Annotated in this window: 43 protein-coding genes and 8 pseudogenes (2 of these 51 only partly in view); 19 read left to right on the top strand and 32 right to left on the bottom strand. The window is 60.7% G+C overall.

Translation table 11 applies throughout. The annotated features are described in order from the left end of the window. The 6 genes from FJ970_RS16460 to FJ970_RS16435 form a co-directional block, all read right to left on the bottom strand. Nucleotides 1-176, bottom strand: partial view of an oligosaccharide flippase family protein gene (locus FJ970_RS16460; protein ID WP_227792176.1) — the beginning only. The gene continues 2,104 nt to the left of window position 1, outside the view; 176 of the gene's 2,280 nt are visible here — the first part of the coding sequence; its start codon is at nt 174-176; its stop codon lies beyond the left edge, outside the window. 42 nt (nt 177-218) lie between these two features. Further along, on the bottom strand, nt 219-2,408 hold the full coding sequence (locus tag FJ970_RS16455; RefSeq protein WP_140764220.1) for a GumC family protein: 2,190 nt from the start codon (nt 2,406-2,408) through the stop codon (nt 219-221). Between the two features lies 1 nt (nt 2,409). Then, nucleotides 2,410-4,404 carry an asparagine synthase (glutamine-hydrolyzing) gene (gene asnB / locus FJ970_RS16450; RefSeq protein ID WP_140764217.1) on the bottom strand — a complete coding sequence of 665 codons (1,995 nt, stop codon included), beginning with the start codon at nt 4,402-4,404 and terminating at the stop codon, nt 2,410-2,412. Then, nucleotides 4,392-5,666: an O-antigen ligase family protein gene (locus tag FJ970_RS16445; RefSeq protein ID WP_140764214.1), complete on the bottom strand. Its 1,275-nt coding sequence runs from the start codon at nt 5,664-5,666 to the stop codon at nt 4,392-4,394. The genes asnB and FJ970_RS16445 overlap by 13 nt, the downstream gene beginning before the upstream one ends. Next, a complete protein-coding gene (locus tag FJ970_RS16440) occupies nt 5,663-6,883 on the bottom strand; it encodes a glycosyltransferase family 4 protein (protein ID WP_140764211.1) in 1,221 nt (406 codons plus the stop codon). The genes FJ970_RS16445 and FJ970_RS16440 overlap by 4 nt, the downstream gene beginning before the upstream one ends. Before the next feature lie 682 nt (nt 6,884-7,565). Next, a complete protein-coding gene (locus tag FJ970_RS16435) occupies nt 7,566-9,002 on the bottom strand; it encodes a calcium-binding protein (protein ID WP_140764208.1) in 1,437 nt (478 codons plus the stop codon). Between the two features lie 179 nt (nt 9,003-9,181). On the opposite strand from FJ970_RS16435, the gene FJ970_RS33805 reads away from it, so the two are divergent. Together FJ970_RS33805 and FJ970_RS16425 are read left to right on the top strand one after the other, a co-directional pair. Continuing rightward, entirely contained in the window at nt 9,182-9,520 is a 339-nt protein-coding gene (locus FJ970_RS33805; protein WP_321575679.1) for a hypothetical protein, read from the top strand. After that, nucleotides 9,447-10,166, top strand: a pseudogene (locus tag FJ970_RS16425) (SIS domain-containing protein); the annotation flags it as partial. The gene FJ970_RS33805 and the pseudogene FJ970_RS16425, both read left to right, overlap by 74 nt. A 72-nt stretch (nt 10,167-10,238) precedes the next feature. Here the strand turns inward: FJ970_RS16425 and FJ970_RS16420 are convergent. Continuing rightward, nucleotides 10,239-10,466, bottom strand: coding sequence for a hypothetical protein (locus FJ970_RS16420; RefSeq protein WP_140764205.1), 228 nt, complete (start codon nt 10,464-10,466; stop codon nt 10,239-10,241). A 297-nt stretch (nt 10,467-10,763) separates the two neighbouring features. Next, nucleotides 10,764-11,807 (bottom strand): annotated as a pseudogene (locus FJ970_RS16415) (IS256 family transposase); the annotation flags it as partial. 350 nt (nt 11,808-12,157) lie between these two features. On the opposite strand from FJ970_RS16415, the gene FJ970_RS16410 reads away from it, so the two are divergent. The 4 genes from FJ970_RS16410 to FJ970_RS16395 all read left to right on the top strand — a co-directional run bounded on the left by FJ970_RS16410 (nt 12,158) and on the right by FJ970_RS16395 (nt 16,437). Continuing rightward, a complete protein-coding gene (locus FJ970_RS16410) occupies nt 12,158-12,388 on the top strand; it encodes a hypothetical protein (protein ID WP_140764202.1) in 231 nt (76 codons plus the stop codon). Next, entirely contained in the window at nt 12,382-12,786 is a 405-nt protein-coding gene (locus FJ970_RS16405) for a hypothetical protein (protein WP_181178792.1), read from the top strand. Before FJ970_RS16410 ends, FJ970_RS16405 begins: the two co-directional genes overlap by 7 nt. Before the next feature lie 805 nt (nt 12,787-13,591). Continuing rightward, complete coding sequence (locus tag FJ970_RS16400) at nt 13,592-14,629, top strand: SDR family oxidoreductase (protein ID WP_140764199.1); 1,038 nt, start codon at nt 13,592-13,594, stop codon at nt 14,627-14,629. A gap of 26 nt (nt 14,630-14,655) precedes the next feature. Then, on the top strand, nt 14,656-16,437 hold the full coding sequence (locus FJ970_RS16395) for a thiamine pyrophosphate-requiring protein (protein ID WP_140764196.1): 1,782 nt from the start codon (nt 14,656-14,658) through the stop codon (nt 16,435-16,437). 308 nt (nt 16,438-16,745) lie between these two features. Here the strand turns inward: FJ970_RS16395 and FJ970_RS16390 are convergent, their stop codons facing one another. Continuing rightward, on the bottom strand, nt 16,746-17,240 hold the full coding sequence (locus FJ970_RS16390) for a Ku protein (protein WP_265336232.1): 495 nt from the start codon (nt 17,238-17,240) through the stop codon (nt 16,746-16,748). A gap of 42 nt (nt 17,241-17,282) precedes the next feature. Here FJ970_RS16390 and FJ970_RS16385 point away from each other — a divergent pair. Together FJ970_RS16385 and FJ970_RS16380 are read left to right on the top strand one after the other, a co-directional pair. Next, nucleotides 17,283-17,702 (top strand): annotated as a pseudogene (locus FJ970_RS16385) (Hsp20 family protein); the annotation flags it as partial. A 66-nt stretch (nt 17,703-17,768) separates the two neighbouring features. Beyond that, a pseudogene (locus tag FJ970_RS16380) lies at nt 17,769-17,879 on the top strand (Hsp20/alpha crystallin family protein); the annotation flags it as partial. A 44-nt stretch (nt 17,880-17,923) separates the two neighbouring features. Here FJ970_RS16380 and FJ970_RS16375 read toward each other — a convergent pair. From FJ970_RS16375 to FJ970_RS16365, 3 genes and pseudogenes are all read right to left on the bottom strand, one after another. Continuing rightward, nucleotides 17,924-20,134 (bottom strand): amylo-alpha-1,6-glucosidase, encoded by a 2,211-nt coding sequence (locus tag FJ970_RS16375; protein WP_140764193.1) that lies wholly within the window; start codon nt 20,132-20,134, stop codon nt 17,924-17,926. Nucleotides 20,135-20,150: 16 nt separating this feature from the next. Continuing rightward, on the bottom strand, nt 20,151-21,230 hold the full coding sequence (locus FJ970_RS16370; RefSeq protein WP_140764190.1) for a glycosyltransferase family 4 protein: 1,080 nt from the start codon (nt 21,228-21,230) through the stop codon (nt 20,151-20,153). A 900-nt stretch (nt 21,231-22,130) separates the two neighbouring features. Next, nucleotides 22,131-23,409 (bottom strand): annotated as a pseudogene (locus tag FJ970_RS16365) (IS701 family transposase). Between the two features lie 142 nt (nt 23,410-23,551). Between FJ970_RS16365 and FJ970_RS16360 the strand changes: the two are divergent. Continuing rightward, on the top strand, nt 23,552-24,313 hold the full coding sequence (locus tag FJ970_RS16360) for an IS5 family transposase (protein ID WP_227791806.1): 762 nt from the start codon (nt 23,552-23,554) through the stop codon (nt 24,311-24,313). 330 nt (nt 24,314-24,643) lie between these two features. Here FJ970_RS16360 and FJ970_RS16355 read toward each other — a convergent pair whose 3' ends face one another. Beyond that, nucleotides 24,644-25,975 (bottom strand): UDP-glucose dehydrogenase family protein, encoded by a 1,332-nt coding sequence (locus FJ970_RS16355; RefSeq protein WP_140813099.1) that lies wholly within the window; start codon nt 25,973-25,975, stop codon nt 24,644-24,646. A gap of 510 nt (nt 25,976-26,485) precedes the next feature. Here FJ970_RS16355 and traD point away from each other — a divergent pair. The 3 genes and pseudogenes from traD to FJ970_RS16340 all read left to right on the top strand — a co-directional run. Then, a pseudogene (gene traD / locus FJ970_RS16350) lies at nt 26,486-26,570 on the top strand (conjugal transfer protein TraD); the annotation flags it as partial. A 92-nt stretch (nt 26,571-26,662) separates the two neighbouring features. Beyond that, nucleotides 26,663-26,932: pseudogene (locus tag FJ970_RS16345) on the top strand (transposase); the annotation flags it as partial. A gap of 152 nt (nt 26,933-27,084) precedes the next feature. Then, entirely contained in the window at nt 27,085-27,807 is a 723-nt protein-coding gene (locus tag FJ970_RS16340; RefSeq protein WP_227791805.1) for a hypothetical protein, read from the top strand. A 3,239-nt stretch (nt 27,808-31,046) separates the two neighbouring features. Here FJ970_RS16340 and FJ970_RS16335 read toward each other — a convergent pair. From FJ970_RS16335 to FJ970_RS16305, 7 genes are all read right to left on the bottom strand, one after another. Then, complete coding sequence (locus tag FJ970_RS16335) at nt 31,047-31,307, bottom strand: hypothetical protein (RefSeq protein WP_140813100.1); 261 nt, start codon at nt 31,305-31,307, stop codon at nt 31,047-31,049. A gap of 475 nt (nt 31,308-31,782) precedes the next feature. Continuing rightward, entirely contained in the window at nt 31,783-33,009 is a 1,227-nt protein-coding gene (locus tag FJ970_RS16330) for a type II toxin-antitoxin system HipA family toxin (RefSeq protein WP_227791804.1), read from the bottom strand. Between the two features lie 21 nt (nt 33,010-33,030). Further along, a complete protein-coding gene (locus tag FJ970_RS16325; RefSeq protein ID WP_181178860.1) occupies nt 33,031-34,437 on the bottom strand; it encodes a recombinase family protein in 1,407 nt (468 codons plus the stop codon). A gap of 274 nt (nt 34,438-34,711) precedes the next feature. After that, entirely contained in the window at nt 34,712-36,028 is a 1,317-nt protein-coding gene (locus FJ970_RS16320) for an IS701 family transposase (protein ID WP_140765960.1), read from the bottom strand. 772 nt (nt 36,029-36,800) lie between these two features. Next, complete coding sequence (locus FJ970_RS16315; RefSeq protein ID WP_140765684.1) at nt 36,801-37,424, bottom strand: acyl-homoserine-lactone synthase; 624 nt, start codon at nt 37,422-37,424, stop codon at nt 36,801-36,803. A 66-nt stretch (nt 37,425-37,490) separates the two neighbouring features. Beyond that, nucleotides 37,491-38,219, bottom strand: coding sequence for a LuxR family transcriptional regulator (locus FJ970_RS16310; protein ID WP_140765682.1), 729 nt, complete (start codon nt 38,217-38,219; stop codon nt 37,491-37,493). A gap of 165 nt (nt 38,220-38,384) precedes the next feature. Next, a complete protein-coding gene (locus tag FJ970_RS16305) occupies nt 38,385-38,651 on the bottom strand; it encodes a helix-turn-helix domain-containing protein (RefSeq protein WP_140765680.1) in 267 nt (88 codons plus the stop codon). 202 nt (nt 38,652-38,853) lie between these two features. On the opposite strand from FJ970_RS16305, the gene FJ970_RS16300 reads away from it, so the two are divergent. Beyond that, complete coding sequence (locus FJ970_RS16300) at nt 38,854-40,116, top strand: threonine synthase (protein ID WP_140765686.1); 1,263 nt, start codon at nt 38,854-38,856, stop codon at nt 40,114-40,116. On the opposite strand, the gene FJ970_RS16295 is transcribed toward FJ970_RS16300, so the two are convergent. The 3 genes from FJ970_RS16295 to FJ970_RS16285 all read right to left on the bottom strand — a co-directional run bounded on the left by FJ970_RS16295 (nt 40,111) and on the right by FJ970_RS16285 (nt 44,624). Then, entirely contained in the window at nt 40,111-41,184 is a 1,074-nt protein-coding gene (locus tag FJ970_RS16295) for a PLP-dependent cysteine synthase family protein (protein ID WP_140765678.1), read from the bottom strand. The two genes, FJ970_RS16300 and FJ970_RS16295, sit on opposite strands and share 6 nt — an antisense overlap. After that, nucleotides 41,178-42,116 (bottom strand): kinase, encoded by a 939-nt coding sequence (locus FJ970_RS16290; RefSeq protein ID WP_415752005.1) that lies wholly within the window; start codon nt 42,114-42,116, stop codon nt 41,178-41,180. The genes FJ970_RS16295 and FJ970_RS16290 overlap by 7 nt, the downstream gene beginning before the upstream one ends. A gap of 126 nt (nt 42,117-42,242) precedes the next feature. Beyond that, entirely contained in the window at nt 42,243-44,624 is a 2,382-nt protein-coding gene (locus tag FJ970_RS16285) for a transketolase (protein ID WP_140765674.1), read from the bottom strand. Between the two features lie 126 nt (nt 44,625-44,750). Here FJ970_RS16285 and FJ970_RS16280 point away from each other — a divergent pair, with 126 nt between their 5' ends. Both FJ970_RS16280 and ehuB read left to right on the top strand, forming a co-directional pair. After that, nucleotides 44,751-45,218: an Lrp/AsnC family transcriptional regulator gene (locus FJ970_RS16280; protein WP_140765672.1), complete on the top strand. Its 468-nt coding sequence runs from the start codon at nt 44,751-44,753 to the stop codon at nt 45,216-45,218. A gap of 255 nt (nt 45,219-45,473) precedes the next feature. Beyond that, nucleotides 45,474-46,346 (top strand): ectoine/hydroxyectoine ABC transporter substrate-binding protein EhuB, encoded by an 873-nt coding sequence (gene ehuB / locus FJ970_RS16275; protein ID WP_140765670.1) that lies wholly within the window; start codon nt 45,474-45,476, stop codon nt 46,344-46,346. Nucleotides 46,347-46,435: 89 nt separating this feature from the next. Here the strand turns inward: ehuB and FJ970_RS16270 are convergent, their stop codons facing one another. The 3 genes from FJ970_RS16270 to FJ970_RS16260 all read right to left on the bottom strand — a co-directional run bounded on the left by FJ970_RS16270 (nt 46,436) and on the right by FJ970_RS16260 (nt 50,742). Beyond that, nucleotides 46,436-46,873 (bottom strand): ribbon-helix-helix protein, CopG family, encoded by a 438-nt coding sequence (locus tag FJ970_RS16270; RefSeq protein WP_140765668.1) that lies wholly within the window; start codon nt 46,871-46,873, stop codon nt 46,436-46,438. Nucleotides 46,874-46,878: 5 nt separating this feature from the next. Further along, nucleotides 46,879-48,864, bottom strand: coding sequence for a conjugal transfer protein TraG (locus FJ970_RS16265; RefSeq protein ID WP_140765666.1), 1,986 nt, complete (start codon nt 48,862-48,864; stop codon nt 46,879-46,881). Between the two features lie 138 nt (nt 48,865-49,002). Beyond that, nucleotides 49,003-50,742 carry a relaxase/mobilization nuclease domain-containing protein gene (locus tag FJ970_RS16260; RefSeq protein ID WP_140765664.1) on the bottom strand — a complete coding sequence of 580 codons (1,740 nt, stop codon included), beginning with the start codon at nt 50,740-50,742 and terminating at the stop codon, nt 49,003-49,005. Between the two features lie 782 nt (nt 50,743-51,524). On the opposite strand from FJ970_RS16260, the pseudogene FJ970_RS33640 reads away from it, so the two are divergent. From FJ970_RS33640 to tnpC, 4 genes and pseudogenes are all read left to right on the top strand, one after another. After that, nucleotides 51,525-51,653 (top strand): annotated as a pseudogene (locus FJ970_RS33640) (hypothetical protein); the annotation flags it as partial. 75 nt (nt 51,654-51,728) lie between these two features. Further along, a complete protein-coding gene (locus tag FJ970_RS16245) occupies nt 51,729-51,893 on the top strand; it encodes a hypothetical protein (protein WP_227792219.1) in 165 nt (54 codons plus the stop codon). Continuing rightward, the gene (tnpB, locus tag FJ970_RS16240) at nt 51,893-52,243 is read left to right on the top strand and encodes an IS66 family insertion sequence element accessory protein TnpB (protein ID WP_210243092.1); all 351 of its coding nucleotides are present in this window, start codon (nt 51,893-51,895) and stop codon (nt 52,241-52,243) included. Before FJ970_RS16245 ends, tnpB begins: the two co-directional genes overlap by 1 nt. A gap of 72 nt (nt 52,244-52,315) precedes the next feature. Next, nucleotides 52,316-53,848: an IS66 family transposase gene (gene tnpC, locus FJ970_RS16235; RefSeq protein ID WP_140765927.1), complete on the top strand. Its 1,533-nt coding sequence runs from the start codon at nt 52,316-52,318 to the stop codon at nt 53,846-53,848. A gap of 494 nt (nt 53,849-54,342) precedes the next feature. Here tnpC and FJ970_RS16230 read toward each other — a convergent pair whose 3' ends face one another. From FJ970_RS16230 to FJ970_RS16205, 6 genes are all read right to left on the bottom strand, one after another. Further along, nucleotides 54,343-55,026, bottom strand: a complete 684-nt coding sequence (locus FJ970_RS16230; RefSeq protein ID WP_140765907.1) for a lytic transglycosylase domain-containing protein — start codon at nt 55,024-55,026, stop codon at nt 54,343-54,345. 89 nt (nt 55,027-55,115) lie between these two features. After that, nucleotides 55,116-55,445, bottom strand: a complete 330-nt coding sequence (locus FJ970_RS16225; RefSeq protein ID WP_140765909.1) for a DUF736 domain-containing protein — start codon at nt 55,443-55,445, stop codon at nt 55,116-55,118. Between the two features lie 36 nt (nt 55,446-55,481). Next, nucleotides 55,482-56,027 (bottom strand): S26 family signal peptidase, encoded by a 546-nt coding sequence (locus FJ970_RS16220; RefSeq protein ID WP_140765911.1) that lies wholly within the window; start codon nt 56,025-56,027, stop codon nt 55,482-55,484. Beyond that, complete coding sequence (locus FJ970_RS16215) at nt 56,024-56,515, bottom strand: DUF2840 domain-containing protein (protein WP_140765915.1); 492 nt, start codon at nt 56,513-56,515, stop codon at nt 56,024-56,026. Before FJ970_RS16215 ends, FJ970_RS16220 begins: the two co-directional genes overlap by 4 nt. Continuing rightward, on the bottom strand, nt 56,512-57,567 hold the full coding sequence (locus tag FJ970_RS16210; RefSeq protein WP_140765913.1) for a replication initiator protein A: 1,056 nt from the start codon (nt 57,565-57,567) through the stop codon (nt 56,512-56,514). The genes FJ970_RS16215 and FJ970_RS16210 overlap by 4 nt, the downstream gene beginning before the upstream one ends. Before the next feature lie 17 nt (nt 57,568-57,584). After that, on the bottom strand, nt 57,585-57,671 hold the final stretch of the coding sequence (locus FJ970_RS16205; protein ID WP_140523012.1) for a helix-turn-helix transcriptional regulator. The gene runs 195 nt beyond the window's last position; only the last 87 of its 282 coding nucleotides appear in the window; its start codon lies beyond the right edge, outside the window; its stop codon occupies nt 57,585-57,587.

Genomic DNA, 57,671 nt, shown 5'->3' with positions numbered 1-57,671 from the left:
TACGAATTGCCCGCCGCTTCGCTGGGTCTATAGCTGAGCGTTACGTTTGCTCGATATCCCGAATGACGCAGCCGGCGAGCAAGCGCGTGAGCGAACGTCGTTTTGCCCGATCCTGGAGGTCCGAAGATTTCAATGATCATGTGTGGATCAAACCCAATCTGACGATACGCTTCCACGGATTCCAAGACAGTGCTGGCAGGGGATGTTGGCGAGGCACATCATGTCTTCTCGACGAGGAGATCGGCGCCGTCCTCAAACCGATAACGCGCATGCTTCTTGAGATTGACCTGGGTGAGGACGCTTCCCATCGGAACGGACGCAGCCGCGCCGCTCTGGAGGAGATCCACAACAGCGCGCGCGAGACTTCGCGGTGTCTTGGCCCAACGAACAGTCAGCAGAACAGTGTCTGCCCAATGCGTTAGAAGTCTTGTTTCCGGGCCACCAAGGTCCAATGGCCCATTCACAATGATGGCGGCGTAAATCGAGCGGAGTTCATCGGCGAATTGACAACTATCGGCTGTCGACAGCTGAGCCAACAGGTCATCCCCAACTCGCGGTGCGACTATCAGGTCAACACCAAGCGCCGGGATTTTTGCGATTGCATCCTGCAAGGTGCAGCGCCCACTCACATAGTCCCCAAAAGAACCACTGGCATCCACATTCTTGAATTCCTCGCGGAACTCGGTCGTGAGCCGTGTGTTCTTGCGCTCAAGGTCCAGCAAGAGCACCCTGCCTCCCAGACGCGTCGCGGCCAGCGCCAGACTCCAGGCAAGTTCGGTCTTTTCATCCCCCCGGATGCTGGAGGTGACGAGGAGCAAATGCGGTGGGCGGCCTCTCCCTTGAGTCGGCACTACGGTGACGAGAAGGGACATGACAGCGCGACTAAGCGCCGAGCTCTGTTGACCAAGAACCATGTCGCGCAATTCCCTTGCATGCATTCTGCGTACTTTAGGAAGAAGCCCCACGCATGGAATGTCGAGCGCCATTTCGGCCTCGGCTTCGCTGCGCAGAGTCTTGTTGAAGTGATTGCGTGCCAGAACGAAGACCGCTCCCAGCAGACCGAACACAATCATTCCGGGGGGGATCAGGAAAATCGGCGGGAGTGTTTTCGGCGCCGACGGTGGCCATGCCGCCGAGAGGATCGCGACTCCAGGCGATGGCGCTGCGATGCGGTGTATCAAATCCTGCTGCCGGCCCAAGAGATCGTTGTAGTGTTGGGTTGCGATTGCGACCTGAGGCTCGAGTGCTCGCAAGCCGGAAAGCCGGCTAGCGGTATCGGCAACGACCGCATCGAGAACGGCCTTGCGCGCCTCCAGGGCTGCGATCTGGGCGCTATAAACATTCGTGTCCGAATCAAGACGAGCGGTTTCTTGTTCGATCTGACCATCAATAGCGGTTGGGTCGGCTTTGCCGTTGATCAGGTCGTTCAATACCGGCGACCCAAGTTCGGCCGCTACCGTCGAGGCCGACGCCCCAGCCTTCTGCAGATCCTGGATGTGATGAAGACGCGTTTGGGTAGCGGAGAAATTGGCTTTCGAGAGAGCAATCTGCCTGCTGAGTTCCGCTGTCTCATCGGCCGCGTTGTTCGCCGCAGCTTGATCGACACCACCGTGGGTAAGCCGGTATGTCTCCAGACGATCGGTTGCGTCAACCAGGTCTTTTTGCAGGCGTGGCAGACTGGCGACTATCGAGTCGAGTTCTTGTTGATCCGACGCGCGATGTTGCTGAACGAGATCTTGTATATAGACTTGTGCGATCGTGTTTGCGACAATTGCGGCCCGTACGGGGTCGGTGTCGGTGTAACCAATGCTAATGACTCGCGAATGCAACTCTTGACCGACCCTCATTCGATTACGCAGGGCTTCCAGTTTTGGAGCATCCAACGCCTCCGGGTTATTCGGGCCGCTGCTGGTGCGCGGCCAAAGCCTGTTCATCATGTCGCTTAGAAACCCACTCGAGTGATGCTGGTCGGGCAGCAGCGGATCAAAACCGGACTTTCCAGCGCCGTTGGCGGCCGCCGTTTTGCCGAGCGCCGCCAGTACGTGGCGTAAATTGGCTTGTGAGGATAGCATGGTCAGATGATCATCAATGCTCGAATCCAGCAAATCTTGAACCGACTGTGTTGCGCCAGCAGCTGCATTCCTGTTTGGAGCGTCAATGATGACCTGCGTCGTTCCCTCGAACTGCATGGGACGAGCAATGCCCGCGAGTCCCGCCATGACGCCGCCGAAAATGGCTATGGCGAGCACGAACCACTTTCTTCTGGCGATGACAGTGACGAGTTGATGGAACGGGGTTGGCGTATCGATGCGCTCACGCAGCTTGCGCCTCCTGAGCGTGTTCGTGTCGCTTGCAGGCAGAGCGATCTGCTTGGCTCGCACAATCCGGTTGGCTACAGAACCTTCCATCTCATACCCCTGTAAGTTCAATTTCGTGAGACAGGCGCGATATGGGCGCCGGCCTGAAGGCCTCTTGGCGCCAAGCCTGGAACATCAATACCGGCCACAAGTCGCGAGCATGATCCTGATGTCCATTGAGGTGGGCGCACCACGTTGCGTCCACCCGTGCCAGATCAAGGATTCCATCATCATGGACGCGGGCGTCGGCGAGTAGATCAGAGGCCCAAGCCCGCAGAGGCCCTTTGAGCCAAGCGCTGATCGGAACGTCAAATCCTTGCTTCGGCCTGTCGGTCAAACGCTGCGGCACATATCGGCCCAGCAGCTGGCGAAGGATCCACTTGCCTCTGCCGTGGCGAACCTTCGCCTTGTTGGGGAGCCGCCAGGCGAATTCGACGACGCGATGATCGAGAATGGGGCATCGTCCCTCTAGACCGCAGGCCATGCTGGCGCGGTCGAGCTTCACCAGTATATCGCCCGGCAGATAGCCGGTCGTGTCGTTGAACAGGAGACGTGACAGCAAGTCGTCGAGCTGTGGTGCGGCGAGATGCGAGGCGGATCGGTCACGCCGGAGAAGTGTTCCGGTGGACGATTCCGTGAGCCGCCAAATCAATTCACTCTCGCTGGACGCTCCCAGCAAACGGGAAAGGCGATGAAGCCGATCACTTCGCAACGCATGCCCCACATCAGTCGGGAGTGGCAAGGCGCGGATGAAGTCCTGGCCGGCGGCACCGGCGAGGAATCCCGCCCCGGCCGCCAACATCCAACGCACTGGACGTGGCAAGTTTTGCTGTCTTTTGAGCCGTCCCGCCAGGAAGTGCCTCGAATAACCTGCGAAGCATTCGTCGCCACCGTCCCCTGATAGCGCCACCGTGACATGTTGGCGTGCCAGCCGTGACACCAGAAGCGTTGCAATTTGGGATTCATCCGCGAACGGTTCGTCCCAGACTCGCGGCAGTTCCGGAATGACGTCACGCATGGCAGCAGGCGAAAGGTGAAGTTCTGCATGATCCGTGCCGAGATACCGGGCAACCGCGGCGGCATGGGGAGCCTCGTCAAATCCGCTCTCGTCGAAAGCAATCGTGAACGTGCGGACGGGCCTGGAAGACTGCGCCTGCATCAGGGCGACGACGGTTGAGCTATCTATTCCGCCCGAAAGGAAGGCGCCTAGCGGCACGTCGGCGACCATACGTTCGCGCACCGCAACGCGGAGCAGTTGATCCAGTTCCGTTGTCAATTCCTCATCGGGGCCGGCGATCGGCTCCCGCCGCGCGGTCACCGCGACTTCGGCCAACGACCACCAGCGGCGGACGCGTCCTTCCAGAGAGCCGACGCTGCGGCATTCGACAACATCTGCCGCAGACACGGATAGGATCGCGCCGGGGGACAGCTTGAACACCCCGCGCCAGATGCAACTGTCATCGGGCACCCATCCCTTTGACAGCATGGCCGTGGCCGCGCCGACATCGAGTTCGAGCGAGAAGCCGGGGAAACATTTGATCGCCTTCAACTCGGACGCGAAGATCAAGGCATCGTGCGTCTGTGCGATGTAGAGTGGCTTCTTACCCATTCGGTCACGAGCAAGGTGCAGGGTGCGCGTCTGTCGATCCCAAAGGCCCAATGCGAACATCCCGACAAAGCGTGCAAGGGCCGCTTCGAGGCCCCACGTCTCGATCGCACACAGCATCACTTCGGTATCGCTGGAGCCGCGGAAACAGTGGCCCGCACTTTCCAAAACACGCCGCAGGTCACGAAAATTGTAGATCTCGCCGTTGAACGTAATGACATACCGTTCAGTCGCGGATTGCATTGGCTGGCGCCCTGCATCCGAAAGGTCGACAATGGCCAGTCGTCGGTGACCGAAGGCGATTCCGCCGTCCCGGTCCATCCATAAACCCTCGCCATCGGGCCCACGATGGCGAAGGGCCGTGGTCATTTGCCTTATCTCCCTGAGCGATCTCGCATCGGCGGCATCTGACGCGAGGAGAATTCCGGCTATCGCACACATAGGGTAGTGTCCTCGCTGAGGTGATGCAGCCGAGCCGCCTGAGGCGTTCGAGCGACAAGGCAAAGAGAGAGCGCGAACCAGACGATGGGATGGCGGATGATGAGATGCGGAATTCCGAAGACCACGATAGACACCGCTAGAGCGACCAGAGCATCGGATCTCGCTCGCCACGCCGCCAGGGCTGCGCAGGTGACAATCCACGCCAAGGCCAGGACCGCGACAAGGCCGCCCTGCGTGTAAAGGTCCAGGATGGTGCTGTGGGCCTCGAAGGGTCGCGGCAGGAACTGCAAATCCGTAATTGGCGGGCGTTCCAGATGTGGTCCAGGGCCAAGGCCCAGCGATCCCGATCTCACGCCCTTGTCCAAGGCCTCGCTCCAGAGGAACAGACGCAGCGCTGCGGTTTCGGCGGTCGCATCTCCGCCCTTATCCTTGGTGAGGCTCTTGGCGAACTCCGCGGCGCTGCTGACTTCAGTCAGAGCATAAGGTGTCATCGCCATCGCCAAGGGCACACAGCCTATCAAGAAAACGAGACCGATCTGCCGCGAAAGTCTGGGCTTTTCGCCCTTGGACATAAGCCAGTTCCGGCCCCTCAGGCCAAGAAATATCAAACAGGTCAGGATTGTTGCATAAAGGTACGTGTCGCTTTTGGTGAGCCTTCCAAGATAGAAGGTCGGGATCAGACTGCAGAGCCCAAGTAAACGACCCCATCGACCGTCGGTGGTCATTGCCAGATGTAGCGCGAGCGGGCCAAATAATGCGCAATACAGCGCGAGTTGGTTCGGGTTGTCGGACCAACCGCAAAAGCGATCCCAGTACCATGGATCGATGCCAAACTGGTGAACCCAACCCCACGCAAGCCCTACTTGCCAGATAAAACCCGCAGTCGCGATTGCCACGACCCACCAGCCAATGCGGCGCAGACGTTGCGCCGCGTCCGGTTCCGCAACGGTGAGGCATGTGATGGCGATCAACAGAATGTATGCGAACGTATCGTGCAGCAGCGGATCCAGCACCAGCACCGTCGTGAAATAACCGACAATGGCGCCTATACCCACAGCGAGTGCCAGGATCAGCCAGAATATCGTGAACCGGGTCAGCGCAGGGGAGCTTTCCAAGCGTCCACCTGCGAGAAGTCGACCTACCGAAAGCGCGATCCAAAGCGTTAGGAACAATTCGGCGTAGCCCGTCGACAAACCAGGAATGACAAGCTGCGTGGCATATGACATGACAATGCCGCAGGCTAGGATGGCGTCGCGGATCATTGTCGAGCCCCGTCCAGTTGACGGCTTCCCGAAGCCTTTGCCAGCAAAACAGTGGGAGTTGACCGCGAAAGAGTGCCGTGCGCGCTTGCGAGCACGTTTTTGTACAGATCGCAATACTGATCGACGACCCCCGCGAGTGCGAACCGCTCCCTGACAAAATCCACGGAACGACTACCCATGAGTCTGCCGCGGTCGGGATCGGACAGAATGTCGATTATCCTGGACGCAAGTGCATTCACGTCGCGTGGTGGAACGAGATAGCCGTTCCATCCGTCTTCTATCACGTCATTGCAGCCTGGCATCCGTGAGGCCACGACCGGCAATCCTGCCAATCCCGCTTCCAGCAAGACGCGCGGAACCCCTTCCCGATATTGCGTGGGAAATGCGAACACATCCGCCATGCCAAGAAGCGCCGGAACGTCCCGCCTTGCGCCCAAGGCGATTACGTGAGGAGCGCAGCGGTCAATATCTGACTTCCTGACTGCGAATGGGCCCTCGGAATCCCGCGGACCGACAAGCACGAAACGCGCTTTCGGCCTTTGTGTCAGGATACGCGGGATGGCTTCAAGGAGCGTTGGAATTCCCTTGTGACGGGTCAGACGGCCGACAAATATGACAATTTCCGCCGACTCAAGGCCAAGCTTCTCTCGCATCGTGGCGGCCGAAGGACCGCGGTGCCTTGCCGTTGCGAATCCTTCTACATCGATGCCAGAACTTCGGATCAGCCTTCCCTCGCCGCGTCCAAGCAGCCGGTAGCGCTCGAAGAAGACCTGGTCATCCCGGTTTTGAAACACGGTTGCGGCAGTCCAAAACGAGGCGAGACCTTGAAGACCGCAAAAGACGGGACGCAGCGCGAGCGCCCTGGGTTCGCGTGAGGAGAATGTCCAACCAAGCCCATTGATCGTGCGAATGACGGGAACCTGCCCGCGTACGGCTAGCGGCGTCAACAGGTTGGGCTTGGTGTCGAAACTCTGGATAATGTCTGGCCGCAGTTCGATCAGCAATTTGCGAATTGCTTTCATTTCACCCAATTCCCCGCTGCCTTTGGCAAAGCGGTCGAAAGACAATCGACGATGCGGAATCCCATGCGGCACAAACGCGTTCCCATCGTCACTGGAAACGGCAGTGACGCGGAAGCCCCGTTCGCGCACTGCCAATAGGAACGGGATTCTCAGGGGGTGATCCTCGCCACCCACACACGCCAGATGCGGCTTCATCCTGCCTCTCCCGCGCGTGCGCGACGGTTCAAGCATACGATGTGATGCCCGTTTGGATTTGTCCTCATCGCCCGCTTGATCGCTTTCATCGGCTAGCACCCAACCCCACGCTAGGGGCAGGCCGTCCCAATGTCCTCGTCTGTTTGAATGAAGCACATTGCGTCCGCAGGACACGGCATGCAAAACGATGCCACTTTGATGATGCCAGCAATACCAACCGCTGGAGCAGGACAAATGGAATCGATGAGAGTCGCCACCTCGCTACCGAGGCGAAAGCGATCTTGCTCGGCCGGCACGCCGCGGTGGAAAATGAGGGCCGGAATCCTATTTGACCAAGACACAGGTCCCGAGGAGCAAGCAACGCCTCGCCGCTACCTACAATCTTGGCTTACGTCCATATTGATGGACTAAATTTGCGAAATCTGCGCCGCCGGCACTTCACGCCGCTTCGGCTGGAAGGTTCGTGGTGGATGGGGGGCTGGTTTAAGTGTCCTACAAATTGATGCGACCGGACGCACAAAGGTACCTCGGCCAAGCGTCGCACGACACTTACTTCGAATACACCCAAACACCGAGAAGCCGTGGACTTGCTTGAAATTCTATGAAAGTCGACCGGCAGAGCTGCCGCTGGAGGACATGACAGGGAGCGTAAGCCTTGCCAGGAGGCAAGGCCAGAGGCTCTCTACAGTACCAAGAAAGATGATGCCGAGAGCGACATATGGGGAGAAACCGTAGCGAACTGGACTTGATGTGCGCTGCCAACTCCATCGCTGTCGTACGAAAGCGCGCCAGTCGTGCTGTTGTAAATGACGTGCTCGGCGCTGCTATGCGCACCTGTGCCGATGTGGAATGCCGCCGGAGGCAGGGCGCCCGCATGCAATCCGGCAAACACCGCATGGTCGAGCTGGATCTTGTCGCGTGCTACATTGAAGTCAGTAACCTTCGCGACATTGGCTGCGCCGAGGGCGGAATTGAAAACGAAAACGTCCGCGCCGCCGTGCCCTGTCAAGACATCCCGGCCTCCGGCGCCGCTGATGATGTTGTCACCGGCATTGCCCTGGATGGTCTGGCCGAACGCGTTGCCCGTGAGGTTGATCGCCCCTTTGCCGGCCGCATTCGTCGTTGCGAGGTGCTCGATTTGCGATCCTGCCGACAACGCATAACTCACAGAGGCCAGCACTGTATCGTTACCGCCGCGCGCCACCTCGATCGCCCGGTCGCCTGCATTGTTGACATGATATGTGTCATTGCCTCCCTGCCCGATCATAGTGTCGGCGCCAGTCGTCCCATGAAAGACATCCGATCTGCCAGTGCCTTTGAATGTGTGAACGGCAGGCTGTATGGCGACACCATCAGGCTGCGTCGCCACCGCGTCGACACTTTGATTATGCTGCAGGAAAAAAGCCCTCAGCGCTGGCGAGGCTCCCAAAGCTGTGTCGCCTTGCTGAGAACCCCAAGCATAGGCATAGTCGAAGGCTGGTGAGGGAACCAACTTCGCCCAGTGGTCCATCATGGTCTGCTCCTGGGAGGCCGACGGAAGCACATATTTCCCATCGGTGTCGGTGATCCAAGTGCCGCCCCCAAATGTCTGATAGACCGGAACGATTTTACTCGCCGGGATGCCTGCAGCCTCCGCCGCAGCGACCGTTTTATCGATCATATTGTAATCGGTCGTGCTTGTTCCCGTCCGAACCGGATAGGGTGATAATCCGTAATAGTCGATGTGGGTGTTGGCTGGGTTGTAGGTGTTCGAAAAGTCCGGATTTGCCGACGATCCCATGTTCATCATTGTGATGAAGGTCTTGGCGCCCGGAAAATGGGAGTGGATCCAGTCTGATTCGGCTTTCAGGTTCGCCGCGCTCGCGTATGTATGCCATTTGCCCGTGGGGTCGGGTTCATCAAGCAGGAAGAATCCAAACACCTTGGAGTTGCCTATGAACGGAGTGACTTTGTCGATAAAAGACGTTGTTGTCCCGCCTGCCTCATTCAGCCAAACTAGGCCCTTCATGCCGGTAGGCAGGGCATTGACTTGGGCAACCGATTGAACGTCAGCGAGGTTGAACCCGGCGGCGGCAATGTCGGCGCCCGACCCACCCGATGTATAATGAAGAATAGGCATCTGATTCCCTCATCTGATTTGATAGCGCCCGACACCTGCCTACAAGAACCGAAACGTTAGGGCAAAATCAAATAGCACCTCTGCCTGATAGAATCCTTGATCAGCATCGCCATGGAATCGTCGAAAGTTGATGGTGCGCCGCTTGAGTTGATGAGAATGCATCCAACGTTTCTAGCCAAATGCGTATGGCACCAAATCCTTTGAACCGCCCGGCCCGAAAACGACTCGACGTGCCCGACGGAACGAATGGACTTGACGTGTTTGGAATTGGCTATGTCCAGGCGGCAATGCTTGCCGAGGTGGTTACCAGGATGCTCTGCCTCGACATCGACACAAGGAAGGTGGAGCGGCTCAATCCGGGCTTCCTCCCGATCTTGGAACCGGGCCTTGAAAGCATCGCGAGGCAGAATCACGCAGCCGACCGCGTCAACTTCACCACGGATGGCCGTCGTCAACATGCGCGAATCGACCATGACGCGCGAATCCGACATCGTGCTGCCGACGCTGGCGGGGCCTGAGATCGGCGTCGCCTCGACCAAGGCTTTTACTTGCCAGCTCTCAGTACTGGCCTGGCTCGCCGTGCAGGCGGGCGTGGCACGCGGCACGATCTCGAAAGAGCAGGAGAAAATCCTGGTGCGGGAGCTCTCCGAAGCGCCGCGCTATGCCAACCAGGTGCTGAAGCTCGAAGAGCAGATCGAGCGGGTCGCGCGTGAGATATCGCGCTACTCCGATGTGCTCTACCTCGGCCGCGACACCAATTTCCCGCTGGCCATGGAAGGCGCGCTAAAACTCAAGGAAATCTCCTACATCCATGCCGAGGGCTATGCCGCGGGCGAGTTGAAGCACGGGCCGATCGCGCTGATCGACGAGAACATGCCGGTGATCGTGATTGCGCCGCACGATCGCATCTTCGAGAAAACCGTGTCCAACATGCAGGAAGTAGCGGCTCGCGGCGGCAAGATCATCCTGATCACCGACGCCAAGGGCGCGGCACAGGTGAGCGTGAAGACGATGGAGACCATCGTGCTTCCGGATGTGCCGGAAATCATCTCGCCGATCATCTACGCGCTGCCGATCCAGATGCTCGCCTATTTCGCCGCCGTGTTCATGGGCACCGACGTCGATCAGCCGCGCAATCTGGCGAAATCGGTGACGGTGGAATAGGCTGAACAAAACCGAAAGTGACGTGCGAGAGAGGCAATCATCCCTATTTATTTCATTTGCCGGATAACCTTATTAGCCGAGCGCCGTATCTTTCCTATACTCTTCATCTTCGGCAAAGCAGTACACAAATACATTGCCCGATAGCTCATCGGTCACCTGAATCCATTCCCGTCCCCATTTTCGCACAGTGAAGCGTCGACCGCTCAAGGTGGACGCCGCGGCGCGCGGTGTAGAAGCCTCAATCCTGCTGGCCCGCACAGCACGTTTCCCCCGCATTTCCTCAACCAGATAAACGGGCATCAGAAGCCCCCCAACCGTGACCAATTTCAACGCCGGCTAATGGGTTAGGTTCCAACACACCTGGTCCGATCTGCATCTGGACGACTGAATTCTACGCTGGACACCTATCTGTCAGGAAGGAAGCAAGCGTCTGGAGGCGCTTACTCGCGGAAAATGGCACCACGCAAAGGAGAAACGCGATGCGCGAGGCGTCGTTGATGGCGACATGGATGAATTCCCAGCCGACGCCGCGGCTGTCGGACTGGCCCTTGCGATCGCCTGCGATGCTGGCGAAACGCCAACCTCATGCGCGGTATGGATTCCGACGACCTCGGTGCGCCGCTTGATCTCGCCGTTGAGGCGCTCGATCGTATTCGTCGAGTGGAGCTTGGCGCGATGTTCCTTCGGGAAGGTCATGTAGGCCAGCACGTCGGGCTCGGCGTCGTCCATGATTGTCGCCAGCTTCGGCACCTTAGGCCGGATCTGGTTGGCGACGGCGCGCCATTGGGCGCTGGCGGCTTCCGAGGTCTCTTGGGCAAACGCGGTGGCGATGAAGGCTGAGACGACCCTGCGGCCGCTCTTGCCGACATGGGCCAGCACGTTCCTCATGAAGTGGACGCGGCACCTCTGCCATGTCGCGCACAGCACCTTGGTGACGGCGCTCTTGAGGCCTTCGTGCGCGTCGGAGACGACGAGCTTGACGCCGCGCAGGCCGCGACGTGTCAGCTTGCGCAGGAACTCCGTCCAGATCGGCTCGGCCTCCGAGGTGCCAATCTCCATGCCCAGGACCTCGCGCCGGCCGTCCGCGTTGACGCCGACGGCGATGATGACGGCGACCGAAACGATCCGCCCACCGCGGCGCACCTTCAGGTAAGTGGCATCGATCCACAGGTATGGCCAATCGCCCTCGATCGGCCGCTCGAGGAAGGCCTTCACCTTACCGTCGATCTCCTCGCACAGCCGCGAGACCTGGCTCTTGGAGATGCCACTCATCCCCATGGCCTTGACCAGGTCGTCAACCGACCGGGTCGAGATGCCTTGCACATAAGCTTCCTGGATGACGGCGGTCAGCGCCTTCTCGGCCATGCGGCGCGGTTCGAGGAAACCCGGGAAGTAGCTTCCCTTCCTGAGCTTCGGGATGCGCAGCTCGACCGTGCCGGCCCGCGTCTCCCAGTCCCGGTCGCGGTAGCCGTTGCGCTGGGCGAGCCGCAGCGGGTTCTTCTCGCCATAGCCGGCGCCGGTGGCCGCGCCCACCTCCATTTCCGTCAGCCGCTCGGCGGCAAAGCCGATCATCTCGCGCAGCAGATCGGCATCCGGGGTCTTCTCCACGAGCGTGCGCAGGTTCATCATGTCGTCGGTCATCGGTGGTCCTTCCGAAATGGGGTTGGCGTCAACAACCAAACCCTACCGGAAAACGCCGATGACCACCGACACCCCGCTCACTCGCTACAGCGCTACTAACGGCGCGCTCGCGAGCGGCTTCGTAACCGCCAGCTACACCACTTGATGGGACACGACCTAAGCCCCACCTAAGCCACCACTGCGCAATTCGATCAGACTTAGGTCCAGCGCATGCCCGACCGAAGCCCCACCGTTGGAACATTTGCGTTCTCCCAAAGTTGGCAGCGCGCTGACTACATTGATGATCGGGGCTGTTGGGAGAAAAATGAAAAGGAAACAGGTGTCCTGCGAGTGTGCCATGAAGCATCCACTTGCTTCAGAAACCCGAGGGGTCGAAGTCAACGCCGGCATTGCGCTGGCCGACGCCGTCGGAATTCATGAAGTTCCCAATGTCAAATATCCTGCCCGACAACCGCCCGGTCGTTGTGAACCCCGCGACCCACAAGATCATCAAGATCAACGAACAGACCTACTTTATGGCTAAGCCTGTCGCCCAAATGGCGGCGATAGACCGACATATTATTGGATATGGCAAATGCTGAGACTGCAATTCGCGCCTGATGGCGAGATGAAAGACTCTCCAGGGGATGTACAAGGCGGCCCCCAGATTTCCAGTGCTCAAGGCAGCATCAATCCGCCGAGACGAACAGAAGACCATCCCGATCGTTGGATCGAATGCCAAGGGGCGATTCAACCAGGCTTTCATGCACTCGTTGATTCCATGCTTTTGGTCGGCTGGACGCGCGGCGAGGTTCTGCGATCACTAAAGCGGCTGATTGCCGTCGACACCGCGACCAGAAAAGAGGCAGGCCACGTCCCGGCCGAGCTTGCGATAGTCCGCGGCAAGGTGCAGCAGATCGACCGCAACGAAATTGAAGGTCCTGCTCTCGCTCACGGGGGTTGCTACGTCGCACGCGTTGGTGGACAGTTGAAGAAATAGCTGAGCCCGCCATTCCCGGCGAACGTCATCGAACGGTCAATCTGCTGGCGAGTTCAACACCTTCAGCGATAAGGACGTCCCGTGGCGCTAGCGCAACGAATTGTCGTGCGACTTGGCGCGGCCTCGGGAAAGCGGCCCGTCCCCGCTCAGGAATACCTCACGTCAACCGCGAACGGCGAGGATTAGGCGCAGGCCCGCCGCACTTGTGCAGGCACCGCTCCAACCCGAACAACCGTCCCCTCTCCTCCGTTCCGGCCCCCCCGCCGAGCAGGTGCATCCTTCGCCATTGCGCACACGGCATGGCTTTTGCCGGTGGTTTCAGCGTGCTCAAACCAGGAGCGCGGTCCAGAACGAGCCATTCCGGCCGGGGGCGCGCCAATTTTGCAGGGAGGCAGGGTTCCTCTTGGCCGTCGGCATTGGTCACCAGCTTCACATTGTCGTGTTTTCACCAGCATTGGATCGATGTAGATTACCTGCGCGTGGGCCGACTTGGTACCTGCCGTCGACCAAGGCAGCCTGCGCGCTCCAGTCAGCCTCCTCGCCCGGTAGGTAATCGTTCGAGGATCAGGCGCTTTCCGGTTGGCGCGGGCGCATAGGCGAACGAAGCACAGCCTAGGCAGCTGCCGATGGCGATCAAATGATAGTGTTCAAGCAACCCATCCTCCCGGCGGCAAGGCGGCGCTCAGCGCTGTCCATCCCTAAACGGCGCACGACGCCAATGTTTCCGCCGTGGCCCATTTTCGCCATTCGGCCCGGAACAACACTCCGAACCCGTCGTTAGATGGCCATATCCAGGAGAAGATGTATGGCCAAGGTGGTGGTGATCACAGGTGCCGGCGCGGGCGTCGGTCGCGCCACCGTCGAGGAGTTTGCTCGAGAGGGCTTCGATGTCGGCCTGCTTTCGCGTGATGCCGCGCGGCTTGAGCGGGCAGCCAATGATGTGCGGCGGTACGGCGTAAACGCGCTGCCGATTCCGACGGATGTCGCCGATCCTGCCGCGGTTGAGGCGGCCGCGGATCGGGTCGAAGCGGAGCTCGGTCCAATCGACATTTGGGTCAATGTCGCGATGGCGACGATATTTTCCCCCGTCGCCAAGCTGACTGCCGAAGAGGTCGAGCGCGGCACCAAGGTGACTTACCTCGGACAGGTACATGGTATGATGGCGGCGCTGAAGAGAATGCGCGTGCGCAATCGCGGAACCATCGTCAACGTCGGGTCGGCGCTGGCCTATCGTTCCGTGCCGCTGCAATCGGTTTACTGCGGCGCCAAAGCAGCGATCAGGGGGTTTACCGACAGTCTGCGTTCCGAGATCATCCACGACAAGCTCGATGTACACCTGACGATGGTCGACCTGCCTGCGGTGAATACGCCGCAATTCGACTGGGCGCTCAACAAGATGGGTCGCAAGGCCAAGCCGGTCGCCCCGATCTTCGAACCCGAAGTGCCGGCACGCGCGATTTTCTTCGCCGCCACGCACAAGCGACGTGACGTCTGGGTTGGCTGGTCGACAGTCAAGGCGATCCTCGCCAACCGCATCGCGCCGGGGTTGATCGACCGCTATCTCGCCAAGGCTGGCTATTGCGGACAACTTGCCGATCGCCCTACCGCTCCGAACGCTCCAGCGAACCTGTTCAAGCCGGTGTCGGGTGACTATTCGGCGCATGGCCGCTTTGACGCCCAGTCACGCGACCGAAGCTGGGAAATGTTTACGGATCGCCACAAGGCATCGGTCATCGCGGTCACCGCGATTGGACTGGCTGTCGTGGCGCTTCGGGCCGCGAAACGCCTGGATGCTTGGAAGCATAACTCGGATAGGCCCAGGACAGGACGGGGAGGCCGCTGACGACTTTATCCGCCGAGGAAGATCCCATGTCTCAGAATGTTGCAGAATTCGTCTGGAAGCGCCTCAACGAGTGGCGCCTGTCGCGGGTCTATGGATATCCCGGCGATGGCGTTGGCGGGCTGGACGTCGCTCTCGAAAAGGCCAAGAGTTATATGGATTACGTTCAGGTCCGCCACGAGGAAATGGCTGCCTTCATGGCTTCCGCGCATGCCAAGTTCACGGGGCAGGTAGGCCTCTGCTTTGCAACCTCGGGGCCGGGCGCCATTCATCTCCTGAACGGCCTTTACGATGCCAAGATGGATCACGTGCCGGTTGTCGCGATCGTCGGACAGCAGGCGCGTTCGGCATTGGGCGCGAATTACCAGCAGGAGGTCGATCTGCAGAACCTCTTCGCCGACGTCACCGAGTATGTGGTGACCGCAGTGGTTCCCACGCAGGTTCGCACCTGCATCGATCGCGCCGTGCGGATCGCGCAGGCCAAGCGCGCGGTCACCTGCGTCATCATTCCCAATGATCTGCAGGAGCTCGAATACGAGGATGCGCCGATGGCTCATGGCGCTACGCACACAGGCATCGGTTTTCCCGGCGCCGCGACGGTCCCGGACATCGAAGATATCAAGAAGGCGGCCGAGATCCTCAACAGCGGCAAGAAGGTCGCGATCCTGGTCGGTGCGGGCGCGCTGCATGCGACCGACGAGGTCATGGCAGTGGCCAACCGACTCAATGCCGGCGTCGCTAAGGCACTGCTTGGCAAGGCGGCATTGCCCGACGACCTGCCGTTCGTCACCGGTTCTCTCGGCCTGCTCGGCACCAAGCCGAGTTGGGACCTGATGAAGCAGTGCGACACTTTTTTGATGGTGGGGTCGGCCTTCCCTTACAGCGAATTCCTGCCCAAGCCGGGTAGTGCGCGCGGCGTCCAGATTGATATTGACGGCGCCAACCTCTCGCTGCGCTATCCAATGGAATACAGCCTCATCGGCGACAGCAAGCAGACCATGGCCGCCCTCCTGCAGCTGCTCGAGCAGAACAAGAACGAGACCTGGCGCCGTGGGATCGAGAAAAACGTCTCTGAATGGTGGGAGACGCTCAAGGATCGCGCCATGGAGCCTGCCGATCCAGTCAATCCCCAGCGCATTTTCCACGAACTTTCTGCGCGGCTTCCGGACGACGTCATCATGACAGGCGATTCAGGTTCAGTCGCTAACTGGTATGCGCGCGACATCCGGATGAGGCGCGGCATGATGGGTTCGCTTTCGGGAGGCCTCGCTTCGTTGGGGGCCGCGACGCCGTATGCGCTCGCCGCCAAGATGGCCTATCCCGATCGGCCCGTGATCGGCTTCATTGGCGACGGCGCCATGCAGATGAACGGGCTCAACGTGATGATCACGGCGAGCAAATATTGGCGGAGCTGGTCCGATCCGCGGTTCGTCGTGATGGTTCTCAACAACCAGGACCTGAACCAGGTGACCTGGGAGGAGCGCGTGCAACTTGGCGATGGCAAGACGCCGCTAACCCAGACAATCCCCGACTTTGCCTATCACAAGTATGCCGAACTGCTCGGATTCAAGGGCATCTACTGCGATGATCCCGAACAGATCGGTGCGGCATGGGACGAGGCGCTGGCTTCCGATCGCCCTGTCATCATGAACATGAAGGCCGATCCGAACGTGCCGCCGCTGCCGCCGCACATCACCCTCAAGGATGCCAAGAATTTCATGACGATGATGGCTGACGAGCCCGAACTCGCCAGCGTCATCAAGAATAGCGCGAAGCAGATGCTGGCCGGCGTTTTGCCGGGCAACGAGTGAGCCATGTTCGGCACACGTGAGCGGCGGCGCGATCCACTTGAGCCGGAGTCAGTCGTGAACATGCCGGTCCCGGCACATTCATCGCGGCGGGAGGACATCGCCCCGAGCGCGGTGATCACGGCTGCCCGGCATCTCAGCCGGGCGGCAGGTATGATCGCCGCATCGGTGCTGATTGACAGCGCGATGGAGCATTACCGCGGCAATTTTCACAACAGGGCGATGTGGACGCCTCTCGTCACTCCGGCTCTCTCGATCGTGTCAGCGTTCCCAACAGAGCAAATACCTGGAAAGGGGATTACGCAGCATCACTATGCCGACTTTCGGCCCTTGGATTTGGCGCCGCCCTTGATGCCTTCCTTGGCAAGGCTCTTGTGAAGCACTGAGGCTAAGTCGATGACGTTCTCTTTTGGCGCCGGCGCCGGCTTGGGCGGTGCTTTGCCTTTGCGCTTGGCGTCGATCATCGCGATCAACGCATCCTCGTATGTGTCTTCGAACTTCGACGGATCGAACTTGGTGACTTTCTTGTCGATCAACAGCCCGGCGATCTCAAGAAGGTCTTCGTCGTATTTGGGGCTTTGCAAGCCACTGAACACGGTCTTTTCCGACGTCATCTCGTTGTGAGTGCGCAATTCGGTCAGCAGCATCCCGTTTTGGAAGGGTTGGATCAGCACCTCGCGCCCGCGCTGGTAGAGCACCACGCAAGACCGTGCAGCCACCCGCTTGTTCGCCATCGCGTCGCGTAGGATGGAACAGGCTTCGAGGGAAGCTTCGTCCGCCGGGATGAGGTAGTAAGGCTTTTCCAGATATCGGGTGTCGACATCTTCGATTGCGACGAATGAATCGACCTCGAGCGTACCAGCCGCATCGAAACGATCGACAACTGGCCTCCCTATAACATCGCCAAGACAAGCGACGACGATTACCGCATCACCATGGCGGTGGCCGGCTTCTGGCAGGCCGAACTGACCCTCACGCAGGAGCAGAACATGCTCGTGGTATCTGGTCAGAAGACTGGCGACGACGAGAGCGATGACAAGAGTCAGTACCTGCATCGCGGCATCGCCGGGCGCGCCTTCCAGCGCCGCTTCGAACTGGCCGACCACGTCAAGGTCGTTGGCGCTGCCCTTGTCAATGGTCTGCTGACAATCGATCTGAAGCGCGAGATTCCCGAAGAGATGAAGCCGCGCAAGATCGAGGTCGCAGCCGACACGACGCTGCCGAAGGGCGCGATGAAGCAGATCGAGGGCGAGAAGAAGGCCGCCTGAGATCTCCGCAAGGGTGCCGGGCATTGCCCGGCACCCTCACACCCAACGGCCGAAAGGAGAAAAATCATGAGTATCCGTGATCTGATACCTTGGGGCCGCGACAATGGCGACCAGGCCGCCAGCCTTTTCCGTGACGGTGAGCGCGACCCGTTCCTGTCGATGCCAAACAGGCTGTTCCGGAATTCTGAGCGGTTGAGGAGGGCTGACGAAAAGCCGGTCGATCAGCTCTTCGCAACGACTCTGATCGATCCAGTGCGGCCAAGAACGTCAACGACCACCTGAGAGCCGGTACGACGGAGCGCCACGTCCACCGATCCGGCACCCAGAGAAAGCCGTCTCAGGACGATTTGATCCAGGAAGCTCGGCAAGACAGGGGCGTCAAAAATGACAAACTGAGAATTCGGATCAAATTCGAGGCCGAGGCAAGCTTGCACGAAAAGCAATGGCGCAGCGGCCGCCCACGCCTGGGGATTGCATGCGACCGGATAGAATGTCGGTGCTTGGGCACTTTGGCGCGGGAAGCCGCAGAATAGTTCTGGCAAGCGACGCAGATCGAGATATGTCGAAGCGGCGAACAGACCTTCGAATATCTTTGCAGCTTGGTGTCGGAAGCCATAGCGAGCGAAGCCGGCGGCGATCAACGCGTTGTCATGTGGCCAGACAGAGCCATTATGATAGCTCATTGGATTGTAGCGGGCCTCTGTCGCAGCAATGGTTCTGATACCCCAGCCCGTAAAAAAGGCGCGCTCCGTGAGACTCTGAACCACAGACTTTGCTCGCTCGGCACGCGCGAGACCGGTGAAAAGTGCATGACCGGCATTTGACGAACGTACCCTGCAGGGGCGCTTGTCTCCGTCGAGCGCAAGCACATATGTGCCGAGCTGCTCGTCGAAAAAACAGACGTCGAAGCGATCGCGGAGGTCCGATGCCTTGGCTTCGAGCTTGTTGGCTCGCGCCGAATTGCCGAGCCGACGAGAGATGGCAGCGGCCGCGCACCATGCTCCATAGACGTATGCCTGCACCTCGGCGAGTGCGATCGATCCCTTCGCGAGCGTTCCGTCTGCGTGAAAAACAGAATCGCTGCTGTCCTTCCAACCCTGGTTTACCAAACCATCTGGCGTCAATCGCTGGTACTCAACGAAACCGTCCTTGTCGCGGTCACCGTAATCGCCGATCCAAGCGAGAGCAGCTTCGATATTGGGCATCAGACGCTGCAATGTTTCGAGATCGCTTGTCCTCTCCAGATAAGCACCTGCCAACATGATAAAGAGGGGGGTGGAGTCGACGCTGCCATAGTACCGGCGGAACGGCACCTCCCGAAGCACCGCCATTTCGCCACGCCGCAATTCGTGAAGGATCTTCCCAGGTTCCGCGTCCGACACATGATCCAGCTCGGTTGCCTGATTGGCTGCGAGATAAAGGAGTACGCCGCGTGCTATCGAGGGGTCGAGCCAAAGCATCTCCATGGCAGTGATGAGAGCGTCACGCCCGAACACGGTGCTGAACCATGGAATGCCAGCATAGGGATAGGGTCCCTCAGGTGTTTGTGTGATCAGCATGTAGAGGTCCGACACACTTCGGTGCACCGCCTCATCAAAGATTTCGTTGGAGGTCGTTATGGCGGCGGCCTTCGATGTGGAATAACGCAGCGCCCGCCGCGCATCGCGAAGTGCAATGAAAAAGGTGCGCCGAGGCGACTGGTCGCCGATTTCCCGCTGGTCACAGCCGACATCGACGAAAAGCGAACGGGTTTCGTGAGGTGCGAGTTCGATCACAAACCTCGCCTGTTCGCCGGTGAGCGTCGCCGGCACGGGATCGAAGGACAAAATGGTAGCGCGTCGCATGCCATCCAAGCCCATGTAAGCGAGCGTAACCCGGTTACCGGCCACGTCCGGTTGACAATCCTCTCCTCGCTGAGGCCGCGGCGTGCCCCGCACCTCGAAAAGATCCGCAAAATCGGATGCGAAAACCAGTTCAAGCTGGAGACGATGCGGAAATTCATCGAAATTTCGCACAGCCAGCCGCTCGAAGCATCGGGCGCCCCACAATAATCGGGACCGCCGGAGATGAATTAAGTCGTGCTTCAGCACGCGAACGCCTTCGGCATCGAAAATGTCTGGATTGGTTAAATCGCAAGTCAAGGTGGCATTGTCGTCACGCAATGTCGAACTGAGCAGCATAGGCCTGGCGCCATTGATCGTCAGACCAAGATGCGAAAGATAGCGTGTGTCGCGATAGTAAATCCCGTCTGGGCTACCAGGACCAGAGAGGACGTCGCCGTTACGGTCGAAGACGCCGAAAATGTCGTCATGCTTGAGTGTTCGGGGCCGGCGCTCCTGCAGAGAGGGGACGAAAAGCTGGGCAAGATGGGTAACGCCGGATCCCCCGGGAAAAGGTGCATGGGAGATCGCTTCAGCACTCACGGATTGCATCGCTGAGACCTCTACTTCAAGCTGACACTTGAGCGCGTCTGGCGCGAGCCATCGCAGCGCCTGATGATAGCGCGACAAGACGATTATAAATCGACACATAGTCGAATGCCATACGCTCGGCCGAGAACCGTTCTTCGAAAACAGCCCGGATCCGTCGCCGATCCAAATTGCCGGCCGACCTTATCGCCTCAATTCCCTCCTCGACTGTTGTTACGACAAACCCCGAGACCCCATGGTCAATCACCTCGGATACCGCGCCTCGATCAAACGCAATTACGGGGGTGCCGCATGCCATGGCTTCGATCATCACCAACCCAAAGGGCTCGGGCCAATTTATTGGAAAAAGCAATGCTCGGGCGTTGCCAAGGAAATCAGCCTTATGATGTTCATCTATTTCGCCGAGGAATTCCACGTTGGGATGTGTGGCGATCATGGGCGAGATTTCGTTCTCCCAAAATAGCCTGTCCTGCTTGTCGATTTTGGCCGCGATCTTCAATGTCATGCCAGCGCGCGTGGCGATCTCGATCGCTGTCTCCGGACCTTTTTCCGGAGAAATACGGCCGAGAAACGCCAGATAATCGCCCGAGGGATCCGGTGTCATCGGCAGTAGATCGCGCGGTAGCCCATTATAGACGGTCCCGAGCCAGTTGACGGGCGGCATCGGGCGACGTTGTTCTTCCGATATCGACACGAGCGGCACGTCGGGAAAGCTTTGATAGAACGGATGCAGGTCAGGAAGATCAAGACGCCCATGCAGCGTCGTGAGCGCAGGAGTTTGGATGGTATTGAGCAGTTGGAACTGCAGCAGATCAGTGTGAAAATGAATGACGTCGAACTCGTCGGCAACCCGTCGAACGCGATCGAGCATTATGATGTGATGTGGAACGGGATCGAGGACAGTCGGATCAAGTCTCAAGGCCCGGTCGCAGCATTTTATCAGCTCCGCCGAGGTGTGCGAATCTCCACTTGCGAAAAGCGTGACCTCATGACCGCGACGGACAAGCTCCTCGGCAAGGTACGACACGATCCGCTCGGTACCACCATAGAATTTTGGGGGAACGCTTTCTGTTAACGGTGCGACTTGGGCAACCCTCATCGATCCAGTCCATTTGTGTCGTTCACCCGATTCGGTGCACCCACTTCCGGCTTTTCGGGGAACCTAACACCGCAGAATCCAGATTGTTCCGGCGCTGAGCGAGCCTGTCTTGCCGGCGGACAGATGCTCGCAGATGACGATCGGTCGGGAGCACTGGCCGAGCTTCCCACGCGGATGTGCGGTTCTGACCAGGAGGATCTATCATGGAGGTTCTGGCATGTCCGTGAGTTCAACGAAGCGAGTGTGCGTGACCTTGCTTGCGGGAATTCTGATGCTCTCGCCTGCGGCTTTGCTCCGGCCACGGCAAAGGTCCCAAGTGACTTCACCGCAATCGTGCGCCAGAATTGCCGGCCGTGGTTGCCATCACGACCCGGCAGATCATTCAAGACCAGACGACGTTGAATGACTTCCTGAGCCCATTCGATGGCCCGGATCCGGCCAGCCGCAGGTGCGGGAAGCGGCAACGCCCGGCCGACGAACGCTCAACATGACCACCATGAACTCGTGGATAATATAAAAAATCGTCGTGAAGGATGCGGTCGTGACACATGAGCAGCCAGCGTGGCAAGCGCTCGTCCAGTTTCGAACGAGCATTGACCAGTGCGGTGAAGCCGGTCTGCACATAGAGCACGCGAGATAGCACAGCAAAAACGCCTTCAGCATCGCGCTCGCCGGCCGGTGCTCGCCCGTAACACGCCGAGGTTGGAGCCGCGCTCGGCCCCGAAGGTTATGTCCAACCGTTCGGGGGTTAGTTCAAGTCGACCGCGGCTTTTCCTGAAAAAGCCCACTACCTCCTAGCACTACTTTGGCAGTTTAGGTTTGAGGGCGTGTGCGGGCAGCTTCTGACAGTGAGGACATCTGCGGGGTGGCGATCGCGTGAAGAGGTCGAGAATGGCTTGTCTAACAGCTGGCATGCTCGGTTGTGGCGGTGGTCCGCCGACTCTTTTTTTTTCGTCCCGCTGCTTTGAGGCGGCGGGCTTGGAGAAAGGCGTAGGCGATCATGGTCATCAAGGCATGTCGATGTAATCCAGTCCATGATCGGCCTTCGAAGTGGTCGAGGCCGAGTTCCTCCTTCAATTGCTGATGTGCCTGCTCACAAACCCACCTGGCCTTGATCGTGGCGGCGAGCATCTTGAGGCTCGCATCGGCCGGTAGGTTCGACACATAGTATTTTTGCTCGCCAGTCGACCGGCGTTCGCCGACGAGCCAGACCTCGTCGCCTGGCATGCATTGCACGCGATTGTCGAGCATCCGGTGCTTATGACCATCCGCAACGCGGACACGGCGAGCCGCAAAGAGGCATGTCAGCCGACCTTTAGTGCCGCGCCGCCAGCTTATCTTGTGCCATCTCTCACCAGACAGCATCACCTCGGCAGAGACCGGCGGCTGGTCTGGGACATGATATTGGCGGCGCCTGCCGGTGGTCGCGACCGGGAAGATCAGATCAACATCGGCCGGATAGACGTTTTGGCGTCGCGATAGTCCTACAGCCCACAGCAGACCGCGCTCACTTAAAGCCTGACGAAAAGAGCTGCTCGACCCGTAACCCGCGTCGGCAAGCACGCAGCCGAAACGCACGCCGGAGGCGATGATACGATCGATCTCTTCGATGGCGATCTCCGGCTTTGTCAGAGCGACCTGTCGATCCTTCGGGACGCGCGCCCGCATCATCCGCTCGGGATCATTCGTCCAGGTGTCGGGCAGGAAGAGCCGAAGGCCCACCATCACCGGCACTTCGCGCGAGGCCAGGGTCACCGACACCAGTGACTGGCAATTGGACGTCTTGCCAAGCGACGAAGCGTATTGAGGCGCGACACCAACCGAATGTTGTCCCTTCTTCGGTAACGCTGTGTCGTCGATGACGAGAAAACCCGCCTCATCGCCGACCAGGCGATCTGCCTCCTTCAGCAGGGCGGCCTCGAGCGGGGCGCTGTCCCAAACCCCTGCCGCGACGAAATGATGAAGCTGATCGTAGCCGACCTCGCCAGTGCGCGCGGCCATCGGTTGTACGCTCTTACGGTCGCCCGGCCCGATCAGACCAGCAATGTACAGCGGACACATCCGGCGCCGAGCTGGATGCGAAAGACCTGCCAAAAACGGTTGAAGCCAGTGCTCGAGATCGGCTTGCCAGTCCACATCCATTGATCGGCCCTCCACAAGCCGACCTCCCATGAATCACGCAAACTCTCTCTTGGGAATTCCAAAAACGCGCCGCCGCTAAAAATCTGCCAAAGTAGTGCTAGGACGTAGTGACGATTTAACGGGTTGGGATTCCCAAGGAAGCGCAAATCAGATTCAACGCTGATTTTTGGAGGTCAGCGATGGACTGCGATGCGCTTCGAGACGATCAGTGGGAACGGATCAAGGGCTTTGTGCCTGGCGGTACGAAGGGCAAGCGCGGCCCGCGCACCGACAACCGGAAGTTCCTCGATGCCCTGCTGTGGATGGCCCGCTCGGGTGGGCGCTGGCGTGATCTACCCGAGCGGCTCGGCGACTATCGATCCGTGAAGCGGCGCTACTATCGCTGGATCGAAATGGGCGTTCTCGACGAGATGCTTATGGTTCTTGCGCGCGAAGCCGATCTGGAATGGCTGATGATCGACTCGACCATTGTGCGCGCTCATCAGCACGCCCGCCGGTGCGCGCCGGTCAAAAGGGGGGCGGATGCCCAAGGTCTGGGCCGGTCTCGCGGCGGCCTGAGCACCAAAATCCATGCGGCAGGCGATGCTCTTGGGTTACCGGTTCGCCTGATCGCAAGCCCAGGGCAGCGTAATGACATCGCCTTCGCGCATGATCTCGTCGACGGCTTCGAGACCGGCGCAGCGATCGCCGACAAGGGCTATGACGCCGACCATTTGCTTGAAAAGATCGCAGAAATAGGCGCCGACGTCGTCATCCCGCCCAAGCGCAATCGAAAGCATCAGCGTCCCTACGACGCTGATCTCTACAAGGAGCGCAACATCATCGAGCGTTTCTTCAACAAACTCAAACAGTTCCGCCGCGTCGCAACTCGATACGACAAGCTGCTCGCCAACTTCATGGGCTTTGTCAAACTTGCAGCTATCGCCATCTGGCTCAGGTAGTTAAATCGTCACTACGCCCTAGCAGGTTGATGAAAAAGTCCCAGAGATACCCGTTTTGAATCTGGTTTGCACCGTGTCTGATTCCGATACGTTCCGTGAACAAAACAGTTACGCCTACGTACCGCAATGATCGAAGCCTTGACGGGCCGCCCCTTGCCGCCCGAGTGCTTAGGAGAGGTCTCGTCGGGCCTGTCCAGGCTTGGCTGACTGAGTGGTAACCGGCCGACGCCCAAGATTAATCCTACTCCCGATTGCCAGATCCATGAAAGAAGGACTGGATTTCCTCCATGTCAACGCGGCCGTCGCAGGTGCCGAACTCCAATCGTCGCGTCATGCCGCCATTCTGCCGATCGAGTGATATTCGATGCCGTGGCGCGCCACGACCTTGGGATCGTAGAGGTTGCGGCCATCGAAGATGACCGGCGTGGTCAGTGCATCCTTCAGTGCATCGAAGGACGGTGCGCGGAAACTCTTCCATTCGGTGGCGATCAGCAGCGCATCGGCGCCGCGCAATGCCGCTTCCTTGGTGCCGCACAGCATCAGGTCGTCGCGCAGCCCGTAGATGGCCTGGCATTCCTGCATGGCCTCGGGGTCATAGGCCTGCACGGTCGCGCCGGCGTTCCAGAGCGCTTCCATCAGGACACGCGCGGGCGCCTCGCGCATGTCGTCGGTGTTGGGCTTGAAGGCCAAGCCCCACAGCGCGAAGGTCTTGCCCTCGAGGTTGCCCTTGAAATAGCGGTGCACCTTGTCGAACAGGACGGATTTCTGGTCATTGTTGCGCTCCTCGACGGCGCGCAGCAGCTTGGCGTCGAACTTGACGCCCTCGGCGGTCTTGATCAGGGCACGGACATCCTTGGGAAAGCACGAGCCGCCATAGCCGAGACCCGGATAGATGAAATGGTAGCCGATGCGCGGATCGCTGCCGATGCCTTTGCGCACCTCCTCGATGTCCGCGCCGAGCTGCTCGGCAAGGTTCGCCATCTCGTTCATGAAGCTGATCTTGGTCGCCAGCATGCAATTGGCGGCGTATTTCGTGAATTCGGCGCTGCGCACGTCCATCACGATCATCTTCTCGTGGTTGCGATTGAAGGGCGCGTAGAGTTCGCGCATCACCGCCTCGGTGTCCTCGCTGTCGGTGCCGACGATGATGCGATCCGGCTTCATGCAGTCGGCGACGGCGGAGCCCTCCTTGAGGAATTCTGGATTGGAGGCGACGTCGAAGCTCAAATCCTCGCGCCCGCGCTTCTTCAGCGTCTCGGCGATCCTGGCCTTCACCTTTTCGCAGGTGCCGACCGGCACTGTCGATTTGCCGACGACGATCTTGGCGGTATCCATCTCGCGGCCGATGGTCTCGGCGACCGCCAGGACATATTTGAGGTCGGCCGAACCGTCCTCGCCGGGCGGCGTGCCGACCGCGATCATCTGGATTTCGCCATGCCTGACGGCAGCCGCCGCATCGGTGGTGAACTTGATGCGGCCAGCGGCGTGATTCTCCCTGACGATGCTTTCAAGGCCTGGCTCGAAGATCGGGACAAAGCCCTGGTTGAGCCGCTCCACCTTGCTTGCGTCGATATCGACGCAGACAACCTGGTGGCCAACTTCGGCAAGCACCGCCGCCTGTACGAGGCCGACATAGCCAATTCCAAACACCGTCAAGTTCATTCGGATCTCTTTCTGTGCAGGACTAGGCCGCGAATAGGCCTGGTCGGTTCAGATGTCCCGGTGGCCGGACCGGCCTAGTCAGTTCGGCATGATCTTATCCGGAAGCCCGAACTCGCACCCCCGATCCACAGCGATGAAACCGACTTGCTTGGCATGCAGTATCTAACCCAAACGCAAGGGCTAGTGCCTCTCGAATACGTCTGCGGAGCAACGGTCGACGGCTTCGTGCACCATGGAATGAGAATCGCCAGATGGGTGAGAAGGCCCTTATTCATTATGGATGACCCATGAAAAAATAGCCAACTCTACGGCTTCGACATCCTTCGTTCGCAGGGCGCGGCACGAGTGATATGTCGACGCTACCCGGCGCCCTACTTAGGGCTTAGCCCGCCGGTCACGCCCGGCGGTCCAACCCACCCAAACCCGGACTGTCGGGCCGCCACACGCGCGGCTTGGGATGACGCCAAGTGCTTCTCGAACAGAATCACCTTCTCTGGATAGCCAAGCCCTCGCCTGGCCCCGCAGCTTGGCGAACTGGTGATCGCCACCGGCGCCGAACAACTCCGCACCGACGAACTGGCCGGCGCGCTGGTCTCAATAAAACGAAAGACGCCGCAAAGCGTCATCAATGACCCTATTTTTTCAGCAGCAAGAGAGCTTCGCGGACTAGCGATGGCAGATTGGCTACTGCGCTCGATGAAGGTGACGCCGCACGTGGCGCAAAACACGAACGGGCGCCGTTCCGCTATCGATCGCCGCACGACCCGGCACGGCGGCAATGGCGTCAGCCAGCGCATCCGCAAGCGGATCGAAGAGGCGTTCGGCTGGATCAAGACGGTCGCCGGGCAGGAGAAGACGAAGTTGCGCGGTCGTGACCGCGTCGGGTGGGCCTCAACCTTCGCTGCCGCGGCCTACAATCTGGTGCGGTTGCCGAAGCTTCTGGCGGTGCCGACATGACCGCTCCTGCTGGCTGCCGGTTGATAGGCCGTTTTGCTCGCAGCCTTCCTTCACCTGGAACCTGATCAGACCGTGGGTATGTGAGCAGCCTGACATAGTTGAAACTCTTGACGGAACGGGCAGCTGAGATGCCTTCGCGGACTGGAGAGCACATGAAACGCGAAGCCGAGATTCGCCATAGATCGGAAGAGGTGGATGACAATGTGTTGGGGGACGTCGTCATGGCTCTCCATCGTCGTGTCAAGATCAGCCATGACTTCGATATCCCTTACATTGCAGGCTACAGCATTGATCGACGCACGGTCTACATTGACCGTCACCTGCCACGCACGATGCCGTGGAAGGGTCAAAGAGTGAGGCTGTCCCCTTTCTTGCTGACCCATGAAATTATCGAAAAGGCGCTGCTGGATGAACTTAGGCTGCACTATCTACATGCCCATCAAATCGCGCTATGTGCCGAGCGCGATGCAGTCATGGCCGCAGGCGTCCGCTGGCAAAGATATCAGTCGTTGATGAAGCTCAACGAGAAGCCGATAGACCAAGAGAAGCTCAGGAAGGTGCCTCCCGACCTCGATCTTACACCCTATCGGGACCTGCAGGATTCGCCGTGCTTGATCGGTTGGTCAAAACCCAGAGCGCCCAGGATAAGTCGTAGTCTGCGCACGTCGCGCGGAGGGTCTGGGAAAATCGCGGCAGAGCGCCGGCACATCGGTGCGCACAACGACACCTGCGACAAAAGCCGATCTCAATCGGCTCAGGACCTATCGCTTATAAGGCAGAAAAGGGCGGCGGCTGCATGCAGATTGCCCAGAGGAAGGTGTGGGCTGTCGTTGGATAGCGAATGGCGATTCGCCTCCAATCCTCAGTTCGTGTGAAACTTTGCGGCTCGGCCCCGACGGGTGTGTCTCGCGAGCGCCCTCGCCGGCGAAAGCTTTTCTTGCCGGGGAGGTTGGTTAATGCTTTCTTGCTGCCGAACCTTGGGGACGGCGCTTATGGCGAATGCCAAATACCATGTCGCGAAGAACGCAGACCGTTGGAACGTCCGTTACGACGGCCAGGATTATCCTTATGAGTCCCACGGCTCCGCAGTTCTAGCTGCGGTCAAAGCGGCGATACGCGCTACCGAACAAGGCCACGAGGCGGAAGTTCTAGTCCAAGGCGTCGACGGTAAATGGCGTACCGAATGGCCTGACACTAAACAGGGGAGCCGCTCCCGCTCTTTTGGCCAATCCAGTAATTTGAATTTGCAGTCCGGAGCAGCGAGCATATTGCGGCCAATAAAAACCGCCTCATCTGGCGGGTTGCCGGCGCAAGTTGCCACCGGGCAATCAACAGCATAGTGCAACTGTGCCGTGATGCTGGCTGCGATCCATTACCAAGCGCTCCAGCTCCTACGCAGCCAACCACGAGGCAGCGGTGCTCATGCGCGGCATAGGTCCGCCAGGCAATAGAATGTCGGCTTGCGCTCGCGCGGTTTTCCGCAGGTGGCAAACGAAACTGCACGGCCGATCTGTTGGAATGGCGCCCCATCCGGCAACCCAGCAGTATTTCTGGTTTAGCTGACGGCGATCCCGCTCCCAAAATCGCCGCCGCCAATCAGACCCGGCGGTTCAGCATCATCCCAACCACCTATCAAGGTCGGTCCAATCAGGTTGCGGCTCTCCAACGCTGCTTCGCCTCAACAGAAGAGCCGAGCAGTCGATCTCATCGCACATCGAGGCTTGATCGTCCCGAACGAGCCATTCCGAGCATGTCCGCAATTGTCTGAGGATAGCCGTCTTGGCGCTTCGCTCGGTTTCCATCGTTGCTAACGCTGAACGCCACCCTTTAGGCGACTTGGGCTCTCTTGCGACGCCTATGCATTTAGCAATCTCGCGCGTCCGAACAATGCCGAAGTGGTCCATTCACTCGATCCTTCACCGGCCAATTCCCCTCCCAACTGTTGTGACAAGCTTTTCACGGGCGACGAGATAAGTCGTCCGCCATTTTGATGATGTGCCATCGTCAGTTTGATGCGTAGCGTCCTGAACTTTCTCGAGGCCACGGACGCATGGTCCTCATCGGAGAGCGTGCCAGCGCCCCAGAGCCCTCGGCTCACCAAGCGACCACAATCCGCTAACGCGAAATTTCTGCAAGTCCGCGATTGCGGAAGCTTTCAAGGTAGCCGGAACGGTGTCAGAGACCGAAGTTCGGGAGCCGGCCCCGCTTACTCCGTGCATAGCCTGCCCGCTGGCTCCGGCCGGTGGGCATTTTAGTGTTCGGTCGGGAACAGCCCCGTTAGGCGCAAGTGCCGGCGAACAGCGGGTCCGGTGCTTTTCGCGCTGCTGGCCGGCTCGCGCCCTCCTGTGGGAGCGCGGGCCTAAGCGGCCCGGTGCTGGAACATATGTCAGAGACAAAGGTTCGGGAGCAGCCGCCTACTCCGGGCGGCCTCCACTCTGTGAACTGCCCGCCTGGCTCCGGCCTGCGGGCTTTTTTGTGCGCTATATGGGAACTTGGCATGTCTTGGCAGGTTCGAAAGCGGCAGCTCCCCTGCTGCCGGTCAGGTCCCCCAAGACCTGACCGGCCCGCTTCGTCGCCAGTGAAGCGGGCCCACTGCAACTGTCCGGCAGGGTAGGCGTGCTTGAGCAGGCCGAGACGCCTCCTCTGTTTGAATGATGCCGCGCCAGCAACGACAATGCTAGCTTCGTGTAAGCTGGCGATGTCCCCCCTTACCCCCCCCGCCAGTCAGGCTCGGCGATGAGCCCCCCTCAACCGCCGGGCCTACTGCTACGTCGTACATGCCGACATGCCGAGTAGCTCGTACGTGTCAAAAGCCCCGGTGCTGACCAAAGCACCGGGGCTTTTCCTTTGTGGACCCCGATGGCTGGCGTTCTTTTGGGACGATGGTGAGCTTTGGCGCGTGGGCTTCCGAAAGATCTTGGCGGCTTCATCTGTCGTGATACCGCACTTGCGAGCATAGTAGGCGGCTTCCGTTTTCAAGCTCGCCTCTCCATCGGGATTTCAGTCACCTACTTTGCTTTGTGCTTGGCCTTCTTCCCCATAGGATGAATCATACCACAAAAATGATGCGCCCCGAATAAAGCGGCGTGGCGATTGTTCCGTCCGTTACTTTCTAATGACCCAATCCAGCAAGACTGCGTCAACGCACTCGCACCCGGTGAGCTCGAAGATGAGGCTCCTAGCCAGGTTGCGCCATTCACACTCGGGCACGTCAGTTTCCGAGACCAAATTTCGAAATACAGACCGGACAATGTCTGCATGGAACGCGGACACTCGGTGCTTCTCAGCCTCCCTGGGCGCCTCGTCCGCCTTGCGCTGGCGTAACCGCTTTAGAAGGTCGCGTGATGCTGCGATTGCACGGCGGGATTGGTCTAGATCGCGACGAATTGAGGCGATGTCACTTAAAGAGCGACGCTGCGAGACGAAGCTGGCGTCTATCATCGCACGCGCGACGTCTGTACGGCTTTCGATCATAGCTACCTCCCAATAGCTACAATTTTAACCAGTCGAATCTAATGCGGTGCTCAGAAGGATTCAAATGTCGGTTTGATACCGAGAAAGGCAGCCTTTCGCCAAGCAGACCGCCGGCCGCGGACTGGGACGCGATATGCCGCGCCTATCTCGGGAGCTGATCGAAAAAGATCGGCCGGCGCTCAGTAGGCGGGGGGACCTTGGGGTTTTGATGAGCGCCGGCCGCTGGCGTCCGATAGGACCGCCGCGAGGCAATGTAGCGCCCGACGAATGGGCGTCAAGCGAGCATTGCATTCCGGACGCGCCGGGTCTGAAGCCTCACGCGCCAGCCTTAATCTTCTTCAGCTGCTCTCTGGCTTCAGCGACGCGCGTTTGCGCGTCTCGTACGGTGTCGCAGAGGGCCTCGGGGACGCTGATTCAACCTGCGTGGCCCGGATGGTCCTGATATTGAACTGAGTCCGCACGGTAGCGTCCTTTCGGCTGCACCGCTTGCATTTGACGTTGATGGTTTCCACCGGTTTGTTCCATCCCACCACCTTTGCCACATCGTTAGCCCGGAAGCGGCCCACATGATAACAGTGGCCGCACTCCACGATGAGCAGCAGGTTTGCTTTGCGGCTCGCCCAACGCTGTCCATAGGAGGTCACTTCCGGGTGGAGTAATCCTCGGGCAGCGGCAATAGGCCCAGCCCTGCCGCCCTGAAGTCGGGTTCCTGCTCAGCTATCACGGTAAGCACCTCATGCAGTTTATCGGTGAGGCCATTCAATTGCCAGAACAGTGAACCGCTCGCTTTCAGATGAAGTTGCGCTGCAAGCACTGTCTCGCGGAGGCGAAGCCCATCCCGAATGATCGCCTCGGCATTGCTCTTAAACAGTCTGTCATACCGGCTCGTTCGTCTGCCCATAGCGGCTCTCCTCTCAGTAGCGAGCGACCGCCCCACCGCCCTCCAAATAGGAACGCATTCCTTGCGGAGTCAATTCGGCCTTGACAATTTTGTTCCGTTTTTGTTCACTGTTCTCGGAGGCAAACGACATGGACCATATTGTCAGACTCGACAGCCGGCAGGAGGCCGCCCTCCATGCCATCGCCGACAAGTTTGTTGCCACACACGAGGGCGACGTCATTGCGGGTCGCGTGAGGCCAACCCATCGCTTGGGGAATACGGGGAGCCCACGACGCTCTTTGTGGGTGGCGACGTGCCGGACATGGAGTAGCCGGGCATCCGGGGGTAGACCATGATAGGTGCCTCTAGCTGCCTCTTAGTCTCCTCCGCTCCGCCGGCTTGTCCCTTGAGGACAGCCGGGATGCCTTGTCCGTCTGTGACGACCAGGCGCGGGGTGTCTCATCGGGGCCACTATGGCAGTTAGCCAGGATCGGAGTCACTTTCCGTCGCGGGTGGTCAAAATCGGAGTCATGACCTTAATGTGCTCGTCGATGCGTTCCAGGATCGTTGCAGGGACTATCTCGCGCTCCGGCAAACGCCACCAATGCTGGTTGACCAGTGCGACTGTCTCAACAACCGCTTCAAGCACGGCGGCCTCGGGCAGCCTGGCGCGGTTTGCGAACGCTTTCCACCGCGACGCCGTAAGCGCCTTGAACGACCGCTGCCGACCGAGGGAGAGCGCCATGGCGTCGGTTGGGATGTAGGGAACGGTCGATAGCACATCGTAGATCGGGGCAAGAGCCGGTCTATCGCCACCTCCAGGATAGATCAGCGACCAATTCTTCAGATGCATGTCACCATTGCCGGTCAAAGCTGCCAAAGTTAAGCGACGGACGAATTCGAGAGCCGCACTAGGGGACACAGCCTCGTTCAAGACAGCCGCGATTTGGTGAAAGGCAGCGTCGTCATATTTGCGCGAGGGAGGGACGCCGAAGACTTGAGCGAAATCCTCAATGTGGATCCTTTGGCCGTTCGCGCCTCGATCAAAGCGTCTGACCAGAAGAAGCGGTCCCCCGGATTGGGGGTTGAGTTCCTCGGGAACGTTCTGCAGGTCGGACCTCTCGACCAACTCGCGGTCAGGCACATCCATGCCGATAGCTGCGGCAAGGGCCAGATTGGCAAACTCATTCTCCGAAACCCCCGGAAACGTCTCGGGTGGAAATTTTGCGATGTACTGACCCAGTTCGCCGTCCTTCGGCAGGGTAAAGGCGCCTCCTTCTCCCCCCTTTTTGGCAACGGACAGCTTCATTTGCATTCCGGCCAGAGAGAAATGAGCTTTGGGCTTTTCGTTCACGACAGGACCATCACTGGGCAAGGCTTGCACTGCCCCGGAAACATCGGCACCAAGCACCGCCAAGAGATCGAAGTCATTGCGTCGCCTTACGCTGCCCTGGTGATGCTTCTCCATTGCTTCGCGCAGCTTACCCTCGGGCAGGAGATTGGCGAAGAACGCGGGTAGGATGCCCGCAAGCGGCTTCGGGTCTTTCCCGAGTTCGCCATTTGCTGACCTAAACGAGAGGCTGAGAATTGGAAAACCGCCCGCTTCCCGATATTGCTGCGTAAAGTTGAAGGCATAGACGGGGCTGCGCACAATCGTGCCGATCTTCCGCTTGCCAAGAAGAACATCTAGCGACTGTATCGTCCGAGGTGAATCAATGTTCACAGGCGTTGCTACCCTCGCGGGCTATCTGGTTCGTTCGCTGCGCGGCCTGGACGGTTCGTATCGCAATCCCTCTCGAAGGCGCGGGCTAGCCCTCTTTCGCGCGGCAGAACATGCCTCTGCCTTAGTAGTTGGAAAGCCTGCCAGCCCATAGGCTCTAGTCATCGTGCCAAATCTCCGCATGAAGACGAAAGCCCGTGGTAGGTCTGGGTCGGCATTGATGAGCGCAATGGTAACATGGCCGAACGCAGTGTGTAGCCGCCGGATGCCATCAAGGAGCTCCTCATCCGAAAATCTGCGACGCGGCCCAGGTCGCCAGCGGCACTCGTAGCCCACGATGGCGTAGGCAGCCCGTAGGCCTCCAAAACGCTCTCCATAAGATCGTGCGCAAGGCGTGTAGGTGCAGACGTCAATGATGTCCGAAGAGAGCTTCTTTTTTTCTCGCAAAAGCCGACGAAGGCCTTTGACCATGTCAGACTTCGCATAGCCGTACCCGCGCTTGTACCCCATCTCCCGTTGGGCCTTTGCGAACTGTCTTGAGTCCACAATCGGCTCCATGACCCGTGTTCTGACCCATAGGTTCGGAGGATTTGGTCGAGACGGCCCTCTCAATCGCCCTGTGGTTCGGTTGAAGACATAATATCCGATCATCAACTCGCTTTTCAGAACGGTTCTGACCCGCCCCAATGTCCACCGCCAACCGTCTGTTGAAGGCACACCTTCCTCGTTTAGCTTTTTCGCAATGCTGCTCATGCTTCGTCTTTGGTCAACGAACATCCGGAAAATGCGTCGGACGATCCCGATCTCCTCGCCTGGGCCCGGCACAAAGACAACACGATCGGTGTCTAGCCCCTTTTGTTCGCCCGGTCCGAGGAGAAATCGAGGTTCCCGATCTTTGCTAACGAGCATTCGTCTTGTTCCATAAGGCATTTGGCCGCCTTGCTTAAATCCAAGGCTGGCCTGCTGCTTCTGCGCCCTTGAGACTTTGGCCGAGAGCTCACGGCTGAACTCGCCCGCCATCACCCGCTTTAGATTCTTCACGATTGACGAAACCATACTGCCGTCGTTCTCGAACGGCTCGCCGCAGTATTCCACCGCAACCCCTGCATCTCGACACAGGAACTCATAATGTGCGGATTGATCAGCATCCTGAAAGCGGCCCCACCGGCTAACGTCCAGAACCAAAACTGCCGAATAACTGCGCCTGCCAGTCACCACGTCGCCCAACAACTGCTTGAGTCCCTCTCTCCCTTTCAAGCTCAAGCCGCTCTTACCGGCATCGGAATAGGTCTGGACAATAGCGAAGCCCCGTGTCTCGGCATACTCCGCAATGGCAGGGATCTGGTTTTCAAGAGAATAGCGCTGGTGCTCTGTTGACATGCGAATGTACTGCGCCGCTGGAACGCGAAGCTCAGTCGTCACATTAGTCACTATAGTGCCTCCCCATGCGACACACATTCGCCGTTTGAGGAGGGATATTATATTGCCTGATCATTCAATCCAATAAAACTTAAATATGTTTTTGGTGTCTACCGATAGCTCGATGATGCAGGCCGCTGGTTGCCTTTCCAAGGACGGCTATTCCAGCTTTCAGCGGCGGCGTCCTGATCAATGCATATCGGCCCTGACGCTCCGCATTCATCGCAGACAATGACTACACGCATGTCTCGCCTGATATGGGGCCTAACACTACTTTGGCAGATCTTTAGCAGAGAGGGTTCTGCGGCAGTGGGGACAACGGATTGGGGGCGGCTGCGCGAGCGCGGTGAGGATGGCTTGCCTGACGGCGGGTAGGCTCGGTTGGGGCGGCGGGCCAAGGATTCTTTTTTCCCCCTCCCGCTTGTTTAAGACGGCGAGATTGCAGGAAAGCGTAGGCGATCATAGTCATCAGCGCGTGCCGGTGCAGGCCCGTCCATGAGCGCCCCTCGAAGTGGTCGAGGCCAAGTTCCTCCTTGAGCTGCTGATGCGCCTGTTCGCAGACCCAGCGCGCCTTGATGGCGCCTGCGATCTGCTTGAGCGGGGTGTCGGCGGGCAAGTTGGAGAGGTAGTATTTGCGCTCGCCGGTCGAGCGGTGCTCGCCGATCACCCAGACCTCCTCGCCGGGCAGATGCTGAGCGCCCATGTCGCGGATGCGCTGGGGTGGGCCATCTGCAACCCGGACACGGACAGCGGCGAAGCGCGCCGAGAGGCGGCCTTTGGTGCCACGCCGCCAACTGACCGCACGCCATGGGGCTGTCTCCAGCATCGCCTGCGCGGTCATCGACTTCACATCGGGGATATGCCGCTGGCGCGGACGGCCGCGTCCGGCAAGGGGAAAGATCATTGCCACGTCGGCGGGATAGACCTTCTGCTTGAACGGGATACCGACGGCCCAGGTAAGGCCGCGCTCGGTGAGCGCCTGCCGGAAGGGGGCGCTCAAGCCATATCCGGCATCGGCGAGCACGCAGCCAAAGCGTAGGCCGGCTGCGCGAGCCCGGTCGATCTCGGCCAGCGCGATTTCGGGCTTGGTCCTGTAGGCACGATGGTCCGCGGGCACACCGGCACGGTCGAGCCGGGCGGGATCGGAAGTCCAGCTCTCGGGCAGAAACAGCCGCAGCCCCACCATGACCGGCACTTCGCCAGAGGCCAGCGTCAGCGACACCAGCGTCTGGCAGTTGGCGTTCTTGCCAAGCGCCGAGGCATATTGCGGCGCGACGCCGACCGAGTGGCGCCCCTTCTTGGGGAGCGCGGTGTCGTCCACGATCAGCCACGCATCGTTCCCGCCAACTTGTCTGTCGGCCTCCGCAAGTAGCACCTTCTCCAGCGGCGCAGCATCCCACACGCCGCTCGCGATGAAGTGGTGCAGCTGGTCATAATTGACGCCTGCGTCGCGCGCCGCCATCGGTTGGATGCTCTTGCGATCCCCAAGGCCAATCAGCCCAGCAATATAGGCCGGACACATCCGCGCACGCGTCTTGTGCCTCAACGCCGAGACGAACGGCTCAAGCCACTGCTCCAGATCGACTTGCCAATCCCTGTTCATGGCCGGCCCTCCAACAGCCGACCTCTCATGAATCACGCAAAACCGCTCTTGGGAATCCTCAAAACGCTCCCAGAACTAAAAATCCGCCAAAGTAGTGCTAACTTCTGTGCTGGTGCAGAATGGGCAGGCATCAGGGGTCAATCATTCCTCCGGCTTTAAAGCGGTGTAAGGGCATCAGGTGCTTCAACTTGTGGGATTGGTGTCCGGCTTTACTTGCTGCGCTAGAGGCTATCGCTAGCAGCGGCGCCAGGGAAGGCCCCAGCAGCAGTCAAGAATGCCCGGTAGCCGTGATGCCCCGTATGGCGCGAATAAGGGGCTGGTGACCTAATAGAGCTTTCCGCCCGGACCCAAGTCGTATCGAGGGTCATCGCCCCCGTTCAGTTCGGCTGCACTCGCTACACATATCGTGGAGTGGAGGCAGGCGCTAAGGACGGTACGTCTGAGGGCCTCCAGACCGGAGGTCGCTTCGTTGTACTGGTGGGAAAACCATCCCAGGCTCATACCGGAGGCGAAGATAAGGGGATAGCCGTAACGCCTTGCGGCAAGCTCTCTAGAACGGGATGATTGCGCCAGCGTTAATAGCGCGCAAACAATGGACTCGCTTCTGCCGGCGAAGCCAACCGTAGCTGTTCCAAGATTCGTTGAAAGCCGTTGGAGAGTGTCAGGTTATCGCCAAGCTCGTCCATAACCGGACGGGCTGGAAACGGCCCCAAAGTGGTTGTCGGATAGTTCTACAATTCGCGATCGATTGGCGGCCTACTGCTGGGGAACTTCAGCTGGCGGTGGGTATCTCCGCAAGTATAACACCGGTTATGCCATAAGCGCGCCGCGTCTGCTCAATAGCCTCAGGCGTGACGTCAATCAGCAGCGCTATAATGTCGCCGTCCGGATGCTCGAGAACGTCGCCGAGTTCGGCGAGCGTCCATCCAAGCGCGCGCAGGCGTTTTGGCCAGAATGTTTCGCATACCACGCTGATCTGTCGAATCCCCAGCCTTTGAGCCGTCTCGAGCAGACCACAGAGAACGAAGCCGGCGATCGGCGACGAGGCGCCGTGCGTGCGAAGCGATGGATCGACGAAGAAACGCGTCCATTCGAAAATATCAGCCGCTCTCGGCGGCGTGCCGCCGGCGAGAACCGGGAAGACCTCGCTCATCAGATGCGGCTCCAGCGTCGGCACGAGACGGGAGCCGCCGACGATCTTGCCGTTGGTGTCAAGCGCCAGGACATAAAGCGCATGCTCGTTGTCGAAGGCGTCGATCTCGATGTTGATGGGCCGGGCGACGGCGCGCCACCGCCTCTGCTTGACGTAAATGTCGTACCTTATGCGAAAGTAGCGTTCCAGAACTTTCCTGTAGTGCTTCCTGTTATCCCAGGTGACCAAATGCATACGAACCATGACGCCTCCAGGCGCAGGGTCGTAGGAAAACGGACTTGCGGTACGTATGACGGTATTCAGGTATTGCTAAATCTGGATTTCCTGCCGTCGCAGCGCCTTGACGATGGCATGGGACACGTTTATCGCGTCGAGCTTTCCTCGAATGTTGCGCTGATGGCTTTCGACCGTGTTCCTGGTGACGCCCAGGATACAAGCGATGTCGTCGGTGGACTTGCCTTGTGCGCTCCACTCCAGAAGTTCGCGCTCACGCGCCGTCAAAGGCATGGGCTCATCGCCATCGCCCGGCGTTCCCAGCGCCGAGAGGCTCCGAAAAGTGTGCACGCAAAGCGTCTCGATAACGGGCATTTCGCGTGGCGCAACTTCCATCCCGTCGCTCGCCGCGGTGACGACACTGGGACCCGAAAGAGGCACGTGTATGGGGACACAGATACCTTCTCTCATCCCGAATTCAGCTGCCTCGTCCATCACCAGCTTCGCGCGTGTCGACAGCTTTGCGGCGGGAAGCTCGCGCCACAGGAAGGGCTCTGGCGAGTGCCGGCACTGCGCAACGCAAGGATCGTGCAAAAAGTGATCCTCGGACACGTAGCGACGATACCAGTCGAGAGGCCAGCCATCGCCCAGGATTTCCCGCTGCCAGTCTGTATCGTGCGGCACGGGCAGGCCGGTGATCAGAAAACTGCGCAATCCGTAGCGTGCCAGGGCTGAGCGGAACTCTTGAAGGATTGCATCAGCCGAGAGCGCAGTGTCGATCTTCGAGATCGCCGCAAAGAGGTCAACAACAATTTCGTTCTCCATGGCAGCCTCGACTACACTCAGGCCCTACCCGCAGAACAACCTATGCGTGTTCAGATACAATCTTCAATAGGACACGCATCGAATGTACACTAAAGGAGTCAATCACCTGTCACGAAGGTGAGATAAGTGAAAATTCGATCATTACTACATTGATGCCGGCTGGCTTCAGCCGGCCGTCTTTGAAGCGGCAGGTTTCGTCACCCGAATAGCTCGCTTATTGGCCGGGCTTGCCGAAACCAACTCTTGCGGGTCGACATTCAATGCCTTGGCCAAAATTTCGACTGTATCCAGGGTGGCGTTGCGCCTCCCGGCTTCGACGCTGCTGATATAGGCTCGCGTGCGGCCCGAAACGAAAGACAACTGCTCCTGAGAGAGTTTTCTCTCTCTCCGAAGCCGCTGCACGTTCAGGCCAAAAACCCCACGAAGTTTCATCAAACAACGGATGCTACGACGCGCACTATGGTGCGACACACTATAGTGCACATTCCGCATTGACAGCGGCGCTGTTGGCTGTTTGAAACAACCAGCGAATTCATCGTTTCCTGGACAAGGAATAGCCATGGCGAGCCGGCCGTTTCGCGACCTCGCGCACGACATGTCCGCGCACTCCTCAGGCGAGACCAGCCGTCCCGATATGGACAAAAGCCGGGTCCTGGAGTTCGCCTGCATCCGATGCGGCGCTGCCTATCCCGCCAACGTCACCATCGACTCCAAAGGGTGCGCGCGGTGCCGAGACACCGCGCCGGCAAACCTTCGGCCGGTTTACGTCGCCCCGCACCCTCCCCTTTTGGACGGCGCCACTGCCGCGCGCTCGCTATGGCGCTTTGCGCACATGCTGCCTTGCACAGCCGCGGATGCCGTGAGCCTCGGCGAGGGCTTGACACCCTTGCTTGCGGCGCCGCGTATCGGCTCGTTTCTCGGCGTGCCGGATCTTGCAATCAAGGATGAAGGCCGAAACCCGACCTGGTCGCACAAGGACCGCTTCTCGACCATCGCGGTCAGCGTGGCGCGCGCACGCGGCGCGAAGATCGTCGCGACCGCCTCATCGGGAAACGCCGGCGCTTCGCTGGCGGCTTACGCGGCTAGAGCCGGGCTCAAATGCGTCGTCACCACTTTCGCGGACTCCGCCGGCGCGATGCTGGCGCAGATCCGAAAATATGGCGCGACGGTCCTGCCCCTGGTCAGCAAAATGGACCGATGGTCCATGCTGGAACAGGCGTCTGCCCGCTACGACTGGTTCATCGCCTCGCCCTATCACGGTCCAGTCGTCGGCAGCCATCCACTCGGCATCGAGGGCTACAAGACGATTGCCTACGAGATCGTCGAGCAATCGGATGGCACGGCACCGGACTGGTGCGTCCTGCCGGTCTGCTATGGCGATGCATTGTCGGGCGTGTGGGCCGGCTTTTGCGAGCTGTACGCGCAAGGGTCGATCACGCGGCTGCCCCGTCTCGTCGCCGCAGAGGTGCACGGGTCCTTGGCGGACGCCCTCGCCAGCGGCGCCGATGCCTTGAGTGAACGCAAAATGCCCTTCGACAGCCTTGCCGTTTCGATCGGCACCCCGCGCAGCACCTTTCAGGCGCTTAAGGCTCTGCGCGACTCCGGCGGGCACGCCGTCCCCGTCAACAATCACGGGCTGATCGCGATGCAGGAACGGCTTGCGCGGGACGAAGGTATCTTTGCCGAACTGGCGTCGGTCACGCCGCTAATCGCCATTTCGACGCTCAAGGACCAAGGTATCATCGCAGCCACAGACCGCGTCGTGGCCGTCGTGACAGCCAGCGGTCTCAAGGACCTCGATCGGTCCGCTGGATCGAACGAACACGATCAGATCTTCCAGACGACGGACGACGCCTGGCGCTGGCTCGACAGAAGCGGGCTGGATCTCGTTTCATAGATTTTCCACAGCGCCGATAGCCGGCGGCACCTCATCCGGTGCCTGCGCTTTCAGCACATCGTCGAGACTGCGACGCAACCAAAGGAAGCGTGTCCATTGCGTCTCCGCGGCCGGTGCGATTGTCGTCAGCGTCCTCGGCTCAGGCAGTTCCTTGCAGGGCCAGCCAGGCAGGGACCGGAGCCAATCGTCATTGTAGACGGTCTCGACATGGCGATGGCCTTCGTCAGGCATGATGACCGCGACCTGCGCGTCCGGAAGCGTGGTTGCAGCCCATTGCGCCACCAACGCGGCGGCGCCGCTGGTCGGCCCCATGAAGATTCCCTGCTCGCGCAGCAAGCGGTGCGCGGCCATATACGCGGGATAGGCGCCGACCCAATGGATCTCGTCGACAAGTTCATGTCTTACGTTTTTCGGCAGGACGCTGTTGCCTAAGCCCCGCAGCATGCGTTTGCCGACGGGCTGCCCGAACAGAATGCTGCGATGGGTATCGACGGCGAATACCGTCAGATGGGGAAACACCGTTCGCAGAAAGGATGCTGTGCCGCATAGCGAGCCGCCCGTACCGACGCAGCCGACCAGGCAGTCAACCCTGCCCACTGCCCGGATGAAAAGTTCAGCCAGCCGCGCATAGGCGAGCCAGTTACCGGGACTGTCGTATTGGCGGGTCCAGAAGCCGTCCGGCTCCTTGGCCAGGATTTCCTGCAGGAGCTTGAGCCGGCCAGGCTGGTTGCCGTCGCCGCGCGGATCGTCAAGCGCGATGACCGTGGCGCCGATACGCTCCAGGCGAGCTTTGTATTTGGTATCGATCAGTGTTGAAGCGGTGACGAGCGTCAGGCGATAGTCACGCGCCGCCGCGAGCAGCGCCACCGCCATGCCGAACGTGCCGGACGTCGTCTCGACAATATGGGAGCCTGCCTTCAGTTCACCATTCGACGCTGCCCGATCCAGAATGTAGCGGGCCGGCATAAGCTTCATCAGAGGAAAAGCCGCGGCCACGAGATTTGGTGCCAGTCGAGCAAGGCGCGGGGTCTCAAGGTCCCTGAAATAGTCCACATCGAGGCTCACCATGTCCAGCCCTCCGCGTTGACCAGATGGACCTCGACATCCTTGAAGCCGGCGCGTCTTATCTGCTGCGCGACCAGGGCTGCCCGCCGCTTCAGATTCGATGCGAAAAGATCGAAAATCAGACCGAACAACGAACCGCTATGGGCGACTTGCACCCCGCACGCCCCGGCCCGCCTGGCGATTTCGGCGATCTCGTCGAAACCCTGCTTCGGCAAGTGCCGTTGACTGATCAAGGCACTGGCCGAGGCGGCGCGTCCGAGAAGATATGGATCCTGAAGACGAACCGCCCGCGCCACCAGCGCCCGAAGCACGCCGAATTCCTGGATTTCGGCACTGTCGTAGCGCGCCGGCGGCAGCTGCAATGTGTCGACGGGAGCGCCGCCATTTGCCTTGAACCCGACCAGAAGCAGCGGCGGCAGCGAGCCTCCGAAATTCTCGATCACCGTGCCTTCGCGTTGCGCGAACAGGACCGCGTGATCGTCGAAGGCGATCGCGTCGCTGGCGCGCTCGGCGGCAACGGCCAGACGCCCGATGCTCGAGGGCCGCAACTGGACCTTGAGGGCTGCGGCGACAGCGCGAATGGAAGCAACAACGTCCGCCGTCGATGAGCCGTAGCCGTGCCCCACAGGAATCGAGCTTCGAAGTGTCAGCTCGCCACCGCCGGTGGCGTTCAAGAAATCGAGCGTGAGCCGCGCGGCTGCCGACGCCTTGACCTTATGATCGGGTTGGACAACGATTGCATCGCCGTCGCTCCTGGAAAAGCTCGCCTCCGATTTCAAGCCGGCAATCGGCAGTGTGACGAGCCCGCGATGAAGGCGCCCGCCATCATCCTTGAAGACGCCCTGGATGAGTTCGCCGTGATGCGCAATCGCCGCTGCCGTCCCCACCGACGACCGCAGCGTTTCTCGGCTCATAAGATCGCCGGCCCCAACCATCCTCATCTCCCCCACGCTTTCTCGCAGCGGAGGAGGATGGCGCCGACGGCTGACATCTGCCCTCAAGGAATTCCGGTATTGACGGCCTTCTATCGAACGAGCCGGCCGGGGATGCGTGATCGATCGTCAGGCGGCGGAGCCAAGGTGCCGCAGCGGCCTGCCGGCCGAAACCGACTGCGCCGCGGCCATGATACCTTGCGCATCGATACCGTAATGCCGGTAGAGATCCGCGATCGTACCGGTCTGGCCAAAATGCTCGACGCCCAGCGCACGCGTGCGATGACCATGCACCGATCCCAGCCAGGCCAGAGTCGCGGGGTGCCCGTCCAACACCGTCACGATGACGCATGAGGCCGGGAGACCGGCCAACAGGCGCTCGACATGACTGGAGGCGCGCGGATGGCCATACTGGCGCGCCCGGGCCGCGGCTGACCATCCGGCGTTCAGCCGATCGGCCGAGGTCACGGCCAGAAGGCCGACATCGCGCCGGTCGCCGGCCATCAACCCCAGCGCCTGTACCGCCTCCGGCGCGACAGCCCCCGAATAGGCGATCACCACGTCAGCGTTCGGCCCAGGTTTGCGCAACCAGTAGGCGCCATCGACGATGTCGCGCGCCAGCTGATCCTCCATCCGCCGGACTGGCTGTTCGATCGATCGTGTGGAAAGCCTCAAATAGACCGAACCTCCGGTCTGTTCACGGAGCCAGGTGTGGGCGTCGGGCTCGCCCTCCCCCGAACGCTGGATGTAGTCGAATGCCCAACGCAGGATGACTGCCAGCTCGTCGGCATAGGCCGGCTCGAACGTCGCCAGGCCGTCCTGCGCCATGCCGATCAACGGCGTGGCGATCGACTGATGCGCTCCGCCTTCGGGCGCCAGCGTCACGCCTGAGGGCGTCGCCGCCAGAACAAAGCGGGCGTCCTGGTAGCAGGCATAGTTGAGCGCATCGAGGCCGCGCTCGATGAAGGGATCGTAGAGCGTTCCGACCGGAAGCAGGCGCTCCCCGTGAAGCGAGTGTGACAAGCCCAGCGCCGAAAGCATCGTGAAAAGGTTCATCTCCGAGATGCCCAATTCGAAATGCTGTCCCGACGGCGAAAACGTCCAGTTGAAGGTAGAGGGTATGCGCTCCTCGCGGAACACGTCCGCCTGCCCGGCGCGCGCGAACAGACCGCGCCTGTTCACCCATGCCCCGAGATTGGTCGACACCGTAACGTCGGGGGACGTGGTAACGACACGGCTTGCAAAGTCGCTGTCCGATTTGGCGATCTCGTGCATCAAAAGCCCGAAACCCTGTTGTGTCGACATCGAGGCCTGGGCGCTGAAGCCGATCCGCGCTGGCACCGGAACAGCAGGGGCTTGGTGGCGACGCGGGACCGCCTGCGCGAAGGGAACCGATGTGAGATAGGACCGGATCGCGGTCTCATCGTATGCGAGGCCCTCGAACAGGTCCCATTCACGCCCCTCGCGGACATTCATGCCCTGTCGCAGCGTTTCCATTTGCGCCGGTGTCATCAGTCCGGCGTGATTGTCTTTGTGGCCGGCCAGCGGCAGGCCGAAGCCCTTGATCGTATAAGCGATGAAGCAGGTCGGACGATCATGCCCGCGCGCTTCCTCGAAGGCATCGACGATGCTCCCCAGATCGTGGCCGCCGAGATTTGCCATCAGGGCGGCAAGCTCTTCGTCGCTGCGCTTCTCGATCAGGCGCGTGACCGGTCCCTGGTCACCGAGGTCGTCCAGAAGGCGCCTGCGCCATGCAGCGCCGCCCTGGAAGGTCAGCGCGGAATAGAGCTGATTGGGGCATGCATCGATCCACGACCGCAGCTTTTCGCCGCCCTCTTCCTCGAAGGCGGCCTGTTGCAATGTCCCATGTTTCAGGATCACCACATCCCAGCCGAAGTTGCGAAAGATGGATTCGAAACGCTGCCACAGGCCTTCGCGCACCACCGCGTCGAGACTCTGCCTGTTGTAGTCGACAACCCACCAGGTGTTGCGCAGGCCGTGCTTCCAGCCTTCGAGAAGCGCCTCGAATATATTGCCTTCATCCATTTCGGCGTCGCCGAGAAGAGCGACCATCCGACCCTCCGGCTGGTCCGCATTCCAGCCTTTTGCCGCGACATAATCCTGGACCAGCGAGGAGAACAGGGTCTGCGCCACGCCCAGTCCAACCGAACCGGTCGAGAAATCGACATCGTCGATATCCTTGGTTCGGGACGGATAGGACTGCGCGCCGCGATAGCCACGAAAATTCCGCAGCTGCTCAAGCGTCTGCTTGCCGAACAGATACTGGATGGCATGGAAGACTGGGCTGGCATGCGGCTTGACGGCAACGCGGTCCTGCGGCCTCAGAATCTGGAAATAGAGCGCCGTCATCAAGGTCGAGGCGGACGCCGACGACGCCTGGTGGCCCCCGACCTTGAGGCCGTCCTCCGCCCCTCGGACATGATTGGCGTGATGGATCATCCACACAGCCAGCCACAGAACCTTGCGCTCAAGCTCGGAAAGGATCGTCATCGTCGGCTCCTGTGAAATCGCGGCTCAACGATAGCTGCCTCGATCTTCCGAATGTGACTATTCTTGCCCAAACAGATCGATGATATTGGCTCACGCAGCCAATAGTCACGCCTAAACGGGGGAAACATGCCAAATCCGGCGCTTGACGCAATCGACCTGAAGATCATCGCCGCGCTACAGAAAAACGCCAAGGCGACGACGAACGATCTCGCCGAAGCCGTCGGTCTTTCGCCCTCGCCTTGCGCGCGGCGCGTCAGGCTCCTGGAGAGCGCCGGGGTCATCAAAGGCTATACCGTGGTCGTCGACCAGAAGAAGCTTGGCCTGCCGATCAGCGCCTTCGCCTCGATCAAGCTTGAACGGCAACGCGAGGACGATCTCGACCGCTTCTCGCAAGCCGTGCTGCGTTGGCCGGAGGTTGTCGACTGTTATCTGATGACCGGCCAGCGCGACTACCTGATGCGCATCGTGGTGCGCGACCTCGAGGCTTATGAGCGGTTCATCAAGGACAAGCTGACGCGGCTGGACAACATCGCTTCCATCGAAAGCAGCTTCGCGCTCGGCCAGGTCAAGCGCTCGGAAGTCTTGCCTATCTGATCGGCCGGGTATTCTGCGTCGGTCATCGCGCCCGGCGGCTGGAAGCGAGATTGGGGGCCGCGTCAACTCGACCGCCATTCACGCACAAATGTAATGCCCTCGCACTACGAGCGAGAGCGCCTCTCATTACTGCGCTCGCAATATTATGTACATATTTTGTACATCTATATTGACGACTTGGCGCTCGTCAACGTAGCGTTGAGCGGCTGAGGCGGAACGCCTGCGCGCAACTCAATCTCACGGGAGGACTGCACGATGAAATTTCGAGCCCGATCGGCCGCCATTGGCCTAGCCTGCATCGCCTATGCCGCGATTGTTGGATCTGTTCTACCGGCCGCGGCGGAAACGACGAAAGAACGCGTCTTGAAGGAAGGAAGGATCGTCATCGGCATCCATAACCGTTCGCCATGGGGCTACAAGAAGGAAGGAACCGGCGAGTTGCTCGGCTGGCATCCGGACCTGCTTAGAGCGGCGTTCGCCGATCTCGGCGTCAAGCAGATCGACTTCGAGGTCACCGAGTTCGGCGCATTGATCCCTGGCTTGATGGCTGGGCGTTTCGATGCCGTGGCGTCCGGCTTGTCGATAACGCCTCCGCGATGCCAGCAGGTCGCCTTCGGCGCTCCCGACCTGAGGTCGGACGACGCGGCGATCGTACTCGCCGGCAACCCCAAGGCGATCCATAGCTATGCGGATCTTGCCAAGAAATCCGACACGATCATGGGCGGCGGCCGCGGCAGCAACGTCATCCAGAACGCCATCGCCGAGGGCGTCCCTGGGGATCGCATCCTGCAGTTTCCCGACATCGAGACCAACATCGCGGCACTGCGTGCCGGCCGCATCGACGCCGCGGTATTTTCTTCGCCGACGGTGATCGGGCTGCTTGCCGGCAAAAAGAGCCCCGATCTGGAACGCGCCAGCCCATTCACGACCGACGAGAAGTCGATCAGCTACATCGCGATCGCGTTCAGGAAAGACGATGGCGACCTGCGCGACCTTTACAATCAGGGGCTGGCCAAGGTCATGTCCAACGGCACGATCGCCACCATCATGGCGAAATACGGATTTGGCCCCACGGAAAACGTGCCGCCAGGATTGACGACGTCGCAGTTGTGCGGAGCCGCCAACTGACCGGGTCAGCAACAAAAGCCGTCTGACATCAACAGGACCGGGTTGCGCGCCGCGCGAGTTCGCGCGTCGGCCGACAGGGCCTCACATCACTATCGTTCCGGATCGCTGGACGGCGCGACGTCTTCGGGGATTTCTTGCCGCAAGCTCGGCCCCTTGGCCAGGCGCCTGCCAAGCGCGGAAACGAAAGCTTCATAACGCTCGCTTGCCTTGGCGCGCGCTGCCTGGGCCATCGGTTCAGGCAGAGCGGGCGTGGTCGCCAGCCAGAAGCGGACGAATACCGCCAAGGTTTCAATGGAGATGCCGACATCGCGCTCCAGCCGCGCGATCCGGCGGTCGATCCGGTCGAGACGCTTGGAGATCGCCGCCTCGCGTTGCGCGTCGGCATCCGGAGAGAGGAAAGAGGCGATCGCCGCTTCAGCGATGAGCGACTGCGAGCGATCGCGCCGGGCAGCATATTCGAGGAGCGCCGCCATCACCGCAGGATCAAGATAGACCGAAATCTGCACCTTTTTCTTGCTTGCCGCCACAGTCGTCACAGCTCCATGCCGTCGTTCGGATCGAGCGCGATCTGACGCGCCACGCCCCGAACAAAGCGAGCCATCCGGCTGCTGCTCGCAGCCAGATCATCGGCCTCGTCAGGCGCGTCGATCTCGAATTCGTTGACGAGCGGTGGCTCCGCCACAGCCCCGAGAAGGGGATCGAGTTCGGGCTGACGTCGCAGCTCGGACTCGGTCGATTCCTGCTGGGTTTTCGCCATGACAGTTGCGGCTCCCGTATCCGGTGGCCGAAGCGGCAATGGAAGCGCCGTCCAATCGTCAGGCTCCGGCGCGGCTCGATCCGTGACAGGCGGTGGCGGCAGAATGCGCTCCCGCAATCGCCGGTCTTCGAAATAGCGCGCCTTCTTCGCCCGGATCGGCGGCGTGCCGGCCAGCATGACGATCTCGTCGCCAGCCGGCAATTGCATGATCTCGCCGGGCGTCAGCAACGGTCGCGCCGTCTCCGAGCGCGAAACCATGAGATGACCGAGCCATGGCGAGAGCCGGTGACCGGCATAGTTCTTCATCGCCTTCAGCTCGGTTGCCGTGCCCAGGGCATCCGACACGCGCTTGGCAGTGCGCTCGTCGTTGGTCGCGAAGCTGACGCGCACATGGCAGTTGTCCAGTATCGAATTGTTCGGCCCGTAGGCCTTCTCGATCTGGTTGAGGGACTGCGCGATCAGGAAGCTTTTCAACCCGTAGCCGGCCATGAAAGCGAGCGCCGACTCGAAGAAGTCGAGCCTTCCGAGCGCGGGGAATTCGTCAAGCATCAGAAGCAATCGATGGCGATTCGTCCTGGCGTGCAGATCCTCGGTCAGACGGCGGCCGATCTGGTTGAGGATGAGACGGATCAGCGGTTTGGTGCGACTGATGTCGGACGGCGGCACGACGAGATAGAGCGTCGCTGGACGAGCCTCGGCGACCAGGTCGGCGATGCGCCAGCCGCAAGCGCGGGTCACCTCCGCCACCACCGGATCGCGATAGAGCCCAAGGAAGGACATCGCGGTCGAAAGCACGCCGGAACGTTCGTTGTCGGATTTGTTCAGAAGTTCCCGGGCGGCGCTCGCGATCACCGGGTGCGGGCCGCCCTCCCCCAGATGCGGCGTCGTCATCATGGCTGACAAGGTCGATTCGATCGACCGCTTCGGATCGGACAGGAACGCCGCGACGCCGGCCAGTGTCTTATCGGGCCCGGCATAGAGCACATGCAGGATCGCGCCGACCAAGAGCGCGTGGCTCGTCTTTTCCCAATGATTGCGCCTTTCAAGCGAGCCTTCTGGGTCGACAAGGATGTCGGCGATGTTTTGGACGTCGCGGACCTCCCATTCACCGCGACGAACCTCGAGCAAAGGGTTGTATGCGTCCGATCTGGCGTTTGTCGGATCAAACAGCAGCACCCGTCCGTGGCGGGCGCGGAAACCGGCAGTGAGGCTCCAGTTCTCGCCCTTGATGTCATGGACGATCGCCGAACCAGGCCAGGTCAGCAGCGATGGCACGACAAGGCCGACACCCTTCCCCGAGCGCGTCGGCGCAAAGCAAAGCACATGCTCGGGCCCATCGTGGCGCAGATAGTGAGATCCATAGCACCCCAGCACCACGCCGTCGGGCGCGAGCAATCCCGCCGCCTGCACCTCGCTCCTTTCGGCCCAGCGCGCGGAGCCATAGGTCGCGACCTTCGTCGCCTCGCGGGCACGCCACAGCGACATGCCGATCGCCACGGCGATCGCGATGAAGCCGCCCGAGGCGGCAATCAGACCGCCGCGCACGAAGATGCCCGGCGCATAGGCGTCGTAGAAATACCACCACCAGAAGATGGCGGGCGGGTAATAGACTGGCATCCCGCCGATGACGAACCACGGCGCCCCCAGCCGCTCCTGATAGCCCAGCTGCCAGGCCGACCATTGCGTCGAGGCCCATATCGTGACGAGCACGATCAGGAAGACGAGGACGATTTGCCCCCAGAGGACTTTTGTTCCCGACATCTGGCTTCTCCTCGCTCCCGAGGTCGGCGAGGTTGAGGAGAAATTCAACAGCCGGATCACGCCCATCGCGCCGCGTCGCGCTATCGACAAGGAAGACAGGCGATCGGCAGACAGATCGGTTCCTCGTAAAAGGCGCCGTCACAAACCAAGTCCGCGCTTACGGCCGAAACTCCAATCGGCGCCGCCGTCGCCGCGCATGACCCCGGAGACGTGATTGCCGAGATGTCGCTCCAACGACGGCGTCCAGGGCACCAGCTGGAAGCCGAGCCCGTCATCGATCATCGCGAAACGGCCGGATGCGAGCGCGAAGCGTTGTCGGTAGGTGCCGGACACGAATTCGCCTTTAGCGGCGCGGTTGAATGGCTGGCCGGTTTGGACCGCGAGCCGGCTGCCCAGCGCGTCGAGTTCCCTTCGGCGCAGCGTGTCGACCAAGTTGCCCGCAAAGACAGTTCCGCCCGGCCGCCGCTCGGCCAGCCCCAGTCCGACCAGGTGCTCCGCGCGCCGGTCGAGCGCCTGGCGCACCTCGGCGCCGAAGCCGCCATTGGAAAGAGCCGCGGCAGGACGGGCGAGCGCCTGCCGGTCGAGCCAGGTCGCCCCCTCCGCAACGACCTGTCTGTCGATGTCGAGATCGGAGCGCACGGCAAGCGCCAGCCGCCGGCGTCCCTGAGCGTCCTCGAATTTGCGCAGTTCGACGACCGAGCCTGGTGCGCCGTCGCCCGCCGCCTCGATATCGGCGAGGCGGACGTGATGACAACGGCCATCGACACCATCGATGACCGCATAGGCCGTACCCTTGAGTTCGTCATCCAGTCCGCGCTCGACCAGCCGACCGATAATCTTCTCAACGACGTTCTCGGCGGCCAGCACATAGCTGGTGGTCGCGCGTTCGATGTCGCGGGCTGAAAGTGCGCGATGCATGCGTGTGATGACGTCGCCGCGCTCACCCATCTGGCGCAGCGTGGCCTCGGCCTTGTCGCTGAGGATCCATTGGCCGGGACCGAGCTGCTCGGCGAGGCCGAGCGTTTCCAGCCTGCGTAGCCGCCCGAGCTTGGGCGCGATGAATTCATCAGGCTGGCGATCGGCATGCGGCGCGAGATCGATGACAGCGTTGTCGCGCGCGTCCCGCAGCAACTGGCGATCGAGCCCGGTCCATCGCTCGGCCTCGATCTGACGCTCGACATGCCGGCGGATTTCAAGATCGGACCGGGGGCCGAGCTCCTGCGTGACGAGGTCGCTTGCGCGATCGCGCATGCCACGGCTGATGTAGTCGCGCGAGATCACCAGGTCTTGGCCGTCGTCGGCCCGGCCGCGCAGGATGACGTGGACATGCGGGTTGTCGGTGTTCCAATGATCGACCGCGATCCAGTCGAGTGACGTGCCGAGATCCTTCTGCATGCGACCCATAAGATCGCGGGTAAAGGATTTCAGGTCGGCCATCTCGACGGCGTCCTCTGGCGAGACGATGAAGCGGAAATGATGCCGGTCTTCCTTGCAGCGCCTGGCGAAATCCGTGCTCGGCGCATCGTCCACCTGCGGTCCGAACATACGAGCTTTCGCGTCGTCCCGGGTGACGCCCTCGCGGCTCAGATAATTGAGGTGGGTCGCCAACGGCGCGCCACGCTTCGAATGGCGGACCACACGAGTCTTGATCGTGACCGCGCGAAAGCGGCCGGTAAGCAAGCGGTTGGCCTGAACGCTGGCCGCTCTGCCACGTCCGAACTGCGAGTGCTTGCCTGACCCGACCCGGCCGGAACGCGACACGCTGCCGCCGGCCTTTTGCGCCGCTGCAAGCGCCTGGGCGATGAAGGGCCGCGAGGACTGGGCTCGCGTCGAGCGACTGCGCCCCGGACGGATGCGGAATTCGCGTTCATCGGACACGGCGCCCGCCAACACATTGCCAAAGGCATAGTGAATACAAAGGGTTGCGTGCTGCCCGCACATTGCGCTGCAACGCTGCAATGTGCTGAAAATGGCAAAAAAAACAGCAAATCCAATCAACCGACCGCAGCACAATGTGCGCCCTTTTATCTTGCCATCCCTCGGTTGTTGGTAAGCGTCCGGTCCCTGCACCCAGATTGAGTAGTGCATTCGCGCCATATGTCGGGCTCCTTCGTAGCATGGAGGATCTCCGGTGAATTTGAGACATTTCGAGAACAAGGCGCGGCAATCCTGGTGGGTGGTTCACGTCGAGGCGTGGCAGCGCAGCGGTATGACGCGGACCGAGTATTGCCGCGTGCATCGCCTGACGAAGGACACGCTCGATCGTTGGCTGAAGTACTTCGCGGGCAACGAGGCGGCTCGTAAGCATGCGGAATATCAGGCGGAATTGCGCCGTCAGAAGCGCCTGGAAGAGCGAGCGAAGCGGCAGAAAAAGCGCGCTCGGCTGCGCTTTTCGGTGACCACGGATGTGCGCAACCGTGCTGTCCAGGCGTACTGGGCGATGCATGTCGAGGCGATGAACTGGAGCGGCATGGGTGTTCGCGAATATGCCGCGGCGCTGCATCTTTCGCCGACGAGCTTGCGCATATGGCGTGACCGACTGGATGAGGGTGAGGTCGAAATCGACTGGCGGGCGCATCTTCATCCCTCCGCCCGCCCGGCCGTTAGCACTAGTGCTAACGGAACGCCGCCGGAATCGAGCTTGACGGCCGCGTCGAACGATGATCCGGGCACGCCCCGGCAACCTGCCCGACGCTTCTTCAGCGATGAGGAAAAAGCACGCCATTGCGCTGGAGAGCGATCGGCCAGGTGTCAGCGTCTCGCAGGTCGCGCGAAAGCACGGAATCGTCACGGGGCTGTTGTTCCGTTGGCGCGCGCAGTTCGGCGTAGCGCAGAAGAAGCGCGCGAAGCTGGCGGCTGTGGCGATGGGCGATGACACCGCGGCGGTGCGCCTTCTGCAGAGCCTGGTACAGCCGCCTGATGGAATGACGGCGATTGATCTGCCTGACGGCCGCCGCGTCTTCGCCGCTACCGGAAGCGATCCGGATGCAGTTCGCGAGCATCTTGAAAGCGAAGGAACAGGAACATAATGATCGTTCCCGCGGGCGTGAAAGTGCATCTGGCGCTGGGCTACACCGATATGAGGAAGGGTCTCGACGGGCTCGCCATGCTGGTGCAGCAAGCGCTGAAGCAGGACCCGTTCTCGGGCCATCTTTTTGCCTTCCGGGGTAAGAAGGCGTCGATGCTGAAGATCCTGTTCTGGGACGGAAACGGCCTGTGCCTGTTCACCAAGCGGCTTGATCAGGGCAGCTTCGCGTGGCCGGTGATGGCGAGCTATGATGGTTCGATCACGCTGACGCCGGCGCAGCTTGCAATGCTGATCGAAGGCATCGACTGGCGCGCTCCCGAGCGTGTCTGGAGGCCAGCCCTGGCCGGCTGAAATCGGCTCGCCGATAGTCCCAAAAAGGCCCGGAATCCTTGGGTTCCTGGGCTGTTTGTGATAGATTCGGTCATGTTGATCGATCTCGCGAATCTGCCTTCCGACCCGCAGCTTTTGCAGCGTCTCGTGCGCGACATGGCGGCTGCGGTCGAGAGCCGCGACGGCGAGATCGAGCGGCTTCAGTCGATCATCAAAAAGCTCCAGCGAGCGCAGTTCGGCCGCAGTTCCGAGCAGCTTGATCCCGACCAGCTCGCGCTCGCGCTGGAAGAGCTCGATGCCGATGTTGCTCGCATCCGGGAGAGCCGTCCGTTCGCAGGCAAGCTGTCGGCCGAGCGGCAATCCCATCGCAAGTCGCTGCCCGATCATCTGCCGCGCGAGGACGTCCTGCTCGATGTCGGCAGCACAGTCTGCACGGGCTGCGGCGGCGCGCTGCATCCCATCGGCGAGAGCGTGAGCGAGATGCTGGACTGGGTGCCAGCGCAGCTTCGTGTGATCAGGACAACGCGACCAAAATATGCCTGCCGGACCTGCGAGACGGTCGTGCAAGTGCCAGCTCCGGAGCGGCTGATCGCCGGCGGCATGGCAACGCCGGCGCTGCTGGCGCAGGTGCTGACAGCCAAATATTGCGACCATACCCCGCTCTATCGGCAGTCGCAGATCTTCGCACGCAGTGGTGTCGATCTTCCGCGTTCGACACTCGCCGGATGGGTTGGCGGCGCCTGCTGGTGGCTCGAAGCCCTGCATGAGCGGCTTGCCAAAAGCGTGTTCGCTTCCAATCATCTGTTTGCCGACGACACGCCGGTTCCGGTGCTTGATCCGGGCCGCGGCCGCACCAAGACCGGCAGGCTGTGGGTATACGCCCGTGAGCAGCGGCCATGGGGCGGACCGGGGCCGCCGGCTGCGGTCTATCTGTTCGCGCCGGACCGCAAGGCCGAACGTCCAGCCTCGCATCTCGAGCACTTCAAGGGCGTGCTCCATGTCGATGGCTATGCCGGCTTCGAGCAGCTCACCGTCAAGGGAGACATCGTTCTTGCTGCCTGTTGGGCGCACACCCGGCGCAAGTTCTACGACGTGGCGCAGGCCACCAACGCACCGATCGCGATCGAAGCTTTGCGCCGGATCGGCGAACTCTATGCCGTCGAAGCCGACGTTCGCGGTCAGTCGCCGGCGCATCGGTTTGCATCTCGGCGCAGCCGTTCGAAACCAATTGTCGACGCCATGCGGGTCTGGCTCGAAGCGCAGCTTCCACTGTTGTCGGGACGAAGCACACTCGCCGTAGCGGTCCGCTACGCGCTCTCGCGCTGGGACGGCCTGACCCGCTTCCTGCACGACGGTCGCATCGAGCTCGACACCAACCCGGTCGAGCGCGCGATCCGTCCGGTCAGTCTCGGCCGCAAGAACCACCTCTTCGCGGGCAGCGACGGCGGTGGTCATCGGTGGGCGGTGCTGTGTTCGCTGATCGAAACCTGCAAGCTCAATGACGTCGAGCCCTGCGCCTGGCTGCGCGATGTGCTCACCCGCATGGTCGATGGACACCCAGTCAACCGCCTCGACGAACTCCTGCCGTGGAACTGGACACCCAAAGGGTCGGCCGACGCCACCTGAGCAAAACCAGGCTCTCGCCAATTGGCAAAGCTTGAACAAAGGCCAATAGCGATCGTCGTATGTTGTAACGATCGTGCTCGATGGCCCATAATTGCAATATGACGAGGATGAAGAGATGACACAGTCTTCCCGAGGCGGGGCAGATGCTGAACTGCTTGCCGAGGCCATTGCCGCGCTTCGTGAACTCACGTCACGCGCGAGAGAGACCCACGACCGGTCGTTCGACGATGGCCATTCCGCCGATTCATGGCAGAGCGATGAGCTCCAAGCAGCGATAGAGCGAGCAGAGGCAGTGATCGCGAAATCGGAGCCTCCTAAAGAGTAGCGAACCGCGTCGACGTGCTGCTTCCCCGAGCCGCCAAATCCAGGATTCCTGTCAAGATCTGACCCGATGTGCAGCGTCCGGACGCTTACGGTTGTTGCCTCGTGCTCGCGCCCTTTGGTACGCCCTGACATCCAGGACAACGCCCGGGCACGATTTGAAAAAATCGCCGTCATTGCTTCGGTGCTCCGGCTTCGGACGCGGCGAACAGGTCGCGCGCGTGCAGACCGGCCGCGAAGAGATCACACAGCGAGGAGGCCGTTGATGGGTCGCCGGATGCGCCCTTGCCGACCCCTCGACCGGATCCGGCGCCAGCGGCCGGCCGCGTGATGAACAGTGGCGCGATCTTCCAGGTGAATGGTTTGGCGTGGCCGGCGGTGAGCGCGCCGGGCGCATCAGCACCTCCCCAGAGTGGGCGAAGCTTCGCAACATAGGCCCGCGTCTCAGCCGGCAGCGGCAGACCCTTAAAGGAGGCTTCGTAACGCCCTGGCCCCGCATTGTAGGCGGCCAGGAAACCCGGTGAACCGTATCGATCATACAACTCGCGAAGATAGGCCGTCCCGGCAAGGATGTTGTCGCGTGGATCATAGGGATCGCGGCCGAGCTGATGACGAAGGCGCAGCTCGGCCCAAGTCGCGGGCATGATCTGCATCAAGCCCACGGCCCCCTTTCGTGACACGGCGCGTGGGTCGTGGGCGCTTTCGAGGAGCATGATTGCCCGTATCCAGCGCTGAGGAATGCGATAGCGATGCGATGCCTCGGCGATATCCACGGCATAAGGATCGTCCGCGGATTTGCGGGAGACCTGCGCCGATTGCGCGACGGCCCCCGTCATTGCGTGACAGAAGATCAGCATGCCGGCGACAAAGCGAAGGGCCTCACGCCGACCAGCCAACCAACCGACAGGCCGGCTTTCGTCCGCATCTTTCGGCGCCGATGGCTCCCTCATCGCGCACGCGCCTGCCGCGATTTCGGCCGCATCCAGCGCAGCGACCAGGAGCCGTCATCGGAGCGGAAGAGGCTGGCGCGAAAACGCCGAGCAAACAGCGGATCCTCCAATCGGCAGGAAAGGTATTCGCCAGCCGTCTGCCCGGTTTCCTTCCAGGCCGCGCCGACTTCGGGGCCGCTGCCATCGCCGATGTGGATGCGAAAATCCGGCGCCTTGTTGTCCGACGTTCCGGTCGGGACAAGCACCAGCTCGACATCGACGAGCAGCGTTTGAATGCGTCCCGAATAGCCAGTTTCTGTTTTCTGGAACACGCCGATCTCGGCCATGGAATGCCTCCTTCTTTCTGTTGACTGGGCTGAATTTCAATTCACGGGAGCGAGCCAGGTGTGATGGCCATCGCCTCTCTCGTCGGTCCAAAGCGGTAGCGCGCGTCCGACGATCGAGCTCGCCGGGAACGGGCCGAAATAGCGGCCGTCGAGACTGTCTGGGACCTTTGGATTCATGACGAAGATTTCGGCGGCGGCGATGATGCGGCAGCCCTGCCAGTCAGGCAGCACGCGCCCCTTGCGGTCGCGCTCCAGTGCGGCACCGACCGCAATCCCGTCGACGGTGATGACGCGATCGACGCGGCAGACTAGCTGCCCGGGAAGCCCTTCGATGTGCTTCAGCATCGGCACACCGCGCGGAAGGTAATCGCGCTCCGCGGCGAACCGGGCGACTGTCTCCGGTGGCTCGATGACGGCGAGCCCGCCAGCCGTAGGCACGGCCATTTTTCCGATCGCGTAGAGCCCGATCGGCGCACTGGCCGACGCGTTCCATAGCAGCAGCGGCGGCATCCCCACGGCAGCCGGAGCGACCGTCGCGACGACGGCCGCGAGCGCCGCGACTATACAAGCGGCGCGGCTCATGATGTCGCTCGCTTGCGCAACAGAAAGGCCCGGTGCTGCTCGAGTGAATAGGCTCGCGGTGTTCCGCCGGCAACCAGGCGGTTGTGGGCCTGACGCCAATGGTCCGGTGCGGCCTCGACCGGATCGAAGCCTATCCTCTCGATCGCGTCGATCAGTTTGAGAACCCGCTCGACCTTGTCCCAGCCTGCGATCTTGAGCAGGATCTCGCCGCCTGGCCGGATGTGAGGCAGCGTCTGATATGGTTCACCGGGCAAGACGGCACGCACGATGTCGATGCGCGAAGCGATGGTGCCAAAGTCATTCGCCACCCAGCGCACGAAGGCAAAAATGCTGCCCGGCACAAATCCTAGGACGCGGCGCCGCTCGTCGATGATCATCTCTTGGGCGGGGCGTCCGAAGCGGATGCGGTGCTCGATCCGCTTCTCGATCCAGATCAGCTCGACCGTCGTGAGGGTGCCGCGCGGAGCCGATTGGGTAGACGGCGTCATGTGCCGCCTCCTTCGCGCGCCCCAACGCACCGCCGCTTCTGCCCCCCACCCCCAGTCCGCGGTTTGCGCGCAAGACTGTTAGATTGAGAGTTAGACTCTAAGTTAAGAGCGCAATTTTCCGTTTCGGACCCGTCCCTTAAGGCCGATAGCGGTTCCCGAAAGCACGAGGATGCGGTTCCCGATGGCACGATAGTTCGGGTTCCCGATGGCACGAGCCTGTCAACAGGCGTGGGCGCCGGTTCGAAAGCCAACAACACACGGCCGCTGGCTTCGACTTCCGTAAACAGCAGATATCCCGGCAATGGCTGGCGACGCACGATGTCACGCAACTCGAAGGCGAAGCGCTTGAGCGGTGAAAGGCTGCCGGACTTCCGATGCAGGTGCCGGATGTCGAAACGCCAACCGGCGCGCTGGCGTCCGCCATGCTTGCGCACCAGCCGATAGAGCCAACGCTCCAAACCGCCCGTCAGCCCGAAATAGGCGCCGTCTATGGTCAAGATCAGCGCGTCGTCCATGATGGCGCGATAGAACCAATCAGGCAGGACCAGTTCGACGCCCAGCGGGCACCCGTTTCGACCGGATCGTTCCTGCCATTCATTGATCCACGAGAAGCGGTGGCGCCGACCTTCCGCGGGCTGGCGAATGGAGGTGACGACGCTTGTCGACTGCAGGCGGTCGAGCGCCGCCTTGAGGCGCTGGTAGTCTCGCTTAGAGACGCCGCGGCCGATGAAAGTGAGCATTTCATATGGCGTCGCGGCCATCAGGCGCGACGTGCGCAATCCGGCGTCCCGCGCATTGACTATCTGGCTCGCCGCCCAGATCAGGATATCGGCATCCCAGATCGTCGCCATACCGTGATCGGGCATCGCTTCGACACGGATAGCCACATCGCCGGCGCGAAAGTCGATCGGCGCGATGCGCCTGGATTTGGCGAGGGAGAAGAAGGGATAGGCCATGAGGTCCTGCGCATCGCGTGGCGCGACAATGCCGGGCAGCGCCTGAAACAGGTCGAGCTGTTCGCGCTCCATTGGTGGGCGTGGTCGTGCCGACATGGGGGAGATCAGCGAGCTCAGCGCCGTTCGCGTCCGGCATAGGCGATCAAGCGGGCGGCCTGAGGCTTGGCGGGCAGCACCGAGCCTTGCGGGTCGGATGTCGA

This window comes from Mesorhizobium sp. B2-1-8 (assembly GCF_006442545.2).
GTDB lineage: Bacteria > Pseudomonadota > Alphaproteobacteria > Rhizobiales > Rhizobiaceae > Mesorhizobium.
Note: the sequence above shows the minus strand (reverse complement) of the source record. Positions and strands in the feature narration are given on the sequence as shown.

Excerpts from the sequence above, each read along its gene's own strand:
- FJ970_RS16335 (WP_140813100.1), bottom strand. The coding sequence starts at position 31,307 with ATGGGCAGACGAACGAGCCGGTATGACAGACTGTTTAAGAGCAATGCC.
- FJ970_RS16220 (WP_140765911.1), bottom strand. The coding sequence starts at position 56,027 with ATGAGCCGCGCCGCTTGTATAGTCGCGGCGCTCGCGGCCGTCGTCGCG.
- FJ970_RS16320 (WP_140765960.1), bottom strand. The coding sequence starts at position 36,028 with ATGAACAGGGATTGGCAAGTCGATCTGGAGCAGTGGCTTGAGCCGTTC.
- FJ970_RS16230 (WP_140765907.1), bottom strand. The coding sequence starts at position 55,026 with ATGCTGATCTTCTGTCACGCAATGACGGGGGCCGTCGCGCAATCGGCG.
- tnpC (WP_140765927.1), top strand. The coding sequence starts at position 52,316 with ATGTTGATCGATCTCGCGAATCTGCCTTCCGACCCGCAGCTTTTGCAG.
- FJ970_RS16225 (WP_140765909.1), bottom strand. The coding sequence starts at position 55,445 with ATGGCCGAGATCGGCGTGTTCCAGAAAACAGAAACTGGCTATTCGGGA.
- FJ970_RS33805 (WP_321575679.1), top strand. The coding sequence starts at position 9,182 with ATGCGTATGGCACCAAATCCTTTGAACCGCCCGGCCCGAAAACGACTC.
- ehuB (WP_140765670.1), top strand. The coding sequence starts at position 45,474 with ATGAAATTTCGAGCCCGATCGGCCGCCATTGGCCTAGCCTGCATCGCC.
- FJ970_RS16400 (WP_140764199.1), top strand. The coding sequence starts at position 13,592 with ATGGCCAAGGTGGTGGTGATCACAGGTGCCGGCGCGGGCGTCGGTCGC.
- FJ970_RS16360 (WP_227791806.1), top strand. The coding sequence starts at position 23,552 with ATGGACTGCGATGCGCTTCGAGACGATCAGTGGGAACGGATCAAGGGC.
- FJ970_RS16310 (WP_140765682.1), bottom strand. The coding sequence starts at position 38,219 with ATGGAGAACGAAATTGTTGTTGACCTCTTTGCGGCGATCTCGAAGATC.
- FJ970_RS16315 (WP_140765684.1), bottom strand. The coding sequence starts at position 37,424 with ATGGTTCGTATGCATTTGGTCACCTGGGATAACAGGAAGCACTACAGG.
- FJ970_RS16420 (WP_140764205.1), bottom strand. The coding sequence starts at position 10,466 with ATGCCCGTTTATCTGGTTGAGGAAATGCGGGGGAAACGTGCTGTGCGG.
- FJ970_RS16405 (WP_181178792.1), top strand. The coding sequence starts at position 12,382 with ATGCTGAGACTGCAATTCGCGCCTGATGGCGAGATGAAAGACTCTCCA.
- FJ970_RS16375 (WP_140764193.1), bottom strand. The coding sequence starts at position 20,134 with ATGCAATCCGTGAGTGCTGAAGCGATCTCCCATGCACCTTTTCCCGGG.
- FJ970_RS16305 (WP_140765680.1), bottom strand. The coding sequence starts at position 38,651 with ATGAAACTTCGTGGGGTTTTTGGCCTGAACGTGCAGCGGCTTCGGAGA.
- FJ970_RS16440 (WP_140764211.1), bottom strand. The coding sequence starts at position 6,883 with ATGAAGCCGCATCTGGCGTGTGTGGGTGGCGAGGATCACCCCCTGAGA.
- FJ970_RS16290 (WP_415752005.1), bottom strand. The coding sequence starts at position 42,116 with ATGGTTGGGGCCGGCGATCTTATGAGCCGAGAAACGCTGCGGTCGTCG.
- FJ970_RS16445 (WP_140764214.1), bottom strand. The coding sequence starts at position 5,666 with ATGATCCGCGACGCCATCCTAGCCTGCGGCATTGTCATGTCATATGCC.
- FJ970_RS16435 (WP_140764208.1), bottom strand. The coding sequence starts at position 9,002 with ATGCCTATTCTTCATTATACATCGGGTGGGTCGGGCGCCGACATTGCC.
- FJ970_RS16280 (WP_140765672.1), top strand. The coding sequence starts at position 44,751 with ATGCCAAATCCGGCGCTTGACGCAATCGACCTGAAGATCATCGCCGCG.
- FJ970_RS16340 (WP_227791805.1), top strand. The coding sequence starts at position 27,085 with ATGAAACGCGAAGCCGAGATTCGCCATAGATCGGAAGAGGTGGATGAC.
- FJ970_RS16355 (WP_140813099.1), bottom strand. The coding sequence starts at position 25,975 with ATGAACTTGACGGTGTTTGGAATTGGCTATGTCGGCCTCGTACAGGCG.
- asnB (WP_140764217.1), bottom strand. The coding sequence starts at position 4,404 with ATGTGTGCGATAGCCGGAATTCTCCTCGCGTCAGATGCCGCCGATGCG.
- FJ970_RS16300 (WP_140765686.1), top strand. The coding sequence starts at position 38,854 with ATGGACAAAAGCCGGGTCCTGGAGTTCGCCTGCATCCGATGCGGCGCT.
- FJ970_RS16245 (WP_227792219.1), top strand. The coding sequence starts at position 51,729 with ATGGGCGATGACACCGCGGCGGTGCGCCTTCTGCAGAGCCTGGTACAG.
- FJ970_RS16370 (WP_140764190.1), bottom strand. The coding sequence starts at position 21,230 with ATGAGGGTTGCCCAAGTCGCACCGTTAACAGAAAGCGTTCCCCCAAAA.
- FJ970_RS16215 (WP_140765915.1), bottom strand. The coding sequence starts at position 56,515 with ATGACGCCGTCTACCCAATCGGCTCCGCGCGGCACCCTCACGACGGTC.
- FJ970_RS16295 (WP_140765678.1), bottom strand. The coding sequence starts at position 41,184 with ATGGTGAGCCTCGATGTGGACTATTTCAGGGACCTTGAGACCCCGCGC.
- FJ970_RS16265 (WP_140765666.1), bottom strand. The coding sequence starts at position 48,864 with ATGTCGGGAACAAAAGTCCTCTGGGGGCAAATCGTCCTCGTCTTCCTG.
- FJ970_RS16210 (WP_140765913.1), bottom strand. The coding sequence starts at position 57,567 with ATGTCGGCACGACCACGCCCACCAATGGAGCGCGAACAGCTCGACCTG.
- tnpB (WP_210243092.1), top strand. The coding sequence starts at position 51,893 with ATGATCGTTCCCGCGGGCGTGAAAGTGCATCTGGCGCTGGGCTACACC.
- FJ970_RS16395 (WP_140764196.1), top strand. The coding sequence starts at position 14,656 with ATGTCTCAGAATGTTGCAGAATTCGTCTGGAAGCGCCTCAACGAGTGG.
- FJ970_RS16285 (WP_140765674.1), bottom strand. The coding sequence starts at position 44,624 with ATGACGATCCTTTCCGAGCTTGAGCGCAAGGTTCTGTGGCTGGCTGTG.
- FJ970_RS16455 (WP_140764220.1), bottom strand. The coding sequence starts at position 2,408 with ATGGAAGGTTCTGTAGCCAACCGGATTGTGCGAGCCAAGCAGATCGCT.